Annotated in this window: 45 protein-coding genes, 1 tRNA gene and 2 pseudogenes; 30 read left to right on the plus strand and 18 right to left on the minus strand. The window is 68.2% G+C overall.

The genetic code is table 11. The features are described from left to right. The 11 genes from AZE13_RS34675 to AZE13_RS29470 form a co-directional block, all read left to right on the plus strand. A partial coding sequence (locus tag AZE13_RS34675) for a hypothetical protein (protein ID WP_079124510.1) occupies positions 1-323 on the plus strand: 323 nt, incomplete at its 5' end. A 133-nt stretch (positions 324-456) separates the two neighbouring features. Beyond that, complete coding sequence (locus AZE13_RS29430) at positions 457-1,098, plus strand: DUF317 domain-containing protein (protein WP_258528068.1); 642 nt, start codon at positions 457-459, stop codon at positions 1,096-1,098. Between the two features lie 49 nt (positions 1,099-1,147). Next, on the plus strand, positions 1,148-2,944 hold the full coding sequence (locus AZE13_RS29435) for a type IV secretory system conjugative DNA transfer family protein (protein ID WP_066938635.1): 1,797 nt from the start codon (positions 1,148-1,150) through the stop codon (positions 2,942-2,944). A 72-nt stretch (positions 2,945-3,016) separates the two neighbouring features. After that, positions 3,017-3,649 (plus strand): hypothetical protein, encoded by a 633-nt coding sequence (locus AZE13_RS37220; RefSeq protein ID WP_181690487.1) that lies wholly within the window; start codon positions 3,017-3,019, stop codon positions 3,647-3,649. Between the two features lie 218 nt (positions 3,650-3,867). After that, positions 3,868-4,044, plus strand: a complete 177-nt coding sequence (locus tag AZE13_RS37225; protein WP_181690488.1) for a hypothetical protein — start codon at positions 3,868-3,870, stop codon at positions 4,042-4,044. A gap of 207 nt (positions 4,045-4,251) precedes the next feature. Further along, positions 4,252-4,881 carry a hypothetical protein gene (locus AZE13_RS29445; RefSeq protein WP_066938638.1) on the plus strand — a complete coding sequence of 210 codons (630 nt, stop codon included), beginning with the start codon at positions 4,252-4,254 and terminating at the stop codon, positions 4,879-4,881. Between the two features lie 277 nt (positions 4,882-5,158). Beyond that, positions 5,159-6,034, plus strand: a complete 876-nt coding sequence (locus AZE13_RS29450; protein ID WP_079124502.1) for a hypothetical protein — start codon at positions 5,159-5,161, stop codon at positions 6,032-6,034. Continuing rightward, a complete protein-coding gene (locus AZE13_RS29455; RefSeq protein WP_066938642.1) occupies positions 5,980-7,290 on the plus strand; it encodes a DNA cytosine methyltransferase in 1,311 nt (436 codons plus the stop codon). The genes AZE13_RS29450 and AZE13_RS29455 overlap by 55 nt, the downstream gene beginning before the upstream one ends. Then, positions 7,290-8,411 (plus strand): DnaB-like helicase N-terminal domain-containing protein, encoded by a 1,122-nt coding sequence (locus tag AZE13_RS29460; protein WP_066938644.1) that lies wholly within the window; start codon positions 7,290-7,292, stop codon positions 8,409-8,411. Before AZE13_RS29455 ends, AZE13_RS29460 begins: the two co-directional genes overlap by 1 nt. Further along, complete coding sequence (locus AZE13_RS29465; protein ID WP_258528069.1) at positions 8,408-10,303, plus strand: restriction endonuclease fold toxin-2 domain-containing protein; 1,896 nt, start codon at positions 8,408-8,410, stop codon at positions 10,301-10,303. The genes AZE13_RS29460 and AZE13_RS29465 overlap by 4 nt, the downstream gene beginning before the upstream one ends. A gap of 13 nt (positions 10,304-10,316) precedes the next feature. Next, positions 10,317-10,769 (plus strand): hypothetical protein, encoded by a 453-nt coding sequence (locus AZE13_RS29470; RefSeq protein WP_066938649.1) that lies wholly within the window; start codon positions 10,317-10,319, stop codon positions 10,767-10,769. 284 nt (positions 10,770-11,053) lie between these two features. Here AZE13_RS29470 and AZE13_RS29475 read toward each other — a convergent pair whose 3' ends face one another. After that, positions 11,054-11,941, minus strand: coding sequence for an endonuclease NucS domain-containing protein (locus AZE13_RS29475; RefSeq protein ID WP_066938652.1), 888 nt, complete (start codon positions 11,939-11,941; stop codon positions 11,054-11,056). A gap of 211 nt (positions 11,942-12,152) precedes the next feature. Here AZE13_RS29475 and AZE13_RS29480 point away from each other — a divergent pair. Together AZE13_RS29480 and AZE13_RS38555 are read left to right on the plus strand one after the other, a co-directional pair. Beyond that, positions 12,153-12,227 (plus strand) — tRNA-Arg (locus AZE13_RS29480). A gap of 720 nt (positions 12,228-12,947) precedes the next feature. Continuing rightward, positions 12,948-13,555, plus strand: a pseudogene (locus AZE13_RS38555) (hypothetical protein). Between the two features lie 73 nt (positions 13,556-13,628). Here the strand turns inward: AZE13_RS38555 and AZE13_RS29485 are convergent. The 3 genes from AZE13_RS29485 to AZE13_RS29495 form a co-directional block, all read right to left on the minus strand. After that, on the minus strand, positions 13,629-13,892 hold the full coding sequence (locus AZE13_RS29485; protein WP_066938654.1) for a GlsB/YeaQ/YmgE family stress response membrane protein: 264 nt from the start codon (positions 13,890-13,892) through the stop codon (positions 13,629-13,631). Between the two features lie 32 nt (positions 13,893-13,924). Then, complete coding sequence (locus AZE13_RS29490; protein ID WP_066938657.1) at positions 13,925-14,380, minus strand: tellurite resistance TerB family protein; 456 nt, start codon at positions 14,378-14,380, stop codon at positions 13,925-13,927. 252 nt (positions 14,381-14,632) lie between these two features. Further along, a complete protein-coding gene (locus tag AZE13_RS29495) occupies positions 14,633-14,854 on the minus strand; it encodes a hypothetical protein (protein ID WP_066938660.1) in 222 nt (73 codons plus the stop codon). Between the two features lie 459 nt (positions 14,855-15,313). On the opposite strand from AZE13_RS29495, the gene AZE13_RS29500 reads away from it, so the two are divergent. From AZE13_RS29500 to AZE13_RS29510, 3 genes are all read left to right on the plus strand, one after another. Further along, positions 15,314-16,648 carry a hemolysin family protein gene (locus AZE13_RS29500; protein ID WP_066938663.1) on the plus strand — a complete coding sequence of 445 codons (1,335 nt, stop codon included), beginning with the start codon at positions 15,314-15,316 and terminating at the stop codon, positions 16,646-16,648. Beyond that, positions 16,645-17,667 (plus strand): hemolysin family protein, encoded by a 1,023-nt coding sequence (locus tag AZE13_RS29505; RefSeq protein ID WP_066938666.1) that lies wholly within the window; start codon positions 16,645-16,647, stop codon positions 17,665-17,667. Before AZE13_RS29500 ends, AZE13_RS29505 begins: the two co-directional genes overlap by 4 nt. A 163-nt stretch (positions 17,668-17,830) precedes the next feature. Further along, a complete protein-coding gene (locus AZE13_RS29510) occupies positions 17,831-18,715 on the plus strand; it encodes an ion transporter (RefSeq protein ID WP_079124503.1) in 885 nt (294 codons plus the stop codon). Here the strand turns inward: AZE13_RS29510 and AZE13_RS29515 are convergent. Then, entirely contained in the window at positions 18,675-18,941 is a 267-nt protein-coding gene (locus AZE13_RS29515) for a GlsB/YeaQ/YmgE family stress response membrane protein (protein WP_066938669.1), read from the minus strand. The two genes, AZE13_RS29510 and AZE13_RS29515, sit on opposite strands and share 41 nt — an antisense overlap. A gap of 440 nt (positions 18,942-19,381) precedes the next feature. Here AZE13_RS29515 and AZE13_RS29520 point away from each other — a divergent pair, with 440 nt between their 5' ends. Further along, positions 19,382-21,337, plus strand: coding sequence for a CASTOR/POLLUX-related putative ion channel (locus tag AZE13_RS29520; RefSeq protein ID WP_258528071.1), 1,956 nt, complete (start codon positions 19,382-19,384; stop codon positions 21,335-21,337). Positions 21,338-21,357: 20 nt separating this feature from the next. Here AZE13_RS29520 and AZE13_RS29525 read toward each other — a convergent pair whose 3' ends face one another. Continuing rightward, positions 21,358-22,530 (minus strand): acyltransferase family protein, encoded by a 1,173-nt coding sequence (locus AZE13_RS29525; RefSeq protein WP_398780257.1) that lies wholly within the window; start codon positions 22,528-22,530, stop codon positions 21,358-21,360. Between the two features lie 323 nt (positions 22,531-22,853). Between AZE13_RS29525 and AZE13_RS29530 the strand changes: the two genes are divergently transcribed. The 6 genes from AZE13_RS29530 (at position 22,854) to AZE13_RS29555 (ending at position 29,262) form a co-directional block, all read left to right on the plus strand. After that, complete coding sequence (locus tag AZE13_RS29530) at positions 22,854-23,213, plus strand: ArsR/SmtB family transcription factor (RefSeq protein ID WP_066938754.1); 360 nt, start codon at positions 22,854-22,856, stop codon at positions 23,211-23,213. Continuing rightward, positions 23,206-25,878, plus strand: coding sequence for a magnesium-translocating P-type ATPase (gene mgtA, locus AZE13_RS29535; protein WP_398780259.1), 2,673 nt, complete (start codon positions 23,206-23,208; stop codon positions 25,876-25,878). The genes AZE13_RS29530 and mgtA overlap by 8 nt, the downstream gene beginning before the upstream one ends. Positions 25,879-26,109: 231 nt before the next feature. Next, on the plus strand, positions 26,110-26,781 hold the full coding sequence (locus AZE13_RS29540; protein ID WP_066938672.1) for a lytic transglycosylase domain-containing protein: 672 nt from the start codon (positions 26,110-26,112) through the stop codon (positions 26,779-26,781). Positions 26,782-26,928: 147 nt separating this feature from the next. Beyond that, entirely contained in the window at positions 26,929-28,047 is a 1,119-nt protein-coding gene (locus tag AZE13_RS39125) for a TerD family protein (protein WP_066938675.1), read from the plus strand. A gap of 247 nt (positions 28,048-28,294) precedes the next feature. Continuing rightward, positions 28,295-28,978 carry an HNH endonuclease family protein gene (locus AZE13_RS29550; protein ID WP_066938764.1) on the plus strand — a complete coding sequence of 228 codons (684 nt, stop codon included), beginning with the start codon at positions 28,295-28,297 and terminating at the stop codon, positions 28,976-28,978. Then, positions 28,975-29,262, plus strand: coding sequence for a hypothetical protein (locus tag AZE13_RS29555; protein ID WP_066938678.1), 288 nt, complete (start codon positions 28,975-28,977; stop codon positions 29,260-29,262). The genes AZE13_RS29550 and AZE13_RS29555 overlap by 4 nt, the downstream gene beginning before the upstream one ends. Before the next feature lie 107 nt (positions 29,263-29,369). Here AZE13_RS29555 and AZE13_RS29560 read toward each other — a convergent pair whose 3' ends face one another. Continuing rightward, complete coding sequence (locus tag AZE13_RS29560; RefSeq protein ID WP_066938680.1) at positions 29,370-30,245, minus strand: neutral zinc metallopeptidase; 876 nt, start codon at positions 30,243-30,245, stop codon at positions 29,370-29,372. 199 nt (positions 30,246-30,444) lie between these two features. After that, on the minus strand, positions 30,445-30,642 hold the full coding sequence (locus tag AZE13_RS29565) for an antitoxin (protein WP_066938683.1): 198 nt from the start codon (positions 30,640-30,642) through the stop codon (positions 30,445-30,447). A gap of 514 nt (positions 30,643-31,156) precedes the next feature. On the opposite strand from AZE13_RS29565, the gene AZE13_RS29575 reads away from it, so the two are divergent. Beyond that, positions 31,157-32,044 (plus strand): universal stress protein, encoded by an 888-nt coding sequence (locus AZE13_RS29575; RefSeq protein ID WP_066938688.1) that lies wholly within the window; start codon positions 31,157-31,159, stop codon positions 32,042-32,044. Positions 32,045-32,109: 65 nt separating this feature from the next. On the opposite strand, the gene AZE13_RS29580 is transcribed toward AZE13_RS29575, so the two are convergent. Both AZE13_RS29580 and AZE13_RS29585 read right to left on the minus strand, forming a co-directional pair. Continuing rightward, positions 32,110-33,645 carry an LCP family protein gene (locus tag AZE13_RS29580; RefSeq protein WP_066938691.1) on the minus strand — a complete coding sequence of 512 codons (1,536 nt, stop codon included), beginning with the start codon at positions 33,643-33,645 and terminating at the stop codon, positions 32,110-32,112. A 69-nt stretch (positions 33,646-33,714) separates the two neighbouring features. Beyond that, a complete protein-coding gene (locus AZE13_RS29585) occupies positions 33,715-33,945 on the minus strand; it encodes a hypothetical protein (protein WP_066938693.1) in 231 nt (76 codons plus the stop codon). A gap of 229 nt (positions 33,946-34,174) precedes the next feature. Between AZE13_RS29585 and AZE13_RS29590 the strand changes: the two genes are divergently transcribed. The 3 genes from AZE13_RS29590 to AZE13_RS29600 all read left to right on the plus strand — a co-directional run bounded on the left by AZE13_RS29590 (position 34,175) and on the right by AZE13_RS29600 (position 36,916). Then, positions 34,175-34,750 (plus strand): TerD family protein, encoded by a 576-nt coding sequence (locus AZE13_RS29590; protein WP_066938696.1) that lies wholly within the window; start codon positions 34,175-34,177, stop codon positions 34,748-34,750. A gap of 267 nt (positions 34,751-35,017) precedes the next feature. Continuing rightward, the gene (locus tag AZE13_RS29595) at positions 35,018-35,860 is read left to right on the plus strand and encodes an undecaprenyl-diphosphate phosphatase (RefSeq protein ID WP_066938699.1); all 843 of its coding nucleotides are present in this window, start codon (positions 35,018-35,020) and stop codon (positions 35,858-35,860) included. A gap of 339 nt (positions 35,861-36,199) precedes the next feature. Further along, positions 36,200-36,916, plus strand: a complete 717-nt coding sequence (locus AZE13_RS29600; protein ID WP_066938701.1) for a hypothetical protein — start codon at positions 36,200-36,202, stop codon at positions 36,914-36,916. A 15-nt stretch (positions 36,917-36,931) separates the two neighbouring features. On the opposite strand, the gene AZE13_RS29605 is transcribed toward AZE13_RS29600, so the two are convergent. Further along, a complete protein-coding gene (locus AZE13_RS29605) occupies positions 36,932-37,270 on the minus strand; it encodes a hypothetical protein (RefSeq protein ID WP_147264760.1) in 339 nt (112 codons plus the stop codon). Between the two features lie 236 nt (positions 37,271-37,506). Next, complete coding sequence (locus AZE13_RS29610) at positions 37,507-38,955, minus strand: LCP family protein (RefSeq protein WP_398780261.1); 1,449 nt, start codon at positions 38,953-38,955, stop codon at positions 37,507-37,509. Positions 38,956-39,242: 287 nt separating this feature from the next. Here AZE13_RS29610 and tatA point away from each other — a divergent pair, with 287 nt between their 5' ends. Continuing rightward, entirely contained in the window at positions 39,243-39,572 is a 330-nt protein-coding gene (gene tatA, locus AZE13_RS29615) for a Sec-independent protein translocase subunit TatA (RefSeq protein WP_066938770.1), read from the plus strand. Positions 39,573-39,739: 167 nt separating this feature from the next. Here the strand turns inward: tatA and AZE13_RS29620 are convergent, their stop codons facing one another. Both AZE13_RS29620 and AZE13_RS29625 read right to left on the minus strand, forming a co-directional pair. Next, on the minus strand, positions 39,740-39,988 hold the full coding sequence (locus tag AZE13_RS29620; RefSeq protein ID WP_066938707.1) for a twin-arginine translocase TatA/TatE family subunit: 249 nt from the start codon (positions 39,986-39,988) through the stop codon (positions 39,740-39,742). Between the two features lie 86 nt (positions 39,989-40,074). After that, positions 40,075-40,656, minus strand: coding sequence for a TerD family protein (locus AZE13_RS29625; protein ID WP_066938710.1), 582 nt, complete (start codon positions 40,654-40,656; stop codon positions 40,075-40,077). 781 nt (positions 40,657-41,437) lie between these two features. On the opposite strand from AZE13_RS29625, the pseudogene AZE13_RS34690 reads away from it, so the two are divergent. Further along, positions 41,438-41,807, plus strand: a pseudogene (locus AZE13_RS34690) (carbonic anhydrase); the annotation flags it as partial. A gap of 140 nt (positions 41,808-41,947) precedes the next feature. On the opposite strand, the gene AZE13_RS29630 reads toward AZE13_RS34690, so the two are convergent. The 4 genes from AZE13_RS29630 to AZE13_RS37235 form a co-directional block, all read right to left on the minus strand. Then, on the minus strand, positions 41,948-42,898 hold the full coding sequence (locus AZE13_RS29630) for a phosphotransferase family protein (RefSeq protein ID WP_066938712.1): 951 nt from the start codon (positions 42,896-42,898) through the stop codon (positions 41,948-41,950). Between the two features lie 90 nt (positions 42,899-42,988). After that, positions 42,989-44,641: a ribosomal protection-like ABC-F family protein gene (gene abc-f / locus AZE13_RS29635; RefSeq protein ID WP_066938715.1), complete on the minus strand. Its 1,653-nt coding sequence runs from the start codon at positions 44,639-44,641 to the stop codon at positions 42,989-42,991. 221 nt (positions 44,642-44,862) lie between these two features. Next, positions 44,863-45,024: a hypothetical protein gene (locus tag AZE13_RS37230; protein ID WP_181690489.1), complete on the minus strand. Its 162-nt coding sequence runs from the start codon at positions 45,022-45,024 to the stop codon at positions 44,863-44,865. 112 nt (positions 45,025-45,136) lie between these two features. Beyond that, positions 45,137-45,427, minus strand: a complete 291-nt coding sequence (locus AZE13_RS37235; protein WP_066938718.1) for a hypothetical protein — start codon at positions 45,425-45,427, stop codon at positions 45,137-45,139. 827 nt (positions 45,428-46,254) lie between these two features. Here AZE13_RS37235 and AZE13_RS29655 point away from each other — a divergent pair. Beyond that, a partial coding sequence (locus tag AZE13_RS29655; RefSeq protein WP_066938724.1) for an NfeD family protein occupies positions 46,255-46,675 on the plus strand: 421 nt, incomplete at its 3' end.

The following is a 46,675-nucleotide window of genomic DNA, read 5'->3' on the forward strand; positions in this document are numbered from 1 at the left end:
CCCACGCAGTACAGAGCAACTGGGGCTATCAACTCGGCGTCCTGCACGCCGCACTCGACCGCCTCGACGCCCTGCACGAGGCATGGCTGCACACACGCGACAGTCTCCCCGCCGAGGCCCGGCCCGGCACTCCGGCCTTCGACAGCGCCCTGGCCGAGCACCACGCCGAATGCTGGAGCTACCTCGACAACTGGGCCACGCACGGCCATGTTCTCAGCGACATCAACACCGCCGCACTGCACACCCCCTCGCCCCTGGCCCCGCCGCCAGCCATGACAGCGGTCCCGGCACCCAGCCGAACCACATCGGTGCGCAGGTCGTGACGATGTCCCAGGTCCCGACACCGTCGAGCAGACGCTCGTCTGCCCCCGCCATCTCGCCGACGGCGGCGATCCCGCCTGGGTCACCGTCCCTCTCCACCAAGCCTGCGGATGGAGCTACGGGCACGACCCGCTGATGCCCCGCGTCATCCTCACCAGCCCCGACCAGCAGGCCCACCTACGCCTGGAGCCCACCCCGGATGACCAGTGGTGGCGCCTGCATCATGCTGCCACCCCCGGCAGCCCTGCCTGGTGGGCGAGTTTCGGCGCACGCACCCCGGTGGAACTCATCGCCGCCGTCACCGACGCCCTCACCGCACCCGCCACACCGCCGACGGCAGCCACCAGCCCCTTGGAACCCCTGCGGCACGCCGGATGGAGCTGGTCACCCAACACCCGCGTCTCGCCCGACCGCATCGCCGAAGTCGAGCACTTCACCGATCACGGCAGCAACAGCTGGTTCATCACAGCCGCCCTCAACAAAGACCCAGAGAACCAGCTCTGGCAGGCACACTTCGACGGCAACACACCCGACCACCTGGTCACCGCCTTCACCCGGGCCCTCGCCGATCCCGCCCCGCTGGTCCGCGATCCCTTCCGCCTGCCACCGCGTACTCGCCAGCGCCTGCACGTCCGTACCGAGCAACTGCCCGCCGACACCGTGGCCTTCGCGCTGGAGCGACGCGTCGCGGATCTCGCCGCACGGCATCCGCGCACCAGCACGCAATCCCCAGCCGCGGGCCCACCTCGCCTGCCGAAGCGGCGCCGCACCCGCTGACCCGCGAGCGCGCCCCTGTCCTGCCCGCCCCGTACATGGAACCGCCCTCTTGCCCCAACCCTCCGCCAGCACGAACACCGATGGCTACGACATAGCCTTCAAGATCCTTCTTGGAGCCATCGCCGTCGCCGTCCCCCTGTCCAACCTTGCCTGGCTCGGCGGCAACCTCACCGCCTGGGCCACCGACTCCGGGCCTCACGCCCCCTACCAGCCCGTACGAGCCGTACTGCACCCCGACCAGCTGTGGCCCGACCTGGGCGAAACTTCCCTCCTGATCGGCACGCGCCTCCTGCCCTGCGCCGTACTGATCGCGCTCGGCGTCACCGCCGCCGTGCTGTGGAAGCGGCACAAAGCCGGCAGCGCCGGGCGCAAGAAGCGCATCGCCGGGATGGCCAAGCACAAGGACATCGAGCCGCTGATGTCCAAGGCCATCACCGCTAAAGCCCGCTCCCTGCGCCCAAGTCTGAAGACCATCAAGCACATCGACGCAAAGGACACCGGCATCCTCCTCGGCAACCTTCAGGGCGCCAAGTCCGAGGTACGTATGGGGTACGAGGACGTCGCTGTCGCGATCATGGCGCCGCGATCCGGAAAGACCACGTCGCTGGCGATCCCCTCCATCCTCAACGCGCCCGGCCCGGTCCTGCTGACCTCCAACAAGGCCGCGGGCGACGCATACACGGCGACGATCGAAGCGCGTGCGGCCGTCGGCCGGACGTGGGAGATGGACCCGCAGCAGATCGCCCACGCCGAACGCGCCATGTGGTGGAACCCGTTGACCGACGCCAAGACCCTCGATGGAGCTGGGCGGTTGGCCGGACACTTCCTCGCCGCGTCCGTGGACGCGAGCCAGCAGGGCGACTTCTGGTCCAAGGCCGGCTCCAACATATTGTCGCAGTTGTTCCTGGCCGCTGCCCTGGACGAGCGGCCGATCACCGACGTCATGGCCTGGCTGGCGTTCCCCGCCGACCGCACCCCGCTCGACATCCTGAGGGATCACGGCTTCACCGCCGTCGCCGCCCAGCTCAAGGGCACCGTGGAGGGCCCGCCGGAAACACGCGACGGCATCTACGAAACCGCCCGGCAGTACGCCGCCGCCCTCCTCAACGCCGAGATCGCCAAGTGGGTGACCCCGCAGAAGGACGTGCCGGAGTTCAAGCCGAGCCAGTTCGTCACCAGCACGGACACGCTGTACCTGCTCTCGAAGGACGGCGGAGGCGGCGCCTCGGCGCTCATCGCCGCCTGCGCCGACTCGGTCATGCGAGCCGCGACCGCCCAGGCCGAACGTGCCGGCGGACGTCTCGATCCGCCGATGCTCGCGATCCTCGACGAGGCCGCCAACGTCTGCAAAATCTCAGACCTGCCGGACCTCTACTCCCACCTCGGCAGCCGCGGCATCATCCCGATCACCATCCTGCAGTCCTACCGCCAGGGACAGAAGGTGTGGGGGGACACCGGCATGGACGCCATGTGGTCCGCCTCCACCATCAAGGTCATCGGATCCGGTATCGACGACCCTGACTTCGCCGACAAGCTCTCCCGGCTGATCGGCGACCACGACGTCGAGACCACCTCCACCTCCACCTCCGAGTCCGGCAAGAGCACCTCCGTGTCGATGCGACAGGAGCGCATCCTGCCCGCCGACGCGATCCGCGCCCTCCCCAAGGGCACCGCGCTCTGCTTCGCCACCGGCATGCGCGCCGCCATGCTCGACCTCCGCCCGTGGTACCTCGAACCGGGCGCCGACGAGCTGTCCGCGGCCTCAGCCCGTGCCTCGAAGGCGATCACTGCCCGTGCCGTCGCCAAGCACACGCCCCAGCAGGACGACTACGGCCCCGCCGCGTAGTTCTTCTCCTCCTCGCCCCGCCTGTCCGCCGGACATGCCGGCCCTCCCCCCTTCTCTCGTATGGAGTTCGGATTGCAGATCATCAACCTGACCGAGCAGACACGCCTCCTCGGTCAGGTGGCACCCGCGCTGGAGTCCCTACGCGAGGAGGTGGAAAGGGTCCGAGGCGGCGAGATTTCCAAACCCGTGCGCGAACTGGCTCCGATCGCCGTCCGCGCGCAGGAGCTGGCGAACCAGTGCACGCAGCAGCTCGCCGTTCTGTCGACCAGCCAGTACACCGCCATGAAGGACGGCCCCGAGAACCTCGCCGAACTCGCCGAGGCATCCGCCCAGGTGTCACTCGCCGCCACCCTGTGCACCCTGGCTATCCACAGCCGCACGGAAGTCCTGCTGTACGAGGACGCAGACGAGACCCCGGAGACGAGCCGCCAAAACCTGCGAGGCGCCGTTGAAGAACTGGATTTCGCGGCGACGACATACCGAAGGCTGACGCAACGGCTCTCCCGTCGTCTGGCCTCCACCGCCGAACGGCGTGAAGACCAGCAGCTCATCGACCGTGCCTTGGCCGCCCCCGGAGCCACCGGCACGCACTCAACCACCCCGACACCAGCACCCACAGCAGTCAAAGCCGCGTGTCCCAGCCCAGCGAGGAGCGCGCTGCCCCGAGGACACGCTGACGACGGGCCGCTCAAGGGCCGACGCTAACAAGCTATCGGCCGCTTCACAGCACGGCTCGACGGCATCACCGCCACCGGCGATCGCCAAGGCCACCCGAAGCAGGCCGACTTCGGCCGAGCGGCATAAGCCAGGTGCCGGCGCTCTGGCGCACCGAAGGCGACGCCAGAGCGCCGGCGACCGCCGGCACCACCCGCCGCCTCTCACCCAACCCCTCATCTCTGGGGCGCTATTGGCCTGCATCGACCATGCCGACGTCGTCATCGGCTCTACCGAATGACGAGCAGCAAGCCATCCTCGGTCAGCTCGCCCGACAACGGCGCATCGCAGCCGAGATCACCGAATGGGCCCAGCACAACGCCCACTGGCGCCACTTGCCGAACGGTGTCTTCAACTCGCTGGAGACCGCCAAGACGGCCACCTAGCAACTCGCCGACGGCCTCGACCACACCAGCCCGGCTTTCGCCACTCACCAGGCCCGTCTACGAAGCGCATCGACCATCCACCACCCCGACAAGCAACGCACAGCCACACCCCCGGCAGCGACCGCACCCCGTAGACACACCGGTCCGGCGCAACCCCGCAACGCGCCACCGCGGACGTCCCATCACTGACCGACATCACTGGACCTCATGGCACTCATGGACACCGCCGATGCCTTCTTCGGCTCGGCCGACGACGGCACCGTCTTCGTCATCGTCAACCCCGACCTGCCCCACGCCGTCGATGTGCTCCGCGCGCACGGCTTCGAACTCCACACACAGCAGGGCCGCACCCTCTACACCCAGCCCCCGGGCACCGGCCCGCAGCAGACCCAGGCCGCCGTCGCCGCCGCCTTCACCGCAATGCTGCAGCACACCCACAACGTCGTCGACCTGACCAGCACTGCCACGTCCACCACAGCAGGTCAGGCCCCAGTGCCCGACGTGCGCCTCACCTATTCCGAACAGGCGGTCACCGCCACCACCGCCAACCAAGCAGCGGCCGAAATCCTGAGCCGCTACGGCTTCCATCTCACCGCCACCGCCGATGGCCAGAGCACCTATGCCCTGCCCACGGACATGGCGGCGCGCGAGCGTGACACCGCCGTCGTGCACGCCGATAGCCACCTCCTAGTCGACGGACTGACCGTAACAACCTCCGTCGGCATCACCACCGCGCAGCCCCCACTCCCCCCGACGTCACGGGGCCACCGGTTCGCCACAACACCGACGCCCCCCGCGGCAGTGACCGCCACACCCGTGCGCCGACGTCCGCGATAGACGTCCGCCTCGGACGAAACCGTCTCCCTCGCCACGCCACATAGCCGGCGCAAGGTAGGCCCCGGATCGGCTCACGGGTTCATCCCGGCCAGCCCCACGCGCCCCTTTCAACGGCGAGTTCGCCGACGTCACGCCAACACCGTGCCCAGCACCGGCCCTGCACGGCGCTGAACTGCCTTCTACTCCCGGCCAACCCCGCTCATCGCAAGGACCCGCCATTTCCGCAACCCCAGAATTTCGATGCATTTCTCTCGGTGCCGGAATTCAATCCAGCGCCATGCTTGCACTTTCAGCCCAGGGCATACTCCCCAAGGTCGACTATGCCATCTTTGCCGACACGGGATGGGAACCGAGGTCCGTTTACTCACACCTCAACCGCCTAGAGCGAGAAATAGCCGAACCAGCAGGCATACCTGTTCTCCGCGTCTCCTCCGGGAACATTCGCAAAGATGCCCTCGACCCACAGCATAGATTCGCCTCAATGCCTCTCTACATCCTTAATCAGGATGGCAAGCCGGGGATGACCCGGAGGCAATGCACGGGCGAATATAAAATTAAGCCGATCAAAAAGAAGGTCCGGGAACTGCTTGGCTATCCATATCCCGCGCGTGTCCCCAAGGGGATGTTCGTCGAGCAGTGGGTTGGAATCTCGACCGACGAATTTCACCGGGCCAAGGACGCCGACGTCAAGTACATGCGCAACCGCCACCCTTTGATAGATATGAGCTGGTCACGAGCCGACTGCGTCCGTTACCTGACGTCTCTCGGGCTGGCCGACACCCCGAAATCAAGCTGCCTCGGTTGCCCATTTCACGGAAACGCTCAGTGGCGCCACATCAGGGATAACTCGCCGTCGGAGTGGGCAGACGTGGTGGCCTTCGACGCAGCGATCCGCAAGGGCAACGCCCGTGCCAACGCCACCGGCAACCGGCTACTCGGAGAGGCTTTTCTTCACCGCTCCCGCGTACCCCTCGACCAGGCTCCGATCGATCACGTCACCGCTGCCGAATGGGCGGCTCTCCAGCAGGAAATCGGCACCGACTCCCCGAATACCGACGAGCTGGAGCAGGGCGTCATTGACGGTTGCTCACCCTGGGCATGCCGTGGCGCCGAAGCAGCTCGCACACAGCAAGACTTCGGGCTGGTGTCGTGATCCTTGACCTCTTCAGCGGCCCCGGCGGCTGGAGTTTCGCTCTGACCATGCTGGGATTTCGGGACGTGGGCCTGGAATGGGACGAGTGGGCCTGCAAAACCCGCACTGCGGCAGGCCAGTTGACGATCCGAACCGATGTCGCCTTGTATCCGGCCTGGCCGTTTGTGGGCAAGACCACAGGTCTTATCGCTTCACCCCCCTGTCAGGCGTGGTCGAGGGCCGGCAAACGCCTCGGGCTCATCGACCAGCCACTGGTCCACCAGGCCGTCGCCGACCTCGCCCAGGGCCTGGACACCCGCGCCAGATTGCTGACCTCATGCCGCGACGAGCGCTCCTTGCTCGCGGCGGAGCCGATGCGCTACCTGCACGCCCTCCATGCAGTCGGCCAGCCGGAATGGGTAGCCATGGAGGAGGTACCGGACGTGCTGCCGCTGTGGCGTCAGTACGCGGCGGTCCTGCGTGGCTGGGGTTTCTCCGTGTGGGCCGGAATCTTGAATGCCGCCGACTATGGAGTACCGCAGACCCGGCGGCGGGCGATTTTGCTGGCTTCCCGTACGCGCACCGCCGTGCCGCCGCAGCCCACACATGCCGAAGTCGCCGAGCCCGAGACGCTGTTCGGGCCGGGCCGCGCCCGGTGGGTGAGCATGGCGCAGGCCCTCGGCTGGGGCGCCACCGACCGGCCCGTCCCCACCGTCTGCGCTGGAGGCGGACCCGGCGGCGGCGCCGAACCCTTCCCGTCTGGCTCCCGCAAGACGCTCTCCGACGCCCGCGACCGCGGTACCTGGACACCAAGGCCCGACAGGGGCGTCCTGCACGCCCACCGCGAAAAGGCTGGGTGGGGCACCGGTGACAACCGGCCTGCCGACCGCCCGGCGCCTACGTTCACTAACGAGGCGCACCGCTGGGCGTGGTCGCTGCGGAGCAACAACCAGGCCAACGCCACCGTCCGCCGTGCCGACGAGCCGGCAGGGACGCTGTTCTTCGGGCACCGCGCGAACGAATGCACATGGGTCGCCGAGCCCGCCGCCGCGTACCCCAAGGACGCGGCGTCCCCGACGGTGCCAGAGCCGATCCGGATCACCGCCCAGGAGGCGGGCATGTTGCAGACCTTCCCGGCCGACTACCCCTGGGCCGGCAACAAGGGGCAGCAGTTCTCCCAGATCGGCAACGCCGTCCCCCCGTTGCTCGCTGGGCATCTCCTCGCCCCGCACCTGCGCGTTCCCCTCGACCCCGACGACTTCGCCCTGGCCGCCTGATGCCCCACACCACCGACCCGTACGAAGACGACGACCTGGACGACCTGCCACCTCCCCAAGCCGTGCACCACGCCGAGCAGGCCCTGCTCGGCGCGCTGTTCCTTGCCCCCCACCGGCTCGCCGACCTCGGCGGCCTTGAGGCCGACCACTTCAGCAGCCACGCCCACGCCATGCTCTTCGCGGCCATGCGCACCGTGCCGCCACCCGCCCCCGAGACCCACCGCACCGACCCGACCTGGCTGAACACCGTCCTCGATGCCGCACGCCCCGAAGCCCCTGGCCTTGCCGCCTCCTACCTCCACACCCTCATCGAGGCATGCCCGTGGCCCCAACACGCGGTGACGTACGCGCGGATGATCCGATCCGACCACGCCCGCCGCATGCTGGGCATGCATGCTGAGCGCCTGGCCCAGACCGCAACCGACGCCACCCTGCCCAACCCAGCCGCCACCGTCCTCGCCCAGGCCGACACGCTCGGACAGTTCCTGGAGGACCTTTCCGGTCAGTTCGCGCCGCACCCCGGCTCGCTGCCCCGCAGGGTCCTGCGCGAGGCGCCCGCAGGGGACAGTGGCGAGGAGGCCCTGGACGAGGAACGGCTGCTGCTCGCGACCGCGACAGCGCACCCCGCAGAGCTGAGGGACATGCGGTGGCTGATGCCCGAGGACTTCACGCTGCCGCAGCATGCCGCGCTGTGGCAGTGCCTGACCTCGCTCGTCCACCGCGGTGACCCCGTCGATCCGGTCACCGTGCTGTGGGAGGCCCAGCACCGTGGCCTCCTCGCCGACGGCCTCACCCCCAGCGACCTGATGGCACTCATCTCCACCCCCGTCGGCTCCCCCGAGCACTGGGGCGAGAAGATCCTCCAACGAGCCCTGCTCGCCCATGCCCACACCGTCGCCACCCGGATCACCGCCTACACCGAGGACCCGGCCAACACCCCCCACCAGCTGATCACCGGCAGCCGCCGCGCCCTAGCCGGCCTCACCGCACTGCGCACCCGCTGGCAATGCGCCACCGCCACCCCTCCATCGACAGCCACACGTACACCGCGCGCATCGGTGCTCCCCCGGGCTGGACCGCCACCCCGAACCGCCCCGCCCGCAGCCCGATCCTTCCGATGAGGCTGCTTGTTCCGGTCGGCAGCATGCCGGCGGGAACGGCGAAGCGAGAACCCATGCCCCACCCCGGCACGAACTCCCACATCCGTCTCGACCAGCATCACGACCACACCAGCGCCGTCACCGCCACCATCGAGGGCACCAGCATCCACGCCACCCGCGGCCAGCGTCCCTCCCGGCCAGGTGCTTCCCTTCGTTGTCCGGTTCCCAACCCCTGTCCATCAGCCAGTGATCACTGTGCGGTAGAACGGATGCCGGTTGCCGTGCTGCCAACCGGGGGGGCGACATTGAGCGGCTTCGAATTCAACACCGGCCAGATGATCCAGGCATCGATGACGATGATGGACGTCATGCGCGGCGTCCGGGACACTGCCATCGCCCTGGCGAGCGAACTCGACCAGCAGCACGGGATGGCAGGCGACGATGACGCCGGCCGCGCGTTCGCGGCGGTCTACAAACCTGCCGCGGCCGCCACGCTCGACAAGATCGGCTTCGGCTCCGACCTCATGGGAGGGACGGGCAGAGGCATCATGCAGACCGCCCGGGAATACATGAGCACCGAGAGCCAGGTGAGCGCCGAACTACTGGGCAAGCAAGAGGATCTGTCGGCCAACCTGGGCAATCCCGCAGCGGACTGTTCGGCCAGGTTCATCGGGCTGGGCAGGGAGTTGCCCGAAGTCGTCGGCGACACCGCCTGGTACGACCAGTACATGCCGGGCGGTGGCGACCGCTACCGCGGATCCGCTCAGAAGGCGCGCGACGTCTCCGGATCATGGCGGCATGCCGGAAAGCTCCTGGAACGGCTCTACCAGGACGCACAGATATGCGCCTCAACCACCCGGCAGCATCACGTGGGCGAAGCCGCCGACGCGTTCCAGGACTACTTCAAGCGGAACATCGGAACAAGCCATGCTCCCACGCAGGCACAGGCTGACGAGCCGCTCATGGCCAACCTCGTGGCCGCGTGTAGACAGCTGGCCAACGCCTGCGAAAACTACGCGGATCACATCGAAACCGCCCTATCCGCCATCGATGCTCACAAAGCCGACGTCTTCCGGCTTGACCTGCCGTGGGAACAACCCATGTTCGGCGGCAACGGCTTCGACGGCGGCCTCCACGAAGCAGTCCTCGGAGATCCCCGAATCCGCCAGCTCGGTGACATCGCGCACAGCCTGGACTCCTCGCAAGCACGGATACGACTGCCCGGTGGAGACACCGCGCCTCGCCCACCCCTGATGCCGGGTGGGGGCGTCAGGGTACCGGTCCCGATCATGCTCGCCTCGGCGACGCCGACGATGGTGCTCATGGGGCAGCGAATAGATCCGGGCCTCCCACACAGCGACCCGATACCGCCGACCCATCCCAACCTGCTATCCCCGGCCGAGCAGGCGGCCTTCCGGACCTGGCGGAACTCCCTGCCAGCGGAGGGATTCGCCGGTGGCGGCAACGCCACCAAACCGGAGAACGCGTACCAGATGCGGGTAGCCGGCTACCCAGAACGAGAAGTTCCGCTTCCCCCCGGAGCCATTGGCCCGTCCGGGAAGGGCCTCATGGTCGATGGCTTGCGACCGGCAGACGGCTACGCGGTAGAGGCCAAATACGTTCGAGACCCTGGCTGCAACAACACCTACCGGCGGCTCAGCGAAGTGGACAAAACGCTAGGAACCCCAGTCAAGCTCAACCCGAACGGGAAGCCGAAGTTCGACCCGCGTCGGGATGCGATGTACCCAAGCGACGCCGCCGAACTGTTCCGCTACCGGGCGGCCATGTCAGACCCGCGCAACTCCCAGATCAAGGGGCTTGAGATCATCACGAACGACAAGGAGGGCTCCGCATACTGGCAGAGCATGATGGCTATGACCGGCGTGCAGGGCACCACACGCTACGAACCCTGAGACAGGGACTTCCATGACCGACGATGAGAACCGCGCAACGCTCTTCTTCTACCCTCCGGTTGATGATGCGGACTCGTGGCACATGACGTTCGAAGGGCTCGAGGAAGCGCTCAAGGAGCGATTCCCGGGCGCCTTGATCCAGACGCTTCCCACTCCGTTCCGGGAGGGAAACTTCCTGTCGTTCGAGGTACTCGTCGCCGAGGGTGTCGGAGTTCGGGGCACTGCCACCATCCCCATCGAGGAATGCGGCTGCATCACCCTGAAGCTTGTCACCCCCGGTGAAGCGGCACCTTTCGCCCAATGGCTACGCGACGACTTCATCCCCTCGCCTGACCTAATCCGGTTCAGCAGCGAAGGGGCCATGGAGATCGGCGACGAAACACACTGGGAGCTGCCACGCTCCGGAGAGCAGGCAGGGATCGAAGAGGACCTTCGCGCGCACATCGCCTACGTCGAAAGCATCTGAATCGCCAGATCGTGACCTTCACCCCGTGGCTGGACGTCGCGGCACCACATCAGCGCTTGTCGCAGGGGGATCCGAGCCAGATCTGCACCACATCTTCGCAGCTCCCCGAGGAGATGCCGGGCCATTCAAAGCGGGGCTTTGTAGCGCGGGATCGCCGGTTGGTCAAACCGGCGATCCTCCGCATTATTGATGGTCCACCGCCATTACCTGCCCGTACGTCGAAAGGCATCATCAACACGACCACAATCCGAGCGCAAAACGCACATGGCCAGGCCGTTAACCTTTCACGCCGCAGCGTAGCTGAGGCGGAACAGGTCCTGGGCGCGCTCCAGGTTCCACTCCGTACGCAGCTGCACCTCCAGGTCGCCGGTGCCGTGGTGGCCGAGCCCCGTCATGTCCCGGGTGAAGCCGGGAATGAGGTCGACCTCCTTCGGGTCGGCCTTGAGGTAGACGAGGAGCTTGGTCTGCTGCGGCGGGCAGACGCAGGCGAAGTTCCGCAGCCGCTGGTAGGCCGCGTACTGCTTGCGCTGGACCCGGGTGACGCCGTCCCCCAGACCCAGCAGCACCTCGTCGACCGCCTCGGCCAGCTCCGACATCGCCCCGCCCTGCCTTCGGGCCGAGGGCAGCGCGGCCGCGCGCCGGCGAGTCCGCCTCGTTACGGCCGACTGCCCGGTGACCGAGGCCACGGTCTCAAGGCCGATGTGCTCGTTGCCGAAGTACCGGTAGCGCACCAGGTCGATGCTGCGGCGGTGCTCGCGTACGGCGTGCGCGTCGTAGCGGGTGAAGTCGCCGGCGACGCAGATCAGCCTGGGTGCGCTCCACAGGATCTGGGACGCGGCCGGGGCACCGAGCCGGTCGCGGACCAGGTTCCGGAAGGCGTCCTTGTGGGCCATGAGCCACGACATGTAGTAGAGGCCCTGGTGAATCACGCCTGCGTCGGTGCCGCGTTTGAATTCCACAATGACCGGTGCGTTGTTCTCGTCGATCCCGAGCGAGTCGATCCGCCCGCCATCGGCGCAGTCGATGACGTACTCGCTCGCCAGGAACCGCACTCCCAGCATCGTCTCCATGTGCGCCTCGATGAGGTCCTGCACATCCGCCTCGACGTCGGCAAGGCGCGGCGTGACCTCGGTCACGCCGCCTTTCGTGTTGAACAGCTTCAGGCCCGACACCTTCCCCTCCTCGACTCGAAGAGCAGGAACGTCGGGCGGGTGCAGAATTGTTTCCGCGAGGGGCTGCTGATCCGTGAAGATTGTGTGAGACCCTACGTACGGCCCGCCCGGGGCGCTCGCGTCCCACGGATCCTGTGGGATCTACTGATCCCACATACGTCCCACAAGCTCCGTGGGGCGAGTGCTGGGAGACTGCGTTTTCGCAGGTCAGCCCCCGTAGCTCAGTGGATAGCGCAGGCGCCTTCTAAGTGCTTGGCCGCAGGTTCGAGTCCTGCCGGAGGAACCAATGACACCTTCGACAGCAACGTCGCGATCTGCCCGGCCGCATCGATGGTCTCGGCGAAAGACTTCACCAGCAGGGCAGCCTGCTCGCCCGATGTCCCGGCTTGCCGACGCCGCGGTACTGCCATCGGGAGCGAGCACCTTGATGCATTGACTGAGGGCGTAACCGTGCTTCATGAGCGATGCCACCGGACGTCAGCCGCGGGCTGCCGCTGCGGCCGGAGTGTCAAGGCAGCTCGGCAGATGGGCCGTGGCGGTCGCCCCAGGGCCCATGGGCTGTTGCAAATGACGGTTTGGGGTGGCTGACCCAGTCGGGGCTGGAAGCCGACGTTATGGGGGACGTTCCAGTGGTCTACGGTCCGGCGGACGGCATCTGCTCCGCCCGGTGCAACCGGCGGATCTCTGCCCAGTCCTCCACGAGGATCACATTTCCTCCCGACCTTGAGCGTCAAGGCCAGAATCAGATGAAGATCACCAAGTGGGTCACTTTTGATGCGCCGTCAGAGGGGCAGGGTTCGGCCATCGTCGAGAAGCGGCGTGCAGGGCACCCGAGCGGTCACTCTGCCAGGTCCGACGCTCGGTTCACTGCGACCTGGGTTCAGGAACGTCTCGGTAGAGATCTCGCCTACACCACGGTGGTGACCGACCCGCCCAGCTGTTGCGCGGCCTGCTGGCCGAGGCGTCTGTGGAGGGTGGAGTCTGAAGCCAGGGGGTCTGCGTCTTCCTGCCGCTGGTCCTGCGCTTGACGGCCTGGCCGATCACGCGGCCGGACGGCATCTTCATCCGCGGGCAGCGACGTGGCTGCTGACCGGGGTCGCCGGAGTGTTCGCTGTGTGCAGCACCCTGTGCCTGGCTTTGCTGGTGGTGATCGGCACCGCCCAGCTATCGGGCAACTGCTCTCGGGCGGCTGGTCGGACCCGGAAGTGCGCGAAGCGGTTCCCTACGACCAGGTCGCGGGCCGGCTGCATCCCCGCCCTGATCACCGTGCTCGCCACGTGTACGCGGGCGGCGTGGCGTTGTCACGGCGTACGCCACCGTCCCGAATGCGCCCTTGCAGGCTTCCGGCCAGACCGGTGGCGGTGCTGCCGGACTCACTGTGCAGCTCGCGGCGCGGGCCGATCCGTGCCTCCGGCCGCTGCGTACTGCCGTGACATATACCGCCGAGCGGTAGACGGACGAGGACGCGGCCACCCACACCGGCAACAGCTCTGGCCGCCGGCGTTCACTACGGTGGGGTTGGCCGCTCGGGTAGCTGTGGTGGGCACCACCGTCTCGGCGCTGCCCTCGTCACACTGCGTGCCATCTTGCACGCAGCCAGCCACCCCGTTGTAGCCGGGCCGCCGAGCAGAAGGGGGTTGCTGCCGCTCGCCCTGTGGCGGCAGCAACCCCAACCCGGCTTATTTGATCAGCTGCGAGCCTTGAAACGTTCAATGGCGGCCACGCCTGCGGTGGCGAGTCCGATCTGGATGAGCCATTCGATCCAGTCGATGCCCTTGGTGTCCGCTACTCCCAGGCCGGCGGCGATGCCGGTGCCGACGAAGGCCGCGACGATACCGACGCCGATCGTCCACAGCACGCCGATGTGCTGACGGCCCGGCAGCACCAGGCGCCCCAGCGTGCCGATGACGATGCCGATAACGATCGCACTGATGATCCCGGAGATCTCCATACCCGTCCCCTTTTCCTGCCTTGTCTGGGGGCCTAGAGGTCGAACTCGTGGGGCGGCAGGTCAAGCGTGAAGCACGCTTCGCGGACGACGGCCTGTTCGGTCTTGTCGAAGTCGCCGTCGGCGCCGCCGATGACGATGCCGATCTGGATGACGGCGCGGGCCTCGGCGGGCTTCTTCTTCGCCTTGGCGATCTCCTGGAGAACGCTGACCTTGCCGAAGTCGAAGTCGGTGATGAGCCTGTTCAGGTTGTCCTCGAAGCGCCGCTGCAGGTCCATGGCGTCGAAGTTCTGCAGTACCTCGTTGGTGGCGATCAGCTGGGCCACTCGCTGACGCTCGGACGGGTCGACGACGCCGTCGGCGGCGGCGACCAGGGCGCACATCGCCATGCTCGCGTCACGGAACGCGCCGCTCTTGAGGTCGTTCTTCTTCGCCTCGAGTTGTGTCTGCATCTGAGATGCAGACTCCTTGATGCGGTCCCACAGGGCCATGCGAACTCCATGCATCGGTTGAGGGCCGACCCGCCCGGCGGCGGTCCTGTACCCAGGAATATCTACAGCGACGTAGAGACTAGAGTGGCTGGCCGAAAGTTTCGGCGGCTTCCGGGAGGTTTCCTCGAAAGTGTTGGGGCGCCGTCCCGCCGGAGGGGCCGCCGCAGTGCAGACGCCTGACCCGCTTCGGAACCTTCAGTCGCCTGCCGACGGCCCCACAGGGAGCGGAGTCCGTCGGCCCGCGTCTGACGGCTACTGGGCGGAAGTGTCGAGCGTGGCCAGGGCCTGCGCCCAGCGCACGTACTTCAGTCCGGCCAGATCAGAGACCGTCTTGACGCCAAACGCCTCCTGGAGCAGTTCGCCGTCCCGGTCCGAGACCCCCTTCAGCGCGGAGACCGGCGCGGCGAGGATCTCCGGCAGGCTTTTGTCCGCCCACGCCTTGTCCAGCACCTTGTCCAGGTCGATCGAAGTCACGACAGCCCTCCCAGAGAAAGTACGCATCAGTGATCCGGGAGGCGCGCTGCCGTGGTGGCCGCGTCGGCGGATAATGACCTGTCCAATCCGGCGCTCCTCCCCTGGCCGCCCGCCGCCCTCAGGGCAACCGGGAACGTTCGGCCCGCCCCTCGCGTTTTCTACACGCGCGTAGAAGCATAGGGCTGAGGCGCTTCGTGCCGGTGGCATCCCGGCTGCTTGCCGGGGAACGTCCGAAAAGCGCCCGGACGGGTACCAGAAACCACCCCCAACCCGAGGGCGCTTTACCGCCCCTTTACCGTGGATCGGGCACTGTGTAGCCTCGCCATACTTAGCCGCCTCTGGATCTGCCCGATCCGATGAGCCATGAAGGAGCAGCAGACCCGCAATGGGTGAACCTCCCAGTCCCGGCCGTGCCACATCCTGCCCGTCACACATAGGTGAGGGAACGAGGGTGGCACGGTGACCGAAGTCCTGCTGCTGTTCCTGGCCCTGGCGCTCACCCTGGCATGCGCGGTGTTCGTCGCGGCCGAGTTCTCCCTGACCACTATCGAGCGCGGTGAGCTGGAGCGTGCCGCCGCAGCCGGCGAGCGCGGCGCCGCGAGCGCGCTGAAGGCCGCCAAGCGGCTGACCTTCCAGCTCTCCGGCGCCCAGCTGGGCATCACGGTGACCTCGCTGGTGATCGGCATGCTCGCCGAACCGTCCCTCGCCGCCCTGCTGCGCGGCCCGCTGCAGGCCGTCGGCCTGCCCGCAGGGGCGGTCTCCACACTCGCCACGTTCCTGGGCGTCGGCCTGTCGACCGTGGTGCTGATGGTGGTCGGCGAGCTGGTGCCGAAGAACTGGGCGATCTCCAGCCCGCTGGCCGTCGCCAAGGTCGTGGCCGGGCCGCAGCGCGGCTTCACCGCCGCCTTCGCGCCGCTGATCCGGCATCTGAACAACACCGCGAACCGTGCCGTACGCCGCGTCGGCCTGGAACCGCAGGAAGAGCTCGCCTCCGCCCGCACCCCCGAGGAGCTGGTGGCGCTCGTCCAGCACTCCGCACGCGAAGGAGCGATCGAGGCGGACTCGGCCGAACTGTTCGTCCGCACCCTGCACCTGAGCGAGCTGACCGCCGAGAACGTCATGACCCCGCGCGTGGACGTCCAGGCCCTGGAAGCCCACGCCACCGCCGCCGACGCCGCGAACCTGACCCTGGCGACGGGCCTGTCCCGCTTCCCGGTCTACCGCGACAGCCTGGACGAGGTGATCGGCACCATCCACATCCGGGACGTCCTGGCACTGGAAGAGGACAAGCGGGCGATGACTCCGGTCACCGACCTGATCACCCCGCCCCTGCTGGTGCCCCACTCGCTGCCCGTGGACACGCTGCTCGGGCGGCTGCGCAAGGCCCGCACCATGGCCGTGATCATCGACGAGTACGGCGGCACCGCTGGAGTCGCCACTGTCGAGGACATCGTCGAGGAGGTCGTCGGCGAGGTCCGCGACGAACACGACCCTCACGAGCAGCCCGGCCTGATGCCCGTCGAGCCGTCCCCGGACGGCCAACCAGTATGGGAGGCGGACGGCAGTGTCCGCCTGGACGAGCTGAAGGAGATCGGCTTCGAGGCACCACAGGGCCCGTACGAGACCCTGGCCGGCTTGGTCGCGACCCGCCTGGAGCGCATCCCGGCCCTGACCGACCGGATCCATGTGGGCGGATGGCAGCTGGCCGTCCTCCACATCGAGCACCACCGGGCCGACCGGGTCCGCCTCACCGCCCCGGCCGCCGCCCAGCCCACCACGGAGGCCGCCCGATGACCACGATCCAGCTGTTGATCGGCGCGCTCACCCTGGTCACCAACGCGTTCTTCGTCGGCGGCGAGTTCGCCCTGATCTCGGTGCGCCGCAGCCAGATCGAACCCGCCGCGCGGAAGGGCAATCGGCGGGCGAAGGCCACCTTGTGGGGGCTTGAGCATCTCTCGGCGATGCTGGCCACCGCCCAGCTCGGCATCACCGTCTCCTCGCTGGTGCTGGGCGCGGTTGCCGAACCGGCCATCGCGCACCTGCTGGAACCGCCCTTCCAGTCTGTCGGCATGCCCGGGGCGTTGATTCACCCGATCGCGTTCGTCATCGCGTTGACCCTGGCGACGTATCTGCACATGCTGATCGGCGAGATGGTCCCGAAGAACGTCGCGCTCGCCGCTCCGGCGCGGACCGCGCTGCTGCTCGGCCCGCCGCTGGTCGCCCTCACCCGCGCCCTCAAGCCGGTGGTGTTCGGGATCAACGCGTTCGCCAACGCCCTGCTGCGGATGATGAAGGTCGAACCGAAGGACGAGGTCGCCTCCGTCTTCACCGACGAAGAACTCACCCGGCTGGTCAAGGACTCCAGCGCCGCCGGCCTGCTCGACCCCGAGGACGTCGAACGCCTCCAAGACGCCCTGGAACTGGGCACCCGCCCCGTCGGCGAGGTGATGGTGCCGCTGAGCAAGACCGTTACCGTCGGCCACGACATCACTCCGCAGCAGCTGGAGCGCGCCGCTGCGGCCTCCGGCTTCTCCCGGCTGCCCGTCACCGGCCCCGGCGACGAGGTACTGGGCTACCTTCACATCAAGGACGCCCTGGGCATGGCCGAGCGCACCCAGCCGTTCCCGCGCACCGCGCTGCACACGGTCATCCAGGTCGCCCTCGACACCCCGCTGGACGACACCATGACCGCCATGCGTGCCGCCGGCACTCACCTGGCCGCCGTCACCGGCGACAAGGGCACCGTCATCGGCTTCGTCACCATGGAAGACGTCCTGGAGGAACTGGTCGGCGCGGCTTCGGATCGACAGTGACCATCCACCGCGGCGGGCCGGTGGGCTGTACGGCCCACCGGCCCGCCGCGGCCTACGCGATGAACCGACAGATCCCGGCCTGTGAGACGACGGGCCTCAAGATCCTCTAAGATTCACACCTGTTGGAGCCATGGAACAGGTCTGCGAGGGAACGAATCACCCCATGTCCGAACGGACTGCCGCGCGGTTAAGGCGCGGTCTCGCCGGCCGCAGCCGTCGCATCGTGGACTCCGCCGCGTTCACCACGACGGTCTTCTGCCTCATCGCCGCGAATGCCGCGCTGATGGGCGTCGAGACCTACTCCGGCGTCGTGGATGAATGGCGCAACGTGCTGGGAACCGCGGAACTCCTCTTTCTCGTCGCCTTCACCGTCGAGATACTGCTGCGAGTCGCCGCCCACACCGACCGGCCCAAGGATTTCTTCCGCGATCCGTGGAACGTTTTCGACCTGCTCGTCATCACCTTGGCATTTCTGCCGTTCGCCCGCGAGAACGCCACTGTGCTGCGGCTGCTCCGGCTGGCCAGGGTGCTGCGTGCGGCGCGTTTCCTTCCTCAGCTACAGATCGTGATCGTCGCCGTCGGCAAGAGCCTGCCCGGAACGTTGAGCTTCCTGCTGGTTGGCGCGTTGTTGCTGTACGTATACGCCATGGTGGGCTGGGTGTTCTTCGCCGACGACGACCCCGAGCACTACGGGTCCCTGGGCCGCGCCGTCGTCACCCTCTTCCTTCTCATCACCCTCGACGGTCTCGGCGACGCGGTCCGTGCGGGCCTGGAAGTTTCCCGCTGGACCATCCTCTACTTCGCCTCCTTCGTTCTGCTCGGCTCCTTCGTCCTGGTCAACCTCCTCATTGGCGTCGTTATCAACTCCCTTGAAGAAGCCTGTGAACTCGAAGCACCCGCCCACCAGCCACCGCGGCAACCCAGCACGTCTGACTCCGGACGCCTGCACCAGCGCATCGCTGCAGCCCGGCCCAGAACAACGAGTCACCTGATCGAAGAGACATGCCCTAGTACCGCGAGTTACCGGACAGCATGCGGTAGCAGCTGAGCAGGATGAGCGAGCCGCTGATCGCTGCTCCCCAGGTGGCCAGGTCGAAGAACTCCTTCGTCACCGGCCGGTCGAAGAGGCGGACGGAGATCCAGCCGCCGACAAAGGCGCCGGCGACGCCGATGAACGTGCTGCCGATGAGGCCGCCCGAATCACGGCCGGGCAGCAGGATCTTGGCGATGACCCCGGCAAGCAGGCCCAGGATGATCCAGCTGACGATACCCATGCGCGTATCCTTCCCGCGGTGCGTTCGGTCGGCGATGGTCGGTCTCTTGCGTGGTTGCGCAATGCTACAGACATGCCGGAGGCGCCGTAACGGTATCCATGGTTGCGGAACTCCTCGTTGACCAGGACAGGGATGCCATGTCAGCCCCTTGGCCTAACAGATGCGCCACGAGCAGGCTCGGCCCAGCCTCGCAGTCACGTTGCGAAGCGAGGCAGACCCTAGGGATCCCAGATGACGCCACCGAGGACAAGACCTCGTTCGACGTCTCGTTGGCGACAGCGTGGCGGCGAACAGGGTGACAACGGGACGTCGTCCGGCTCGCGGCCTGCTGTGCGAATCCGGCACCTGCCGCGCGGCCAGGGTGGAATGATCTCGTCGGCGGTCGAAGTGACGGTGCTGAGGATGAGAGGCACCGTCGGCGGAGGGGGAGGTCTTCGGTAGTGCGCGCGAGGCTGCGGGACCGGTTGCGGTACTGGTTCGACGGGACGATGGACCGGGGAACGCCAGCGTTGATCGGCTGGCTGGGGCTGGCCTCAGTCGCCTTGATAGTCGTGGTGACGTGCCTGGTGGTCGCGTTCACCGATGAGGACACCGAGGCAAACGGCGGCTGGCTGGGCGTGGCCTGGATGAGCCTGCTGCGCACGCTGGATCCCGGCACGATGGGCGGGGACACGGGCGGAGCTGTGTTCCTCGGCCTCATGCTGACGGTAACCATCGGCGGAATCTTCATCGTCAGCGCGCTCATCGGTGTGCTGACCACCGGACTGGAAGCCCGGATCCAGGAGCTGCGACGGGGCAAGTCCCGGCTGATCGAGCGCGGGCACACCGTCGTGCTGGGCTGGTCGGAGCAAGTCTTCACAGTGATCGCGGAGTTGGTCGAGGCCAACCAGAGCGAACGACGCTCGTGCGTGGTGATTCTCGCCGATCGCGACAAGGTCGAGATGGAGGACGAGATCCGCCGACGGATCCCGGAGACCGGCCGCACACGGGTGGTCTGCCGGTCCGGCAGCCCCCTTCAACGGGCGGATCTGGAACTGGTGAGCCTGGACGCGGCCAAATCCATCATGGTGCTGCCACCTGTCGGGGACGACGGGGACACCGACGTCATCAAGATTCTGCTGCTCCTGAACAGCCGGCCGTGGCGGGGCGCACGCCCCAACATCGTCGCGGCCGTGGAGAATTCCCCCAATCTGGCTGCGGCCCGTCTCGCCGCAGGCGAGGACGCGCTGGTGATCGACGCAGACGACATCGCCGTGCGCCTCATCGTGCAGTCACACCGGCAGTCGGGACTGTCCACCGTCTTCGACGAACTCCTCAGCTTCGTCGGCAACGAGTTATACCCCTACGCCGCAACCGCACTGGCCGGTACGACGTACGGGGAGGCCCTCCACCGCTTCGACCTCGGGATCCCGGTCGGTCTGCGCAAGAAGGACGGGGAGTTCGTGGTCAACCCGCCGATGGACACGGTCATCGCCTCCGATGACGAGGTGCTCGTCCTGGCCGAGGACGACCTGCTCATCCGGCTATCGAACACCCGGCCTGCGGTCACTCATTCGGCGATCACCTCCGCCCCCGGCCTATCACCGGCTCCCGACCGCACGCTCGTGATCGGCTGGAACTCCCGCGGACCGAAGATCATCACATTGCTGGACTGCCTGGTCGAGCCCGGATCGCTGATCGATATCGCAGCCCTCAGACGCCCCGAGGAAGACCTCCAGGAGCACCTGGAGAACCTCACGGTGGGCTACAAGCCCTGCGAACCGACGCTCAGGCCGTCACTGGAGTCCCTGGACCTGGCCCGCTACGGCCACATCATCGTCCTGACCGACGACGACATCGACTCCGGACGCGCCGATGACCGCACGCTCGTGACGCTGCTGCACCTGCGCGATTCCGCGATCCGGTCCGGTAGCCCGTATTCGATCGTCACCGAGATGAACAGTGACGCCAACCGCGAGATCGCCCAGGTCACCCGGGCGGACGACTTCATTGTCAGCACCAAGATCATCAGCCTTCTGCTGACCCAGCTCGTCGAGGACCGGCGCCTCTACGCCGCCTTCACCGATCTCTTCGACCCGGCGGGATCGGAGATCTACCTCAAGCCGTCCTCCAATTACCTCTCCCCGGGGACGCCGGCGAATTTCGCGACGGTCATCGAAGCGGCCCGGCAACGGGGAGAGACGGCCATCGGCTACCGCATTGCACGGCACAGCGATGAACCTCCGACGTACGGCGTCTTCCTCAACCCCTCGAAGACCGCGCCGCTGTCCCTGGGCGAGAACGACTCCATCGTGGTACTCGCGGAGGACGGCCGGGTGACCGCGAACGTACCCGGCCCCAGGGGAAAGGAGTACGGCGAGGCCAGTCCGGAGGCAGGCGCCTCCTCGCAGTCTTAGCGGCGAAGTCACGCAACCGCTCAGTTGGGGATCCAACCCCTCCGCGCCGGGTCCCTGGTGAACGCCCAAGTCATCCTGGGTTCCATCGCCCACCGGAACGCCCGCTGGGCGGGTGGTGTGCACAGCAGGGTGACGACGGCGCCGGCGAACAGCGTGAGCAGCACCATGCCCCAGGGGGTGTGCACCCACGGGTGGTCGTACCAGTGCCCGAAGCGGGAGCCCTTGGCGAGGAAGCCGTGCAGCAAGTAGCCGTAGAGGGTGCCCGCGCCCAGCGCCGTGCACCACATCGTCCGGCCCGGAATCCAGGCGAAGAAGCAGGCCACCAGCACCAGCGAGCAGCCGAACATGGCCAGCGTCATCACCGCGCCGCTCCACCCCGGGGCGCCGAGTTCCTGCGCGGCGTCACGGTGGTAGAACCATGCGGCGTTCATCCGCGGCGCTGCCCAGTACGCAAAGACCAGCGCGCCCACGAAGACCGGTATGGCGGCGATCCGCGCCCGCTTGTTGCGTACGAGCTTGAAGTGCCGGGGCTTGAGGCACAGCCCGAGTACGAAGAACGGCAGGAACTGTAGTACCCGCTGCAGATCCAGGTCGTCGCCGATGTCGGGTGAGACAGATGCCAGGACGGCGATGGCCAGTGCGAGCGGCAGTGGCCATCGGAGGATCTTCCACAGCGGGGTGGTCAGGCGCCAGATGAACAGCGCCAGCAGAAACCAGGTGAGGTACCAGGGGTCCATGAGGCTGATGGGGTGATGAGGATCGTCATCCGCCCACCTCTTGAAGAGGGTGTAGGCGACCTCGAAGAGGACGTACGGGACCGCGACGCCGGTGATCAGCCGCTGCAGCCGGTCCTTGCGCATATCGAAACTGCGCGAGAAATAGCCGGAGATGATGATGAACGCTGGCATATGAAAGGCGTACACGACGATGTAGAGCGCGGCCGCCGCCCGGCTGCCGTCGCGCAGCGGCTCCCACGCGTGCCCCATCGCCACCAGCATGATGGCCAGGTACTTCGCGTTGTCGAAGAACGCGTCGCGGACCTTAGCCATGGACACGGGCTTGGACGCTGCGTCCGCCTGCCCGGCGCGTGCTCCCGTGGCCCCGGAGGGGCGGCCGGCCTGGTCGTCCGGCTCTCGCCTTTGCGGCGGCAGCGGGGCCCGTTGACCAACGGCCTTCCGCAACATTTCGGTCACAGGGTCACCTCGCTGGAACCTTGAGGGAGACGTGTGCATCTAATGGATTTAATGGATGGACGGGCGATTGGTGGCTTCGAGGCACCCTAGTGGCGCTTCCCCTGGCGGTCGAACCCGGCCACCCCGAAGACCGGGCGGATAATCCGTATCCGACCGGACCTTCAGGACTCTTCCATCGATGCCACGCCGCCTTTGTGGCTGGGGCGTTCGCGCGTATATACGCGCATGTACTGGAAACGGGCAGAGGGTGCGTAGCGTGGCGCCTAGACTGAGCGGTCGGGGACGAGGACGGCGTCCCACGGGGACGGAGAGTGGCGATGGTGATGGGCAGAGGAGTCGAGGGCGGCATGGTGGATCCGTCCGCCGAGGTGCTGACCGAGGCGGCCGCCACGTTCGGGTTGCTCGCTTCCCCGCCACGGCTGCACATCGTATGGGCACTGACCCAGGGCGAGAGCGATGTGAGCGGCCTCGCCGAGCGCGTGGGCGGGGCGCTGCCGGCGGTGAGTCAGCACTTGTCGAAACTGCGGCTGGCCGGTCTGGTGCGGTCGCGCCGGGAAGGGCGGCGGGTGGTGTACCTCGTCGACGATCCCGATGTGGTGGCGGTGGTGCGGCTTCTGGTCGTCCAGGTGGCCGCCCGCTCCAGGCACGCGTCGTCGGCACCTGTCCGAGACATCGGTGCCTGAGAGCGCCACGGCACCCACAGCCGGCCGTACGCCCCTGGGCACCGGGGACGTGCTGGCGGGCCGGGGCCTGCTCCACAGCGACGCGGGGGGAGGCCCGCTCACGACACTGCAGGTCATGCGGCTGCTGGGCAGCGGCCCGCGTGGGCTGACGGAGGGGCAGGCCGAGGAGCGCCTCGTCCGGTACGGCGAGAACACACCTCCTGCGTGGCAGCCGGTGTCCTGGCCGCGGCGCTTCGTGGGTAGTCTGCGTGATCCGTTCACCAGTGTCCTGCTCTGTCTTGGGCTCGTTTCGGCGGCCGTCGCTTCGTGGGGCACCGCCTGCGTGATCATGGTGCTCGTCGTGGTCAGCTGCGTCCTGCGGTCAGGCGGCGAGCATCAGGCCAGCCGGTCGATGGCAGCCCTGCGCGAACTGGTCGCCACTACCGCGTCCGTACAGCGGCGGACGGATGACGCCGCCTCGCCCGTCGTCCGGGAGGTCCCGGTCGATCAGCTCGCCCCCGGAGACGTGGTCCGGCTCGGGCCGGGGGATCTGGTGCCGGCCGATGTGCGGTTGCTGCGCGCGAGCGGGCTGACCGTCCACCAGGCGGCGCTGACCGGCGAGTCCGTCCCGGTGCCGAAGTACGCCCTCGACGTGCCGCCCGACAACGATGAAGCGACGTCGGAGCCACCGCACCTGTGCTTTCAGGGCAGCAGTGTGGCCTCCGGGAGCGGTACGGCCCTGGTCATCGCCACCGGTGCGGACACCCGGTTCGCGGCCTCGTACGGCGGTCCGGCGCGGCGGCGGGCGGAGACCGCTTTCGACCGCTCGGTCCACGGCATCGCCTGGACCCTGATCCGCTTCATGCTGCTGACCCCGCCGCTGGTGCTGATGGCGAATGCCGCCCTGCGCGGGCGTGGACTGGAGACGCTGCCGTTCGCGGTCGCCGTGGCGGTCGGCCTCACCCCGGAGATGCTTCCCGTCATCGTGACCACGGCACTGGCCCGCGGCGCGTCCGCGCTCGCCCGCACCAGCGGCGTGATCGTCAAACGGCTGCCCGCCCTGCACGACCTCGGGGCCATCGATGTCCTGTGCCTGGACAAGACCGGCACCCTCACCCAGGACCGGCCGGTGGTGGAACGGTCCGTAGACGCCCGGGGCAACGACGATCCGGACGTGCTGCGCTGGGCGGCGGTCAACAGCTTCTGGACCCTGGAACTCGCCGAACTGCCCGCCCCCGACACCCTCGATGAAGCCATTCTCGACACGGCCGGGGAGCATGGCATGGACCCTGTCGAGTACGACGGGATCGCGGCCCTGCCCTTCGACCCGTCCCACCGGCTGGCCACGGCCGTCGTCCGCCGACCAGGACAGCACGGCCGGCACACGCTCGTGGTCAAGGGTGCCGTGGAGGACGTCCTCGACCGGTGCGGGCGCGTGGCCGCCGACGGCTCGGCGGCCGAACTCGACGAGGCGGAACGCGGGCGGCTGCTCGACCTCGCCGCGAAGGAGGCAGCCGACGGTCTGCGCCTGCTCGCCGTCGCCCTGGCCGAACGCCCCGCCCGCCTGGGCTCGTACGGCGACAAGGACGTGCGCGGGCTCACCTTCCTGGGCTTCATCGCCCTCCGCGACGCCCTCACGCCGACCGCCGCCGATGCGCTGGACGGCCTCGCCCGGCGCGGCGTGGCGGTGAAGGTCCTCACCGGCGACCACCCCGGCACCGCCGCCCGCGCCTGCCGGGACCTCGGCCTGGAACCGGGTGAGGTGCTCACCGCCGGTCAACTGGGTGCGCTCAGCGGGCCGGCGCTCGCCGAGGCGGTCGGCCGGGCCACGGTCGTGGCCCGCTGCACGGCCCAGGACAAGGCACGTATCGTCACGGCCCTGCGCGAGAGCGGGCACGTGACCGGGTTCCTCGGCGACGGCGTCAACGACCTGCCCGCCCTGCACGCCGCCGACGTCGGTATCTGCCCCCGCGGGGCAGTGGCCGTGGCGCGTGAGGGCGCCGATGTCGTCCTGGCCGAGAAGGACCTGGCCGCCCTGGACCGCGCGATCGCCGCCGGCCGCCACAGCAGCGGCAATATCGCCGCCTACCTGCGCATCACGCTCTCCTCCAACCTCGGCAATGTCATCGCCATGCTCGCCGCGGGTCTGCTGCTGCCGTTCCTGCCCATGCTGCCCGCCCAGGTCCTGGTGCAGAACCTGTGCTTCGACGCGGCCCAGCTCGCCTTCGCCTTCGACCGGCCCCGACCCGCCGCGGCACGCAAGCCGTCCGTGCTGCGGCCACGTGACTTCCTCCGCTACATCACCGCGTTCGGCCTGCTCAACGCCGTCGCCGACCTCGCCACCTTCGCCGTCCTCGCCGTCGCCGTACACACCACGGCGGGGGCCGGCGACCCGGCGGTGTTCCACGCCGGGTGGTTCACCGAAAACCTCCTGACCCAGGCGATGGTGATGCTGCTCCTGCGCACCGGCCGCCGCGCCGCCGAAGACCGGGCCATCGGCCCGGTCCACCTCGCCGTCACCGCCCTCGCCGCCATCGGCGTCCTGCTACCCCTGTGCCCACTGGGCCCCACACTGGGCATGACGGCCCCACCCCCCTTGTACTACGCGCTGCTCTCGGCAGTCCTCACCCTGTACGGGCTCGCGCTCACCGCCGCCAGGAAGCGCTATGCGGGCGGACCGAACTGATCTTGCGTCAGTCGGCACCGGAAGCCTGAACTTCACAGCCGTAAAGGCCCGCCACGGGGCTCATGGCGGCGATCGGCTCGAAGAGGCCATTCCGAAGGGCATGCCAACCTCTCCTGCTCGAATCCCGACCCACCGTCAGCCCTGCCCCATCCTTTGCTGATTGCGCAATCATGAGAATCTAGGTGAAAGTGTCGGAGCGGCGACGCCGGTCTGAGAGCGAGCGAGTGGCATATGGCTGATTCCCGGGCACGCTGGCGATGGTTGGCGGTGCCGGTCTTCGCCCTGGCCATCTGGGTCATCGTCCGTGCGGCCGACCCTCCACGTCACCCCGACACGGTGCCCCGCACGCCGGCGCCCACCGCAGCGCCCTCCCCCTCGTCCGGTACCGGCAGCCGCGCCACGCCAGGCCCTTCCCGGTCCTACGACCCGGCCGACTACGCCCCACAGGTCCGTAAGCACGCTGCCGGGTCAGGCATCACGCCGCGGCTGCTGATGGTGATCCTCTACAACGAGGCGTACAAGCCCCATGACCCCGATCTGGAACGGGCCTGGCAGCGCTACAAACCCGATGCCGCCTTCGGTATCGCCAACATGCACCGAGCCGCCTTCGACGAGACCCGTCAGGGTCGCGATTTCGCCAACCGGAGGTGGGAGGAGCTGCCCGACGACCGGGACCTGGCCATCGAGGCGGCCGCCTGGTACCTGCACGACCTGGGCCGTCAATTGCCCGCGCACTGGCCTGCCACGTACTCCCGGCAGGAGCTGCTGGCGCTGGGGTACAACGCCGGGGCGGGCAACATGCTGGCCTTCGCACGCGGCGCGACACCCGGAACCCAGGCACGGTCCTATCTGGACCGTCTGCACGCCAACTGGCGCAGCGCCGGAAGAGCCCTCGCCCCGTGACCCCGGCACGGCACCCCCGGTCATGCCGACCGCCGCCCGGCTCCACCGGCGGCCCGTTTCAGGTATTGCGCAATCTGGAACTATCCAGTTCCCCGTGGCGTTGAAGCCCAAGGACGCTGAACGCCAGGACCTTTGTGGAGGAAGCAGATGAGTGTGGCCCTGACCAAGGGCGGCAATGTGTCGCTCACCAAACAGGCCCCCGGCCTGACCGCTGTGCGGGTGGGGCTGGGCTGGCAGATAGGAGCCACGGGCGGGGCCGGCTACGACCTGGATGCCAGTGCGCTGCTGTGCGGCGAGACAGGGAAGGTCCTCTCCGACGACCACTTCGTCTTCTTCAACAACCTGGCCAGCCCCGATGGTTCGGTCCGGCACTCGGGCAACGCCCCGGCCGGCGGCAGCGGCGGTGACGACGAGCAGATCCGGGTCGATCTCACCAGGGTCCCGGCCGAGGTGGCGAAGATCGTCTTCCCGGTCTCCCTCTACGAGGCCGAGCGGCGCGGCCAGAATTTCGGTCAGGTCCGCAGCGCCCACATCCGCGTGGTCGACGAGGCCAACGGCACCGAGATCGCCCGTTACGACCTGCGAGGCGACGCCGCCACGGAGACCGCCATGGTCTTCGGCGAGCTCTACCGCCATGGCGCGGACTGGAAGTTCCGCGCCATCGGCCAGGGCTACGCATCCGGCCTGGCGGGCATCGCCCAGGACTTCGGCGTCGACGTCCTGCGGTCCAGTCCGGCTCCGGCGGTACAAGCCCCTTCGGTGCCGGCGCCGGCCCCCACGCCGTCGGCTCCGCCTGCTCCTTCCGTATCGGGCAGCACCACCGGCTGGGAGACGTCCGCCCAGGGCGCGCCCATCGCCACATCACAGCAACCGACAGGGAGTTCATCCATGACCTGCTTCTTCGACCCCAGCCATGGCCCCGGCATGACGCCCGTGACGTGGTCCCCGCAATGGGGCGTACCGCGCCAGATCCAGGCGTGCGGCGGCTGCGCCCAGCGGGTGCAGACCACCCCGCCGCCGTACTACACCGCACCCCAGGCGGGGTACCCGCAGCCCGTGCAACAGGGGTACCAGCAGGGGTACCCGCAGCCGGCGCAGCAGGGCTACCCGCAGGAGCAGCACCACGGGCAGCAGGGCGGCCGCCGCTTCGGCACCGGCGCGCTGATCGGCGCCGGCGCGGCCGGCCTGGTCGGCGGTGCACTGATCAATGAGGCGCTTGACGATGACGAGCCGGAGATGGTCGTCAACAACTTCTACGAGGAGTGACCGCCCTGGCGCCCGGCCGTGCTCTCACCGCCGGCCGGGCGCCGCTGGCTCGGGCGTCATCTCACCGAGCGCTTACCCTTTCGTCGACGACGAGGTCTGACGGGTGCGCATGGCCTCCGATAACGTTTGTGCAGCCGTGCCTGGCGGAGCGTCAGTGGTGCGGTCCGGGCCCGACAGACGGGAGAGAGCAGGGAGTATGAGGCATCAGCGGCCTTGGTGGGGGCGGTACTTGGCAGGCGCCATGGTGATGGCGGTGGCTGGCTGTGCGCCTGTTGAGGACGGCAAGCGTGCCGGCGCGCATGATGACAAGCCATCGGTGCCGAGTGCTGGCGCCTCGCCGTCACAGTCCGAGGGCGGCAAGGGCGCTGCTGACGGGACGTTGCCGGGTGTACCGGGCCTGGCGGAAGCGCGTACGGAGCTGTCCGGACTCAAAGTGGCCCCGCACGGGCCGATGACCGGCTACCGTCGTTCGTCCTTTCCCCATTGGGCGGAGCAGGGCGAGAACTGCAACACGCGGGAGCTGGTGCTCAAGCGGGGCGGTACTCGTGTGCGGCAGGACAAGGAGTGCCGGGCCGTTTCCGGTTCGTGGGTCAGTGCGTACGACGGCAAGAAGCTCAGCGTCGCGTCCGAGGCCGACATCGACCACATCGTGCCGCTGGCCAACGCGTGGCGCTCGGGTGCGAGGACCTGGGACTCGGACAAGCGCAAGGCGTTCGCCAACGACCTGACGCACCCGCAGCTGCTTGCCGTCTCGGCCGCATCCAACCGGTCCAAGGGTGATCAGGGCCCTGAAGAGTGGCAGCCGCCGTCGAAGACGTACTGGTGCACCTACGGCAAGGCGTGGATCTCGATCAAGGCCACCTACCACCTGTCAGTTACCCAGGCGGAGAAGGGGAAACTGACCGAGATGCTGGACACCTGCGCCCTATGACCGGCCACGACCTCCCGCCTCTGCCCCATCAGCTGCAGGACGACGTGACCGCCGGGCCCGGCGGCGCGATGACCGATGAAGTCGGCATCCTCACCGGCGACCTCACCATCGCCACCCGTGCCCTGCCCGGCGGCCACGCCAGCATCACGGTTCAGTACACCGGCGCCGAGGAGTGGTACACCCTGACCGGCAGCCCCGCCCCACTGCCACGCGACGGACTGGCCGCTCTGCACGCCGACGTGCTACAACGCGTCCGGCAAGGGGGCGGAGCCGTGGCCCACTGAATTGGACACAATCCAGCATCACAGTGAGCCGCCCACGGCCACACCCGGTACCCCTTACGGACTCATGCGCCCGGCAGAGGCACATGCAGGAGGGCCCCTTCATCACATCAGATGCCGCCGGAGAAGGTGTCGCACCGAGCAGGGGAACCCGTGGCGTACCCGGTAGTGAACCAGGTCATCCGCTGCTGCGAGCTGCCGTGGGTCCAGCCTTCCGGGTCGACGCGGCCTTGGGTGCGTTCCTGGATACGGTCGTCGCCGACCGCTGCCGCGGCGTCGAGGGCTTCGCGGATGTCGTTGTCGGTGAACGGCTTGTCGTAGAAGCCGGTGTCGAGGGCGTTCTTGGCCCAAACCCCGGCGTAGCAGTCGGCCTGCAGTTCCAGCCGCACCGATGCGCTGTCGGCGCCTTCGCGGTCCCGGCCGACGCGGCTCATGTTGCCCAGCAGGTTCTGCACGTGGTGGCCGTACTCGTGGGCGATCACGTACGCCTGGGCGAACGGTCCGCCTTTGGCTCCGAACCGCCGTTCCAGCTCGTCGAAGAACCCCAGGTCGAAGTAGGCGCGGCGGTCGGCCGGGCAGTAGAACGGGCCTACGGCCGAGCCGGCCTGTCCGCAGCCAGTGCTCACCTGGCCGGAGAACAGCACGGTCCGGGCTGTGCTGTAGGGGTGCTTGCCGCGCTCAGCGAAGACGCCTTGCCAGTAGTGCTGGATGCTGTTGACCACGCCCACCACGCGGCACTTCTCCGACTGGTTGGCGTCGCTGCCCTTGCGGCACTGCTCGTTCAGGGCCGTGCCCTGCCGCGGCGGGGCAGGGCGTGCGTCGTCGCCGCTGAACAGGCTGGCCGGGTTGACACCGAGAAGCAGCGCACCGATCACGGCGACGATGCCGATGATGCCGCCACCGAGCATCAGTCCGCCTCCCGGAAAACCGCTACCGCGGTCTTCCACCTGGGAGGCATCGAGATCCACATCTTCGCGGAAGTCCATCGGGCCATCGTCTCCTGGATCGGTGCTGGCCTCATTGTGCCGCCGCTGTGGGAGAGGCGTGTGCTCAGCGCTGTGCACCGCGCGTCACGGACGGCGAGCACATCGCCGCCCGCACGCGAGGTGCCCGTGACCGCCGGGGCAGGGGTGACGGGCGACGAGAGCGGTGAGGAGTTGCGGGCGGCCGTACCGAAGGAGAAGGTCAGTCGCTCTTGTCGCCCATACGCTCGATCAGCTCCTGGGCCTTGTCCACGCCAGAGTCGATCTTGTCGCTGTACTTGCCGTCGGTCTTGTCATCGATGAAATCGCCGGCCTTCTTCAGTCCCCCGGAGATCGTCTCGCCATGGGTCCCGGCGATCTCTTCAGCCTTCTCCTTGAGGTTCTTCAGAGCCTCGAACATCTCGGACGGTTCTCCTTCGGCAATCCCGCCTGGGTACTCCAGGCGCACAGACCTGCCCATGGTATGCCGAGCGAACTGATCAACAGTCACGGTCACCGAACTCGGTCTGCAGCCAGTGCCAACCGCTGGCAGGTGCGCGGGGACCGTGATGGCCTACTCGACTAGGCCGACTGTCACGACGGGGAGTGCCCGCTTCAGCGGCGCCTGCGTCGCCCGCCGCTGGATGAGCCGCTTCCCCCTCCGTCCGGGCACCGTCTGCAGGAGCGTGCATCGTCGCTCTGGGCGTATGCACAGTCTTGCCGATCAGGCCGGCGGCGCCTGCCCAGACGACGAACGTCGGCGTGGCCGCAGTCATGTTGATCGTCGGTGCCAGTGTCCTGCGATCGGCGGCGGCGATCTGCGCGTCGGGCAAGGCGGAGCGGGGTTGGTGGTGGGAGGCTGAGCGGATGATGACCAAGGGGCTCCACAGGTTCCTGCGGTGGCATCCCATGCGCCCGGTGATCGGGGGCCTGTAGTGAGCGCGTCGGTTGTGGTGGGTGTGGACGGTTCACCATCGAGTCTGGACGCGGTCGACGCAGCGGCCCGTGAGGCACGGCTGCGCGGGTGTGGGCTGAAGGTGGTGCACGCGTTCATCTGGCCCGGCATGCATGTGCCCGCCGGGCCGTCGCCGCTGGGGCCGGCCGAGGGCGGGGTGCGCGCCATGGTCGAACACCTGGTGGGCGAGGCAGTGCAGCGTGCGCGTGCTGCGGCACCCGGTGTGGAGGTTGCCGACGCTGTCGTCATGGGCGAGCCGCTGAGCGTGCTGGAGGTCCAATCGCGCAAAGCGGCTCTGGTCGTGGTCGGCAGTCGTGGTCTGAGCGGCTTCCGCGGGCTGCTGCTGGGGTCGACAGCTGTGCATCTGGCCGCGCACGCCCGCTGCCCGGTCATGGTGGTGCGAGAACGGCCAGATGTGGCCGACCGGATCGTGCTGGGGGTCGACGGTTCACCGGCCGGTGATGCGGCGGTCGAGTACGCCTTCGCGGAAGCCTCCCTCCGCGGCACCGGCATCATTGCCCTGCATGCAGGGGCTCGCCGGAGCGTGCAGGCACCTCCGCCGCAGGATGCGGCGATACCCTCCGCGTACGAGCCGGAGATGTTGATGGACAGTGAGGAGCATCTGCTGGCAGAGGCGGTGGCAGGCCGCAGGGAGAGGTACCCAAACGTATTGGTCGAACAGAAAGTGGTACGGGCCGGTGCCCGCGAGGCGCTCATCGAGGCGAGCCGGGACGCCGAACTCCTTGTCGTCGGTGCTCGGGGCCACGGCGGGTTCGTGGGCTTGCTGCTGGGCTCGGTCAGCCAGGCCCTCCTGCATCACGCCCACTGCCCGGTCGCGGTCGTCCGGGCCCCGTCTGCGCCCCAGTAAGCCACCGACATCACGCTCACCACGGACTACTTTCTCCGGGGCACGCCGCGGTGTTTGGCGCGCGGTCATCCGTACGAAAGGTTGGAGCAGAGACCGTCATCGGCGGAGCGGGCATCGTGGGCTGTGGCGGACGGCATCGTGGTAGCGCCGGTGGTGGACTCATCCGCGTAGGACCGGCCCAGGATCACGTTGATGCCCGGTGTGGGCGCCGCCTTGAGTGCGGCGCCGGGGATGAGCCGGGCGACGGTCTGCGCCTGGGACTGCTGGCCGGGACCGTACTCGATCAATGTGGCGATGTGGTCCTGGCCGTCTGCGTTCCCGGTGCTGGTGACCGTGAAGTGGTGGTCTGCGAAGACCTTGGCCGTGCGGGCAGCCAAGCCGACGGCGGTGGTGCCGTTGTGCACAGCGACGCGGATGCCTTCGCCGGACACCCCATCGTCGGCAGTCGGCGACGCGAAAGCTGCGGTCGGCTTCCCGCCTGTCCTGCCACTGGCATCCTTGCCGTCTGTCATGCGGTCGGCCTTCAGGGCCGAGAACAGGGCGTGTGCGTCGGGCTCGACGACTGCGACGCGGTTGCCGTCGTAGCGCCAGGGGACGGTGATGAACTCGGTGTGGTGCAGGTCGATGTCCTTCATGGACATCGCGAACGTCAGGAGCTTGTCGGCCGAGGCGAGGCCCGGGTCGACGGTCATGGACTTCGTCACAGCGTCCGCGAGCGGCAGCAGGCCGGCGGGGGTGAAGCCCTGGCTCCTCACCTTCTTGATCAGGCTGGCGGCGAATGCTTGCTGGCGTTTGATGCGGCCTAGATCGGAGCCGTCGCCGATGCCGTGCCGGAGGCGGACGTAGTCCAACGCTCGCTGGCCGGAGACGGTCTGTTCCCCCTTGGCGAACAGGAGTGTGCCGCGGGTGGTGCGGTGCGGGTCGAGGTCCTTTTGATAGATGTCCCTGGGCAGACACACCGGTACGCCGCCGACGGCCTCGGTCAGGTTTGCGAAGCCCTTGAAGTCGGCGACGATGGTGTGGTCGACACGCAGACCAGTGAGCTTCTCGACGGTGTTCTGGGTGCAGGCGGGGTTCCCCTTGAGGGTCTGCCCCACGGAGAACGCCGCGTTGAACATCGCGCCGGTCTGCGTCCTGGTCCACGAGCCGTCAGGCAGCTTGCAGGGCGGGATGTCAACGAGCGTGTCACGGGGGATGGACAGCGCGACGGCATGCCTGTGGTTTGCAGAGATGTGTACCAGGAACGCGGTGTCGGAGCGGCCGATGTCGTTCTCGTCGCCGCCGCCGAACCCGCTGTTGCCGCCGGTCCGCCCGTCCGAGCCGATAACCAGGACGTTCTGTCCCTTCGATGAAGCCGCAGGGCGGCTGTCGGAGATCCCGTCCGCGCCGAAAGCGGCGATGGCGCCGTGCAGCTTCAGGTAGATCCAGCCGCCGGCCGAGGTGACGAGAACCAGTATGGACACCGCGCTGACCAGAGCGAACCGAGTACGGCTGCGTCTGCGACGCCTGTGCGCGGGCGCACCACGGGCTCCGCCACGCCGTGGGGAGGGAACGACGGTGTCCTTGTGGTGCGCCGGTGCCGTGTTGTATCTGCCGGTCACCTGTGCACCCTCATTCGGCCGGTTCGTCCAGCGGGTGGACAACACGCCTCACTGAGCCCGCTTCAACCGTCATGGGATGGCCCCGTCGAAGCCGTACCGCAGCGGCTCACCCTCCGCCCGGGAGCCGAGGCGGTAGGTGTACAGCGCCGGCGCCCGTACCCCGCCGGGACGGGCATCCAGCACACACGGATAGGTCACCTGGATGGCTGATGGCCGGTCGGCAGCCTGTATGCGCAGCCCGTCCGCCGGGCCTCCGCCGAGGACTGCCGTCGTCCAGTTCGTCACCCCGTCAGTACTCATGAGAACAGTTTAAGAGTTGCGCAACTCCACATTTGCGGCGACGTGCCACACCACACCTGATCCCCGTTCTTACGGGGCTATGGCGTGCGTCTGTTTCGCCGACCGTTCCGCGTCTGCCGTCAGTGCCGCGATGCACAGTTAATTTAGGCTTTGCGCAATTCATGGATCGCTGCGGTAGCGTCGGCTGGACCGTGACACAGGACACCATCAGAGCAGTGGAGGAAACCTCGTGGGAGTAACCCTGTCCAAGGGCGGCAATGTCTCGCTCACCAAGGAGGCCCCGGGCCTTGCCGCCGTGACCATTGGCCTCGGCTGGGACGTGCGCACCACCACCGGCGTGGACTACGACCTGGACGCCAGCGCGCTGCTGTGCACCGAGGCGGGGAAGGTCGTCTCCGATCAGCACTTCGTCTTCTACAACAACCTCACCAGCCCTGACGGCTCGGTCCAGCACGCCGGTGACAACCTCACCGGGGAGGGTGAAGGCGACGACGAGTCGATCAACGTCAACCTCAGCACCGTTCCAGCGCAGGTCGCAAAGATCGTTTTCCCGGTCTCCATCCATGATGCCCAGGCGCGCGGCCAGGTCTTCGGCCAGGTGCGCAATGCGTTCATCCGCGTCGTCAATCAGTCGGACGGGGCTGAACTGGCCCGCTATGACCTGAGCGAGGACGCCTCGACCGAAACCGCGATGGTGTTCGGCGAGCTCTACCGGCACGACGCGGAGTGGAAGTTCCGTGCGGTGGGCCAGGGCTACGCGTCCGGCCTGGCGGGCGTCGCCGCCGACTACGGCGTCAACGTCTGACGCCACGACAGGCCCGATAGAGGGAACCTTCCTACGCCACAATGCGGCCGTCGGAACGCCTGCGCGGTCCGGCTCCGCCGTGAGGCCAACCGCTGTGCACCATCGCGTCCACTTCGGCGCTTCTCGACGGTCCTCACGCAGTGAAGCTGCGGCTGTAGCATGCCCACCTGTCCGTGAGGCCGGCCTTCCCCTGGGGCGGTCTCACGGATGTCCGGCTGTGCCCGGCCCAGCCCCCTTCCCCGTCAACGCCTCTGGAGCGCATCCGCCGTGTCCTGGTTCGAGGCCGCCGTGCTTGGCTTGTTGCAGGGGCTCACCGAGTTTCTGCCCGTCTCCTCCAGCGCCCACCTGCGGGTGTTCTCCGCTCTGGCTGGCTGGGGAGATCCTGGGGCGGCGTTCACCGCCGTCACTCAGCTCGGCACCGAGACGGCGGTGCTGATCTACTTCCGACGCGACATCGCCGCCATCATCGGCGCGTGGACCGTCTCACTGTTCCGTCCGGAGCGGCGCAAGGACCCCCACGTACGGATGGGCTGGTTCGTCATCGTCGGCACCCTGCCCATCGGCATTCTCGGCGCGGCCTTCCAGGACACCATCGAAACGTCCCTGCGCGACCTGCGGATCACCGCCACCGTGCTGATCGTCTTCGGCCTGATCCTGGCGCTCGCCGACCGCTCCCGGGCGGTGCGCTACGCCAAACCCATCACCGAGCTGACCTTCCCCCACGCCCTCGGCTACGGCTTCGCCCAGGCCCTCGCCCTCATCCCCGGAGTCTCCCGGTCCGGTGGCACCATCAGCGCCGGCCTCGCGCTCGGCTACAGCCGCGAGGCCGCTGCCCGGTACTCGTTCCTGCTGGCGATCCCCGCGGTGCTGGCTTCCGGCGCCCTGGAACTGTTCAAGATCGGCGAAGGTCCCGCCCCGGCCTGGGGGCCTACCCTGCTGGCCACCGTCGTCGCCTTCGTGATCGGCTACGCGGCCATCGCCTGGTTCCTCAAGTACGTCTCCCGCAACAGCTTTCTGCCATTCGTGGTCTACCGCGTCATCCTGGGCGTGGTGATCGCGGCACTGGTGACCGCGGGCCTGCTCACTACCTCAGCCGGCGCAATGCCGTAGGCCGGCAGCTCCATCCGCAGCCTGCTTCCGGTTGTACGGGTCCGGCTCCACGCCTGGTCCGTATCCCTCCATACCGTGTTGAGTGTCCAGGTGAATCACTTTAAGAATTGCGCAAGCGGGCACCACGTAAATAGCCCCTCCAGGTCGGCATGCGGGCCGTTGCGATGCAGGTGTGGACCTTCGCGTTCCGCGGCAGGTGCCAGAAGCGTGCCGTGCAGGCATCGCCGCGGCGCTGAAGTGCCAGCTGCCGCGTTCGGTGGCGGACCCCTTGGGGCGGATCGGAATGACTATGGGCGAGGGAAAGGGCGTTGGTAGACCTTGAAGGACATAGGGGAGCGCATGAAGGTCTCCGATCGTTGCGAGGCGGATGACGAGCGTGACTATGAGCGGGTGGTGGATCGCGCACTGAACTCCCCGCAGATCCGCCAGGCGATGCGGTCCGCTGCGGGCACGGTCAACGCAGAACGGTTGCGTGCCCAGGCGCTCGCGGCGCGTGCCGAGATCAGTGCCGCAGCGGAAAGGGAGTACCGTCACTACGCTCGTTTGCGTGCCGTCCGTGATCGGACCACCGATGCTCACCAGGGCCCGGTGGGAGACGGCAGGAGAGGATCCGGACACGGGCTGCTGGGCGCGCTGGGATTCCTTGTCCCCGCGCTGGCCTTCATCGCCGCTCTCCTCTTCCTCCTGTTCGGCTACGGCCTCCGTGTCGTCAGCCCCCGCTCCCACACAGCGGAAGGATTGGTGACGGCCGGCTGGGTCGCCGTGGGTCTCGCGGCGCTCGCCGCACTTCTCGGCTTTGCCGGCATGGTGGTGACCGCGGTACGCAACCGCGCCGTGGCCTACGCCGACCGTGCCAGCGACGCCGACCCAGCCCTGGTGGCGGGGCGAGACGCCTGGCACACGGCGTTGCTGGAGCGTGGCGTACTCCCATTTCTCCAGGCTCGACTTCGAGACTTGGGCGTCACGGGGGTGACGGGAGCCGATGAAGCCGCGGAGCCAGGCTTCTGCTCGCCCGGCTTCGGCAGCCCGGGCTTCACCGGTCCGGACAACCGGTGAAGCCCTCCACGCGGCTCAGGCAGCGCTGCGGCGCCTGAACGCCTTCCGCACGAAGTGGACGATCAACCAGATCACCAGCACGATGATGAGGAGGAAGACCACCAAGAGCACGATCAAAAAGATGCCGAGCTTCTTGAAGAAGCCGACCTTCTTCTTCGGCTGCTTCTCGGCCAGGACAACCGCGTGGACATCCGCTGTCTGCGGCACCACCGCGGCGGCCGGAACCGCGCCGGCGATACCCGGACGGTTCTCCACAGCGACGTTGGTGACGGCCGACGACCGCTCAATGACCGTCGGCCCGGAGCCGGTCTGAGCCAATGCGGGCGATGCCAACAGCATCGTCGCGCCCAGCACAGCGGTCAGTACCGCAGCCCACCAGCCCCGCCTCCGAACCGGCTGCCGCATACGGAATGTCACCCCCCTCGCGCCCAGCAGACCTCGCTCACCATCAGGCCGTCCAGCGTTCACCATGCCTCCTTGCTCTTCGATTCATCTGTGTGTTCGCGCTGTTTCACCAGCGTCTGACGCGCCTCATAGTGCCTGTCACCTTGCCTTGGTGTTGCCGGAAAGAGGCGGCTGCCCGTACCCCGTCATCCGTACGACAGGTCGGAACAGGGGTTGTCGTCGGCGGAGCGGGCCTTGTCGGCCGCATCCGCAGGGACGTCGGGCGGCACGTCAGAAGAGGCGGAGGCAGCGGGCCCGGGATCGTCCGCGTAGGACTGGCCGAGGGTAATGCTGATGCCGACGGCGGTGGACTGCTGGAGCTGCGCGCCTGGGAAGAGACGGGCGACGGTACGCGCCTGGCCCTCCTGGCCCGGTCCGTGGGCAATCACCGTGGTGGCGTGGTCCTGGGTGGAGGCGGTGGCGGTCCCGGTGACGGTGAAACCTGCGGTCTTCAGGTCGCCGGCCGCGCGAGCAGCCAGCCCGGTGACCGTGGTGCCGTTGTAGACAGCGACGCTGATACCGGCACCGGATACCGAATCTCCGGGACTCGCAGACGTGTTCGCGCCGCGCTTGCCGTCGTCGCCCTTATTTCCGTGCTGGGGCTTTCCGCTGGCGTCCTTCCCGTCGACGGTGCGGTCCGCCCGCAGCGCCGCCCACAGGGCGTCGGCCTGCGAGTGCACGATCGCGACCCGGGCGCCCTGATAGCGCCACGGCACAGTGACGAACTTGGTGTTGTGCAGGTCGATGTCCTTCAGCGACATCGCGAAGGAAATCAGCTTGTCCGCCGTCCCCAGACCCGGATCGACCGTCATCGACTCGACGGCGGCGTTCGCCAGCGGCAGCAGCGTCGACGGATTGACTCCCTCCGACTTGACCTTCTTGATCAGGCTGGAGACGAACGCTTGCTGGCGCTTGATCCGGCCTATGTCGGAGCCGTCACCAATGCCGTGGCGGAGACGGACGTAGTCCAGAGCCTTCTGGCCCGAGACCGTCTGCCGCCCCTTGGGGAAGATGACGTTCCCCTTCGACCCCCGGTTGGGGTTGAGATCGCCCTGATAGACCTCCTTGGGCAGGCAGACGGGTACGCCGCCGACCGCCGCGGTCACCTTCGAAAAGCCCTCAAAGTCGACGACCACGGTGTGGTCCACCCGCAGCCCGGTCAGCTTCTCCACCGTGTTCTGGGTACAGGCGGGGTTGCCCTTGGCCGTCTCCCCCACCGTGAACGCGGAGTTGAACATGACGTTGGTCCGAGGCTGCGTCCAGCTCCCGTTGGGCAGCTTGCACGGCGGTATGTCGACAAGGGTGTCGCGGGGGAAGGACACCGCGACCGCGTGCTTGCCGTCGCCATAGATATGCAGCAGGAACGCCGTGTCCGAGCGCCCGATGTCGCCTTCCCCGCCGCCCAGCGCACTGTTGCCGCCCGAGCGCGAGTCCGAGCCGATGACCAGCACATTGCTGCCGGCACCCGTGGCCGGACGGTCCGCACTCAACCCATCCGCACCGAAAATGGAGATGTTGCCGTTGAGCTGGAGGTAGGCCCATCCAGCGCCTGCGACCAGCAGCACCAGCACAGAGGCCGTGATCGCGGCCGCCACGCGCAACGTGCTGCCCTTACTGCCCTGGCCTCCCTTGCTGCCCTGGCTTCCCTTGCGCCGCCGCCGTACCGGGGCAGGCGCCTCAGCGTGGCGTCGGGCTCGCGCCTTGTGGCTGCCTGTCACGTGTGCACCCTCGTCCGTGCGTGCGGTTTCTTGCTGGGACAGACGGTTCAACCCGACCCAACGTTGTACGGTTGCGCAATGTAGCAAGTAAATCTGAGTCAGGGTCCGGCCCGGCTTACAGCTCCCCTGCGGATGAGATACGAACGAGAGAGGTGGGCAGCCCGATGCTGCGCAACGGACTGGAGCCCTGGCACCTGTTGATCGTGGCCATCGTGGTGATCGTGCTGTTCGGTTCCAAGAAGCTGCCGGACACCGCACGCGCACTGGGCAAGTCGCTGCGGATCCTCAAGAGCGAGGCCAAAGCGATGAAGGATGACGGCACGCCACCCGCCACCTACCAGCCCGGAACGCAGACACGGCCCGAACCTGGCACGGTCCACGCCTTTCCCAGCAGCCCGGCCGCCGGCCGCCCCGAGCCGGTCCACACGGAGAGCCCGCAAGAGGACCGCCCGGTCCCCTTCCGCACCGAGTCCGGCCCGTCCCCTTCCAGCTGAAGGGCGCGGATGAGCCAAGGTCTGGTCCTGTCGAACCCGTACCGCAGCGGCTCTCGCTTCACCTGCTACACCGCGGCGGTGGATGCGCGGCGCCGCCGCATACCGCCGCACCGTTTCCGCCCCAGAGGCGCCCTACGAAGGGGCAGCGGCTCCGGCGACAGCTGCGGTCAACGACGATCGTCGCTGCCCGGCGTGGCTTCCGTGCGGGCCGGGGGCACTGTGCCCGTGCCTCCAGGGGCAACCCGTGACGCAGGCGACTGCCCTTCTCCGTCGGACTTCATCGCCTTGGCTTCGCTCTTGAGTATGCGTGCCGCCTTGCCCGCCGACCGCGCCAGCTCCGGGAGCTTCTTGGCGCCCAGCAGAAGGACGACAACGATGAGGATGAGCGCGACTTCGCTGAACCCGAGCATGGACATCTCCCTACTTCCGGACTACTTCCGGGACATGGACGGTACGAACACACTGCGCCGGGCGTTACGGTCACCGCCGGGCGCGCCTGCGCTCACAGGTGGGTGGCGATGGCGGGGATGAGATCCTGGAACGTGCGGCCATGGGCAGGGGCGCCGAGTGCGGCCATCTGCCAACCGGCCCCCGAGCGGTAAACCTTGGCCATGATCTGCGCGGTGTGCAGGCCGCCGCCGGTGAGGGTATAGCGGGCCAGCTCCTGACCGTTCGTCTCATCCACCAGCCGGCAGAACGCATTCTGCACTTCCTGGAAGGTCTGACCGGTGAACGAGTTGACCGTGAAGACAATCTGATCGATGTGCGCAGGCACACGCTGCAGATCCACGAGCACTGCCTCGTCATCGCCGCCATGGCCACTTCCGCCGACGACGTTGTCGCCCGTGTGCCGGACCGAGCCGTCATCGCTGATCAGATGCTGGAAGAAGACCACATCAACCGGCTGCTTCCCGGCGAACAGCACCGCCGAGGCATCCAGGTCGATCTCCTGAGCGGTGAGCCTGGCGAGGAATCCCTTACGCGGCGCGGCCTGCCAGCCCAGCCCCATCCGTACCACGCTCAGCGCGCCGCCGTCGGACTTGGTCAGGCTGACCTGCTGCCCCTTGCTCAGGTTCACGGACATGTCTCAACTTCCTCTGCTCTCCGACGATCTGGCAGCGGACCGGGCAACGCCACGGCTCGGCAACCCCGTCTGGCCCCGCTCTGCCGAGAAGTCCTGAAATCTACAGCACCGTAGAAGTTCACGAGCCGAGACGGCACTCGGAGCATCCGGATCCAGCACCCTCCGCGAAGCCACCCCAGGCCCGACAGCCACACCTCCGGCCGACACGACCAGCGCACCGTCGAGGGACACCACCCAGGACACCTGCCCGCAGATGACCGAATATGACTATTCTTGAAGTCGCGGGACAGTTGGACGTGGCCGTAACGGAGAATGCTGGAACCTTTGGTTCAGGGTTCGAGCCCCTGATGGCCCACCGGTCCAGCCCCTCTCTCAGGGCGCTGACCTGCCTGACCGGTCCTTGCGCCATGACGATCCGCCCCTGGGTACGTGCCATTGCCAGCGGAGCACCGTGCCCCTGCCCGTCGGCGACGACACAGGGCGGCGCAGCAGCGTGCGTCGGACACCTGTCCGGCGGGCCTCGCGACCGCGAAGCCGTCAGCTGTGCACTGTATGGAGGTGCACGCGGAACAGGGTGTCTGCGGCAGGGCGCCGGACGATATGCAGGTGCCCGGTAGTGACCGGCTTCGCCGGGCGCTCAGGCTCCTGCCGGAAGCCGCCGTCGCCCGACGGCTGGGAATGACCGGCGACTTCAAGACGCTCAGTCCCCAGCCGCCGCACCCACCCGCCTTCGGCAGATTTCCACGCAGCGATGAGCCGCGTCTGGCCGTAATCTGCGGTCATGACAGAGGCCCTGCCCCTGACTCAGGCCGAAGCCTTCGAGCTGCTGGTGGTCGGCAACGAGCACTTCGTTGCGGGCGTGTCGGAGCACCCGAACCAGGACGCCGCGCGCCGCGCCGAGACCGCACCCGCTCAGCGCCCGTTCGCCGCACTGTTCGGCTGCTCCGACTCACGCCTGGCCGCTGAGATCATTTTTGTCCGGGGCCTGGGTGACCTGTTCGTGGTCCGCGCCGCGGGCCACGTGGCGGGTTCGGAGGTGCTGGGCAGCATCGAGTACGGCGTGAGCGTGCTGGACTGCCCGCTGGTCGTGTTGCTGGGCCACGACTCGTGCGGCGCGGTGGCGGCCACCTGTGCAGCCCTGGCCGACGGCGTCGGCACCACGGGGGACCTGCCCGAAGCGCTGGCTGTCCCGCCGTCCGCCCGTGCTCCGGCCCCGGCCGCGTCTCCCGACAGCCTCGCCACCCAACGACGGGCTGAGTATCACGCTCGCTCAGCTACTAGTAGGTCTGTGTCAGCCGTTCACACCGCCCGCGAAGGGCATCGTCTGCCACTGGTCGACGGCGGGCTTGAGGTACTCCATCAGCTCGGGCAGCTGCGGGGCCAGCGTGAGGGTGGCGACGACCCGCAGCATGCCCAGGGCATTGACGAAGCCCAGGACCTCCTCGTCGAGCGGCCTCGTGCCGTTGCGCCGCGCGCCGCGGTTGTAGGCGGCTACGTGCTCGGGTCCGAGAGCGGCAAGGTCCCACTCGACGGGCCCCAGCGTGACCAGTTCGAAGTCGGCGTAGAGGTCACCGTCCACCCCGGAGAAGATGTTCGCAGGCGGGGAGTCGCCATGGATGGGCTGGAGGCCGACGCCCGGGAACCGGGCCTCGAAGGCCGTGCGTGAGCGCACGAGGGGTTCAAGGATCTGCCACTCGCGGCGGGCGCGGTCCAGCTCGGCCGCACCGATCAGGGTGGGGTGCTGGTCGAGCCGGGCAAGGCTCTCCGTGATGAACTGCGGATCGCCCGCGGACAGAAACTCCAGGCGGCCCGGGTAGGCGCGCAGTGCCGCATGCAGGTCGGCGACGCTCTCGGCGTTCGCCACGTAGTCGGGTTCCTTGTCCCGGTCCTCCTCGACGAACGGCCAGAACGTCATCGAGAAACCGTCGCGCTGCACGGGTTCCCGCGGCACGAGCGGGCTGGGCGCGATCACGGGGATTCCCTGGTCGGCGAGCCACCGTGTCACGTCCAGCTCATCCCGCTGGCGGCGCGCGAGGGCGACCAGGTCGTCCGGGTACGGCAGGACGGTGGGAATCCGGACCACGACCGGCGAGGGCGCCAGGTGGACAACGACGGAGAAGACGTCGTGCAGCACCATGGGGTCGGTGACGGTCAGGCCGAGCTCGCGCCCTGCCGCGACGGCAGCCTCGACGGCGGCGGAGGTGCGGCCGGCGAGCTGTTGTGGTGTCAGGAAGGTGATCATGGCTCCATCGTTTCAGTGGGATTTCTGGCTGTTGGGCAGGTCGGAGCGGGGGCGCGTGGGCCGCTCACGGCGGAGGCGAACCCCACGGAGTCAGCGCCTGCGGCCGGCACGCAGCTCCAGCTGCTCCCCCTCGAAGCCCTCGTGGAAGCCGCGATCGTGCGACACCATGACCACCGCCCCCGGGTACGCCACGAGCGCGGCCTGAAGGTCCTCGACCAGGTCGAGCGCGATGTGGTTGGTCGGCTCGTCGAGGACGAGGAGGTCCGCGGGCCACGTCACCAGGCGGGCGATCTGCAGCCGCCGCTGCTGTCCCGCGGACAGGGCGGCGACCGGGACGTGCAGCTCCTCCTCACGGAACAGGCCCAGTGCCAGGAGCTGTTCGGCGTACTCGTCCGGCAGCCCGGGCCACCCGGCAGCGAACGCGGCGAGCAGCGGGAGCCGCGTGGAGTGCGCGGGCAGTTCCTGCGCGAGGTAGCCGATCCGGGCCGGGCGACGTGCCGTGCCCGCGTCCGGCTCCATGTCGCCCGCCAGGACGCGCAGGAGCGTCGACTTGCCTGCCCCGTTCTCGCCCGTGACCAGCAGCCGCTGTCCGGGCGCGATCGCCAGGAGCCCGTCCAGACACAGCCGCTCGCCGACCCGTACACCGTCGAACTCGGCGAGGGGGCCCTGGGCGGGGCCGTCTGCCGCCGACAGCGCCGTCGTGAAGCGGAGCGGCGCCGGCGGCTCCGCCACCGGGTTGCGCCGCAGCTGCGCCAGGCGCTCCCGGACGGAGCGCACCTGCCCGCCGAGCTTCGCCTCGCTGGACCGGCGGTGCTTGCCGAAACCCTGCTTCGGGTCGCGGCCGGTGGTGGCCAGCCGCCTACCCGCGGCCTCGAGCAGCTCCTCCATGCGGGCCACCTCCTCGACCCAGTCCGCGTACCGCTGCTCCGCGCCGCGCCGAGCGGCGGCCTTCGCGGCGCGGTAGCCGGCCCAGCCGTCGCCGTACCGGCGCACCGTGCGCTCATCCCGGTCGACTTCGAGAATGGTGGTGGCGACGCGCTCCAGGAAGCCGCGGTCGTGGGTGACCGCGACGACGGTGCCGCGGTGTGCGCGCAGGCGCTCCTCCAGCCAGCGCACGGCCGCCGCATCGAGGTGGTTCGTCGGCTCGTCGAGGAGCAGCAGCTCGGGAGCGGCGGCCAGCACGCAGGCGAGCGCGAGCCTCGACTGCTCGCCGCCGGACAGCGATCCCAGCACGCGGTCGCGTGCGATCCCGGCGAGCCCGAGTCCGTGCAGGGCGGCATCCACGCGGGCATCCGCCTCGTAACCGCCGCGTTCCTCGTACGCGATCAGCAGTTCGCCGTATGCGGCGAGATCCTCTTCCGCCGCCTCGCGGAGGGACTCCTCCGCCACCCGCAACTGGCGCTCCATATCGCGCAGTTCGGCGAGGGCGAGGTCGACGGCGTCCTGCACGGTGCAGTCCGCATCGAGGTCGAGGGTCTGGGCGAGATGGCCGGTGCCGCCGGGGAAGCTGACGGTGATCTCCCCGGCGTCCGGCATCTCGGCTGCGGCGAGCAGCCGCAGCAGGGTGGACTTGCCGGAGCCGTTCTCGCCGATGACGGCGGCCTTCTCGCCCGGACGGACGGTGAAGCAGACCTGGTCGAGGACGGTCCGGGTGCCATAGGACTTGGTGACGTCCTTGACGGACAGCTGCGCCACGGCAGCGGGGGCGACGGTGGGCACGGAGGTGTGGGCGCGGTCGCGCATAGGACTTTCCCTGGGTATGCGAAGGGTCTACGGGCAGCGGAAACGGCGGTATCGGCCGTGCCCGGACTCACACGAAGAAGAGGAAAGCCATGCCCCCACCATAGCAAGACGAATCGTCTCGTCTCAATGTGTACGCGACGCGAAGTCCGTGATCCGCAGCACCCTCGTTCATCCGGGAGTGGTGAGGTCTGGGAAGCCCTTCACCGGTTCTCCGCGGCCGATCAGGCGGCGTCCACCAGGGGCCGGGAGCGAGGCACGGCAGCGGCCGTGCCCAGGCCGAGGCGCCCGTCCATGTCCAGGCGGAAGATGCCGTACGGGATGACGCTGGACGAGAACAGCACGATCAGGCCGCGCCGGCCCTCGTCGCTCAGCTCTTCGCCCACGCTGGTTCGGCCAGGACCTGTAGCACCAACAGGGTGCTGGCGTGCACGGGTGCGGACTGGAGCAGGTGTAGGGCGAGCATCGAGGTCTCGGCACACCTCTTGTCCGGGCCGGTCAGCGCGTCGGCCTTGCATAGTGCAGCACGGTGTTCGCGCTGTTCCAGTTCTCCACGACCTGGAGCCACCGTGAATCTCCCAGCGCAGGCCGAAGCTGGCCAGGTAGTCGCAGGCGCAAACCGTGCGCACAGCACGGCCGCGAGTCCATGCCCACCGCGCCCAGGTCGCGCTTGAGCACAGCCAGCAGGGCGGTGCCGTCCTCGTTGTCCTCGGCCACCAGACCGAGGAGCCGGACCATGCCCGCTTCGCCCAGACGGTCGATGTCAGGCCGCAGAACGCCTTCTCCCACCGGCCGAGCGCCACGACAAGCACCTTCTCGATCCGGGTGCGGGCCCACCTGCGCGAACTCCTCATGGCTGCGGCGTCCCCCCCCCGCTATCGACAAGCAACTCTGCCTCTTCGAGAGCTGGATCGTCGACCATCTCGCCGCCATCGCCAACCCCGAACACACAGACCGTCCGCCGGTTCGCCACCTGGGATTGTCCTACCGAAACTCCGAGCTCCGCCCCGATCGACGCCCCCTCGCCCCCCGGCAGCCGGAAGTACGCCGCAGACCAGGTCAAGCACGCGACGACCTTCCTGAATTGGCCCGACGGCCACAACCGGACTCTGGCCGCCTGAGGCCAGGCCGACATCGACCTCTGGCATGTCGAGCGAAACGAGCGCGACCGGAACACCGTCCGGCCCTTCCTGCTGTGGTGCCAATCCGCCAAGCTCACCCGACGCTTCCGGCTGCCTTCGCAGGCAACCCGCCGGGCAGCCCCCGCTCTCTCAGAACAAGCACCAACGAGCCAGACAGGCCCACCCTCCGGTGGGCCGGACAACGCTGCAGCCGGGCCCCGACTCAAGGAGTCAGCAGCCGGGGCTCACGGCGCGGGAAGCGGCCGCAACCTCGCCCATCACCGCCTCCCTCCATACCTGCTCCGCTGTCGCGGCCACCTGGCCCTTGATCGCATTAACAAGCATTCATGATCACGATGGCCGTTCATCTGCCCACAGGCACCCCCGCTGATCAGGGAAAACCCTTTAACGATCAAGAACTACAGGTGTCGTTTCTGTTCTGCCCGCGTTCCGGGAGGTAGCTTGGTGGAGAGGCCCTTAAAGGAGGGCGATTCGATGCCATGGCTCGTATGGCTACTCGCCGCCGCGGTGCTAGGTACCGCGGAGTTCTTCACCCTGACCCTGGTTTTCGGGTTGCTGGCGGGTGCTGCGTTGGTTGCCGCCGTAGTCGCTGGTGTGGGCATCGGCATCCTCGGCCAGCTCGTGGCCTTCGGAGCAGCAGCGGCAGCGGGTCTCGTCATCGTCCGTCCTATCGCGCTGCGGTATATGGCGCAGCAGCCCCTCACACGCGAGGGCGTTGATGCGCTGATCGGCAAGCGGGCCGAGGTCATGCAGGAGGTCACCGCGACCCACGGCCTGATCAAGCTCTCCGGCGAGGAGTGGTCCGCCCGCGCCCTCGACGAGAGCCTTGTGATCCCGGTGGGAGCGCTGGTGGATGTCATGGAGATCGAAGGCGCCACGGCCATCGTCTACCCCC

It is taken from the genome of Streptomyces sp. NBRC 110611 (genome assembly GCF_001590865.1).
In the GTDB taxonomy this organism is placed as follows: Bacteria; Actinomycetota; Actinomycetes; order Streptomycetales; family Streptomycetaceae; genus Streptomyces.

Excerpts from the sequence above, each read along its gene's own strand:
- AZE13_RS29430 (WP_258528068.1), top strand. The coding sequence starts at position 457 with ATGCCCCGCGTCATCCTCACCAGCCCCGACCAGCAGGCCCACCTACGC.
- AZE13_RS37225 (WP_181690488.1), top strand. The coding sequence starts at position 3,868 with ATGCCGACGTCGTCATCGGCTCTACCGAATGACGAGCAGCAAGCCATC.
- AZE13_RS29445 (WP_066938638.1), top strand. The coding sequence starts at position 4,252 with ATGGCACTCATGGACACCGCCGATGCCTTCTTCGGCTCGGCCGACGAC.
- AZE13_RS29450 (WP_079124502.1), top strand. The coding sequence starts at position 5,159 with ATGCTTGCACTTTCAGCCCAGGGCATACTCCCCAAGGTCGACTATGCC.
- AZE13_RS29455 (WP_066938642.1), top strand. The coding sequence starts at position 5,980 with ATGCCGTGGCGCCGAAGCAGCTCGCACACAGCAAGACTTCGGGCTGGT.
- AZE13_RS29460 (WP_066938644.1), top strand. The coding sequence starts at position 7,290 with ATGCCCCACACCACCGACCCGTACGAAGACGACGACCTGGACGACCTG.
- AZE13_RS29465 (WP_258528069.1), top strand. The coding sequence starts at position 8,408 with ATGAGGCTGCTTGTTCCGGTCGGCAGCATGCCGGCGGGAACGGCGAAG.
- AZE13_RS29470 (WP_066938649.1), top strand. The coding sequence starts at position 10,317 with ATGACCGACGATGAGAACCGCGCAACGCTCTTCTTCTACCCTCCGGTT.
- AZE13_RS29485 (WP_066938654.1), bottom strand. The coding sequence starts at position 13,892 with ATGGAGATCTCCGGGATCATCAGTGCGATCGTTATCGGCATCGTCATC.
- AZE13_RS29490 (WP_066938657.1), bottom strand. The coding sequence starts at position 14,380 with ATGGCCCTGTGGGACCGCATCAAGGAGTCTGCATCTCAGATGCAGACA.
- AZE13_RS29505 (WP_066938666.1), top strand. The coding sequence starts at position 16,645 with ATGACCACGATCCAGCTGTTGATCGGCGCGCTCACCCTGGTCACCAAC.
- AZE13_RS29510 (WP_079124503.1), top strand. The coding sequence starts at position 17,831 with ATGTCCGAACGGACTGCCGCGCGGTTAAGGCGCGGTCTCGCCGGCCGC.
- AZE13_RS29515 (WP_066938669.1), bottom strand. The coding sequence starts at position 18,941 with ATGGGTATCGTCAGCTGGATCATCCTGGGCCTGCTTGCCGGGGTCATC.
- AZE13_RS29530 (WP_066938754.1), top strand. The coding sequence starts at position 22,854 with ATGGGCAGAGGAGTCGAGGGCGGCATGGTGGATCCGTCCGCCGAGGTG.
- AZE13_RS29540 (WP_066938672.1), top strand. The coding sequence starts at position 26,110 with ATGGCTGATTCCCGGGCACGCTGGCGATGGTTGGCGGTGCCGGTCTTC.
- AZE13_RS39125 (WP_066938675.1), top strand. The coding sequence starts at position 26,929 with ATGAGTGTGGCCCTGACCAAGGGCGGCAATGTGTCGCTCACCAAACAG.
- AZE13_RS29550 (WP_066938764.1), top strand. The coding sequence starts at position 28,295 with ATGGCGGTGGCTGGCTGTGCGCCTGTTGAGGACGGCAAGCGTGCCGGC.
- AZE13_RS29555 (WP_066938678.1), top strand. The coding sequence starts at position 28,975 with ATGACCGGCCACGACCTCCCGCCTCTGCCCCATCAGCTGCAGGACGAC.
- AZE13_RS29560 (WP_066938680.1), bottom strand. The coding sequence starts at position 30,245 with ATGGACTTCCGCGAAGATGTGGATCTCGATGCCTCCCAGGTGGAAGAC.
- AZE13_RS29565 (WP_066938683.1), bottom strand. The coding sequence starts at position 30,642 with ATGTTCGAGGCTCTGAAGAACCTCAAGGAGAAGGCTGAAGAGATCGCC.
- AZE13_RS29585 (WP_066938693.1), bottom strand. The coding sequence starts at position 33,945 with ATGAGTACTGACGGGGTGACGAACTGGACGACGGCAGTCCTCGGCGGA.
- AZE13_RS29600 (WP_066938701.1), top strand. The coding sequence starts at position 36,200 with ATGAAGGTCTCCGATCGTTGCGAGGCGGATGACGAGCGTGACTATGAG.
- tatA (WP_066938770.1), top strand. The coding sequence starts at position 39,243 with ATGCTGCGCAACGGACTGGAGCCCTGGCACCTGTTGATCGTGGCCATC.
- AZE13_RS29620 (WP_066938707.1), bottom strand. The coding sequence starts at position 39,988 with ATGTCCATGCTCGGGTTCAGCGAAGTCGCGCTCATCCTCATCGTTGTC.
- AZE13_RS29625 (WP_066938710.1), bottom strand. The coding sequence starts at position 40,656 with ATGTCCGTGAACCTGAGCAAGGGGCAGCAGGTCAGCCTGACCAAGTCC.
- AZE13_RS29630 (WP_066938712.1), bottom strand. The coding sequence starts at position 42,898 with ATGATCACCTTCCTGACACCACAACAGCTCGCCGGCCGCACCTCCGCC.
- abc-f (WP_066938715.1), bottom strand. The coding sequence starts at position 44,641 with ATGCGCGACCGCGCCCACACCTCCGTGCCCACCGTCGCCCCCGCTGCC.